The 55,768-nt window shown below is 68.6% G+C and carries 53 protein-coding genes and 3 pseudogenes (1 of these 56 cut by a window edge); 34 read left to right on the plus strand and 22 right to left on the minus strand.

Annotation, left to right across the window (positions count from 1 at the left end; translation table 11 throughout):
- Window positions 1–175 precede the first annotated feature (175 nt).
- Window positions 176–922, minus strand: a complete 747-nt coding sequence (locus tag ABDW61_RS21295; protein WP_343641574.1) for a hypothetical protein — start codon at window positions 920–922, stop codon at window positions 176–178.
- Between the two features lie 85 nt (window positions 923–1,007).
- On the opposite strand from ABDW61_RS21295, the gene ABDW61_RS21300 reads away from it, so the two are divergent.
- Window positions 1,008–1,700, plus strand: a complete 693-nt coding sequence (locus ABDW61_RS21300) for a glutathione S-transferase C-terminal domain-containing protein (protein ID WP_343641576.1) — start codon at window positions 1,008–1,010, stop codon at window positions 1,698–1,700.
- A 28-nt stretch (window positions 1,701–1,728) separates the two neighbouring features.
- Here the strand turns inward: ABDW61_RS21300 and ABDW61_RS21305 are convergent, their stop codons facing one another.
- The gene (locus tag ABDW61_RS21305) at window positions 1,729–1,956 is read right to left on the minus strand and encodes a hypothetical protein (RefSeq protein ID WP_343641577.1); all 228 of its coding nucleotides are present in this window, start codon (window positions 1,954–1,956) and stop codon (window positions 1,729–1,731) included.
- Window positions 1,957–2,007: 51 nt separating this feature from the next.
- Window positions 2,008–2,898 (minus strand): PEP-CTERM sorting domain-containing protein, encoded by an 891-nt coding sequence (locus tag ABDW61_RS21310; protein WP_343641578.1) that lies wholly within the window; start codon window positions 2,896–2,898, stop codon window positions 2,008–2,010.
- Between the two features lie 394 nt (window positions 2,899–3,292).
- Between ABDW61_RS21310 and ABDW61_RS21315 the strand changes: the two genes are divergently transcribed.
- Window positions 3,293–3,547 carry a hypothetical protein gene (locus tag ABDW61_RS21315; RefSeq protein ID WP_343641579.1) on the plus strand — a complete coding sequence of 85 codons (255 nt, stop codon included), beginning with the start codon at window positions 3,293–3,295 and terminating at the stop codon, window positions 3,545–3,547.
- 28 nt (window positions 3,548–3,575) lie between these two features.
- Here ABDW61_RS21315 and ABDW61_RS21320 read toward each other — a convergent pair whose 3' ends face one another.
- A complete protein-coding gene (locus ABDW61_RS21320; RefSeq protein WP_343641581.1) occupies window positions 3,576–4,571 on the minus strand; it encodes a PA2778 family cysteine peptidase in 996 nt (331 codons plus the stop codon).
- A gap of 8 nt (window positions 4,572–4,579) precedes the next feature.
- Window positions 4,580–5,005 (minus strand): PA2779 family protein, encoded by a 426-nt coding sequence (locus ABDW61_RS21325; protein ID WP_343641582.1) that lies wholly within the window; start codon window positions 5,003–5,005, stop codon window positions 4,580–4,582.
- Window positions 5,006–5,260: 255 nt separating this feature from the next.
- Between ABDW61_RS21325 and ABDW61_RS21330 the strand changes: the two genes are divergently transcribed.
- The gene (locus ABDW61_RS21330; protein WP_343641583.1) at window positions 5,261–6,487 is read left to right on the plus strand and encodes a hypothetical protein; all 1,227 of its coding nucleotides are present in this window, start codon (window positions 5,261–5,263) and stop codon (window positions 6,485–6,487) included.
- Here the strand turns inward: ABDW61_RS21330 and ABDW61_RS21335 are convergent, their stop codons facing one another.
- From ABDW61_RS21335 to ABDW61_RS21355, 5 genes are all read right to left on the minus strand, one after another.
- Window positions 6,488–7,285: a hypothetical protein gene (locus ABDW61_RS21335; protein WP_343641584.1), complete on the minus strand. Its 798-nt coding sequence runs from the start codon at window positions 7,283–7,285 to the stop codon at window positions 6,488–6,490.
- A 158-nt stretch (window positions 7,286–7,443) separates the two neighbouring features.
- Window positions 7,444–7,668: a DUF350 domain-containing protein gene (locus tag ABDW61_RS21340; protein WP_343641585.1), complete on the minus strand. Its 225-nt coding sequence runs from the start codon at window positions 7,666–7,668 to the stop codon at window positions 7,444–7,446.
- Window positions 7,669–7,749: 81 nt separating this feature from the next.
- Window positions 7,750–9,351: a DUF4178 domain-containing protein gene (locus ABDW61_RS21345; protein WP_343641586.1), complete on the minus strand. Its 1,602-nt coding sequence runs from the start codon at window positions 9,349–9,351 to the stop codon at window positions 7,750–7,752.
- Window positions 9,352–9,383: 32 nt separating this feature from the next.
- Window positions 9,384–10,445, minus strand: a complete 1,062-nt coding sequence (locus ABDW61_RS21350) for an SPFH domain-containing protein (RefSeq protein ID WP_343641587.1) — start codon at window positions 10,443–10,445, stop codon at window positions 9,384–9,386.
- Between the two features lie 75 nt (window positions 10,446–10,520).
- Window positions 10,521–11,432, minus strand: coding sequence for a LysR family transcriptional regulator (locus tag ABDW61_RS21355; protein WP_343641588.1), 912 nt, complete (start codon window positions 11,430–11,432; stop codon window positions 10,521–10,523).
- A 251-nt stretch (window positions 11,433–11,683) separates the two neighbouring features.
- Between ABDW61_RS21355 and ABDW61_RS21360 the strand changes: the two genes are divergently transcribed.
- The gene (locus ABDW61_RS21360; protein WP_343641590.1) at window positions 11,684–13,015 is read left to right on the plus strand and encodes an MFS transporter; all 1,332 of its coding nucleotides are present in this window, start codon (window positions 11,684–11,686) and stop codon (window positions 13,013–13,015) included.
- Here ABDW61_RS21360 and ABDW61_RS21365 read toward each other — a convergent pair whose 3' ends face one another.
- Window positions 13,016–14,278, minus strand: coding sequence for an MFS transporter (locus ABDW61_RS21365; RefSeq protein WP_343641664.1), 1,263 nt, complete (start codon window positions 14,276–14,278; stop codon window positions 13,016–13,018). It abuts the gene before it with no gap.
- A gap of 170 nt (window positions 14,279–14,448) precedes the next feature.
- Here ABDW61_RS21365 and ABDW61_RS21370 point away from each other — a divergent pair, with 170 nt between their 5' ends.
- Complete coding sequence (locus ABDW61_RS21370) at window positions 14,449–15,402, plus strand: LysR substrate-binding domain-containing protein (protein ID WP_343641592.1); 954 nt, start codon at window positions 14,449–14,451, stop codon at window positions 15,400–15,402.
- 70 nt (window positions 15,403–15,472) lie between these two features.
- Complete coding sequence (locus ABDW61_RS21375; protein ID WP_343641594.1) at window positions 15,473–16,294, plus strand: substrate-binding domain-containing protein; 822 nt, start codon at window positions 15,473–15,475, stop codon at window positions 16,292–16,294.
- Between the two features lie 69 nt (window positions 16,295–16,363).
- Here the strand turns inward: ABDW61_RS21375 and ABDW61_RS21380 are convergent, their stop codons facing one another.
- Window positions 16,364–17,170 (minus strand): alpha/beta fold hydrolase, encoded by an 807-nt coding sequence (locus ABDW61_RS21380; RefSeq protein ID WP_343641667.1) that lies wholly within the window; start codon window positions 17,168–17,170, stop codon window positions 16,364–16,366.
- 533 nt (window positions 17,171–17,703) lie between these two features.
- Here ABDW61_RS21380 and ABDW61_RS21385 point away from each other — a divergent pair.
- The 17 genes and pseudogenes from ABDW61_RS21385 to ABDW61_RS21465 all read left to right on the plus strand — a co-directional run bounded on the left by ABDW61_RS21385 (window position 17,704) and on the right by ABDW61_RS21465 (window position 38,688).
- Complete coding sequence (locus ABDW61_RS21385) at window positions 17,704–18,585, plus strand: hypothetical protein (RefSeq protein WP_343641596.1); 882 nt, start codon at window positions 17,704–17,706, stop codon at window positions 18,583–18,585.
- 10 nt (window positions 18,586–18,595) lie between these two features.
- Entirely contained in the window at window positions 18,596–19,096 is a 501-nt protein-coding gene (locus ABDW61_RS21390) for a tetratricopeptide repeat protein (RefSeq protein ID WP_343641597.1), read from the plus strand.
- Window positions 19,097–19,111: 15 nt separating this feature from the next.
- A complete protein-coding gene (locus ABDW61_RS21395; RefSeq protein ID WP_343641598.1) occupies window positions 19,112–19,600 on the plus strand; it encodes a hypothetical protein in 489 nt (162 codons plus the stop codon).
- Between the two features lie 78 nt (window positions 19,601–19,678).
- Window positions 19,679–20,662, plus strand: a complete 984-nt coding sequence (locus tag ABDW61_RS21400) for a hypothetical protein (RefSeq protein WP_343641601.1) — start codon at window positions 19,679–19,681, stop codon at window positions 20,660–20,662.
- Window positions 20,663–20,850: 188 nt separating this feature from the next.
- Entirely contained in the window at window positions 20,851–20,940 is a 90-nt protein-coding gene (kdpF, locus tag ABDW61_RS21405) for a K(+)-transporting ATPase subunit F (RefSeq protein WP_343641602.1), read from the plus strand.
- A gap of 1 nt (window position 20,941) precedes the next feature.
- Entirely contained in the window at window positions 20,942–22,735 is a 1,794-nt protein-coding gene (gene kdpA / locus ABDW61_RS21410) for a potassium-transporting ATPase subunit KdpA (protein WP_343641603.1), read from the plus strand.
- Window positions 22,736–22,751: 16 nt separating this feature from the next.
- The gene (gene kdpB / locus ABDW61_RS21415; protein ID WP_343641604.1) at window positions 22,752–24,971 is read left to right on the plus strand and encodes a potassium-transporting ATPase subunit KdpB; all 2,220 of its coding nucleotides are present in this window, start codon (window positions 22,752–22,754) and stop codon (window positions 24,969–24,971) included.
- Between the two features lie 28 nt (window positions 24,972–24,999).
- The gene (kdpC, locus tag ABDW61_RS21420; RefSeq protein ID WP_343641605.1) at window positions 25,000–25,593 is read left to right on the plus strand and encodes a potassium-transporting ATPase subunit KdpC; all 594 of its coding nucleotides are present in this window, start codon (window positions 25,000–25,002) and stop codon (window positions 25,591–25,593) included.
- A 109-nt stretch (window positions 25,594–25,702) separates the two neighbouring features.
- Complete coding sequence (locus ABDW61_RS21425; RefSeq protein WP_343641607.1) at window positions 25,703–27,295, plus strand: hypothetical protein; 1,593 nt, start codon at window positions 25,703–25,705, stop codon at window positions 27,293–27,295.
- An 88-nt stretch (window positions 27,296–27,383) separates the two neighbouring features.
- Window positions 27,384–30,041, plus strand: coding sequence for a hypothetical protein (locus ABDW61_RS21430; RefSeq protein WP_343641608.1), 2,658 nt, complete (start codon window positions 27,384–27,386; stop codon window positions 30,039–30,041).
- An 18-nt stretch (window positions 30,042–30,059) separates the two neighbouring features.
- Complete coding sequence (locus ABDW61_RS21435) at window positions 30,060–32,816, plus strand: DUF4118 domain-containing protein (protein WP_343641609.1); 2,757 nt, start codon at window positions 30,060–30,062, stop codon at window positions 32,814–32,816.
- Window positions 32,782–33,504 carry a two-component system response regulator KdpE gene (kdpE, locus tag ABDW61_RS21440; RefSeq protein WP_343641610.1) on the plus strand — a complete coding sequence of 241 codons (723 nt, stop codon included), beginning with the start codon at window positions 32,782–32,784 and terminating at the stop codon, window positions 33,502–33,504. Before ABDW61_RS21435 ends, kdpE begins: the two co-directional genes overlap by 35 nt.
- Window positions 33,505–33,614: 110 nt before the next feature.
- Entirely contained in the window at window positions 33,615–35,537 is a 1,923-nt protein-coding gene (locus ABDW61_RS21445) for a hypothetical protein (protein ID WP_343641611.1), read from the plus strand.
- A 55-nt stretch (window positions 35,538–35,592) separates the two neighbouring features.
- Window positions 35,593–36,093, plus strand: a pseudogene (locus ABDW61_RS21450) (winged helix-turn-helix domain-containing protein); the annotation flags it as partial.
- 97 nt (window positions 36,094–36,190) lie between these two features.
- Window positions 36,191–37,228: a hypothetical protein gene (locus ABDW61_RS21455; RefSeq protein WP_343641613.1), complete on the plus strand. Its 1,038-nt coding sequence runs from the start codon at window positions 36,191–36,193 to the stop codon at window positions 37,226–37,228.
- Window positions 37,225–37,497, plus strand: coding sequence for a hypothetical protein (locus ABDW61_RS21460; protein WP_343641614.1), 273 nt, complete (start codon window positions 37,225–37,227; stop codon window positions 37,495–37,497). The genes ABDW61_RS21455 and ABDW61_RS21460 overlap by 4 nt, the downstream gene beginning before the upstream one ends.
- A gap of 270 nt (window positions 37,498–37,767) precedes the next feature.
- Window positions 37,768–38,688, plus strand: coding sequence for an RNA ligase family protein (locus ABDW61_RS21465; protein ID WP_343641615.1), 921 nt, complete (start codon window positions 37,768–37,770; stop codon window positions 38,686–38,688).
- Window positions 38,689–38,729: 41 nt separating this feature from the next.
- Here ABDW61_RS21465 and ABDW61_RS21470 read toward each other — a convergent pair whose 3' ends face one another.
- The 3 genes from ABDW61_RS21470 to ABDW61_RS21480 all read right to left on the minus strand — a co-directional run bounded on the left by ABDW61_RS21470 (window position 38,730) and on the right by ABDW61_RS21480 (window position 40,738).
- Window positions 38,730–39,440: a glutamine amidotransferase gene (locus ABDW61_RS21470; protein WP_343641616.1), complete on the minus strand. Its 711-nt coding sequence runs from the start codon at window positions 39,438–39,440 to the stop codon at window positions 38,730–38,732.
- A 220-nt stretch (window positions 39,441–39,660) separates the two neighbouring features.
- Window positions 39,661–40,290: a hypothetical protein gene (locus ABDW61_RS21475; protein ID WP_343641617.1), complete on the minus strand. Its 630-nt coding sequence runs from the start codon at window positions 40,288–40,290 to the stop codon at window positions 39,661–39,663.
- Window positions 40,280–40,738, minus strand: coding sequence for a type II toxin-antitoxin system antitoxin SocA domain-containing protein (locus tag ABDW61_RS21480; RefSeq protein ID WP_343641618.1), 459 nt, complete (start codon window positions 40,736–40,738; stop codon window positions 40,280–40,282). The genes ABDW61_RS21475 and ABDW61_RS21480 overlap by 11 nt, the downstream gene beginning before the upstream one ends.
- Before the next feature lie 171 nt (window positions 40,739–40,909).
- Between ABDW61_RS21480 and ABDW61_RS21485 the strand changes: the two genes are divergently transcribed.
- The 4 genes from ABDW61_RS21485 (at window position 40,910) to clpB (ending at window position 45,441) form a co-directional block, all read left to right on the plus strand.
- Window positions 40,910–41,407, plus strand: coding sequence for a molybdenum cofactor biosynthesis protein MoaE (locus ABDW61_RS21485; protein ID WP_343641619.1), 498 nt, complete (start codon window positions 40,910–40,912; stop codon window positions 41,405–41,407).
- Window positions 41,404–41,784, plus strand: a complete 381-nt coding sequence (crcB, locus tag ABDW61_RS21490) for a fluoride efflux transporter CrcB (protein ID WP_343641620.1) — start codon at window positions 41,404–41,406, stop codon at window positions 41,782–41,784. The genes ABDW61_RS21485 and crcB overlap by 4 nt, the downstream gene beginning before the upstream one ends.
- A gap of 69 nt (window positions 41,785–41,853) precedes the next feature.
- A complete protein-coding gene (locus ABDW61_RS21495; RefSeq protein WP_343641621.1) occupies window positions 41,854–42,714 on the plus strand; it encodes a hypothetical protein in 861 nt (286 codons plus the stop codon).
- Between the two features lie 114 nt (window positions 42,715–42,828).
- The gene (clpB, locus tag ABDW61_RS21500; protein ID WP_343641622.1) at window positions 42,829–45,441 is read left to right on the plus strand and encodes an ATP-dependent chaperone ClpB; all 2,613 of its coding nucleotides are present in this window, start codon (window positions 42,829–42,831) and stop codon (window positions 45,439–45,441) included.
- Here clpB and ABDW61_RS21505 read toward each other — a convergent pair.
- The 4 genes from ABDW61_RS21505 to ABDW61_RS21520 form a co-directional block, all read right to left on the minus strand.
- Window positions 45,416–46,063, minus strand: coding sequence for a hypothetical protein (locus ABDW61_RS21505; protein WP_343641623.1), 648 nt, complete (start codon window positions 46,061–46,063; stop codon window positions 45,416–45,418). The two genes, clpB and ABDW61_RS21505, sit on opposite strands and share 26 nt — an antisense overlap.
- 126 nt (window positions 46,064–46,189) lie before the next feature.
- Complete coding sequence (locus tag ABDW61_RS21510) at window positions 46,190–46,900, minus strand: DUF599 domain-containing protein (RefSeq protein WP_343641624.1); 711 nt, start codon at window positions 46,898–46,900, stop codon at window positions 46,190–46,192.
- A complete protein-coding gene (locus ABDW61_RS21515; RefSeq protein ID WP_343641626.1) occupies window positions 46,828–47,373 on the minus strand; it encodes a hypothetical protein in 546 nt (181 codons plus the stop codon). The genes ABDW61_RS21510 and ABDW61_RS21515 overlap by 73 nt, the downstream gene beginning before the upstream one ends.
- A 113-nt stretch (window positions 47,374–47,486) precedes the next feature.
- Entirely contained in the window at window positions 47,487–48,209 is a 723-nt protein-coding gene (locus tag ABDW61_RS21520; RefSeq protein ID WP_343641628.1) for a pirin family protein, read from the minus strand.
- A gap of 121 nt (window positions 48,210–48,330) precedes the next feature.
- Between ABDW61_RS21520 and ABDW61_RS21525 the strand changes: the two genes are divergently transcribed.
- The 5 genes and pseudogenes from ABDW61_RS21525 to ABDW61_RS21545 form a co-directional block, all read left to right on the plus strand.
- Window positions 48,331–49,293, plus strand: coding sequence for a LysR family transcriptional regulator (locus tag ABDW61_RS21525; RefSeq protein ID WP_343641630.1), 963 nt, complete (start codon window positions 48,331–48,333; stop codon window positions 49,291–49,293).
- On the plus strand, window positions 49,290–50,195 hold the full coding sequence (gene gluQRS, locus ABDW61_RS21530) for a tRNA glutamyl-Q(34) synthetase GluQRS (protein ID WP_343641631.1): 906 nt from the start codon (window positions 49,290–49,292) through the stop codon (window positions 50,193–50,195). The genes ABDW61_RS21525 and gluQRS overlap by 4 nt, the downstream gene beginning before the upstream one ends.
- Window positions 50,196–50,247: 52 nt before the next feature.
- Window positions 50,248–50,592 (plus strand): annotated as a pseudogene (locus ABDW61_RS21535) (FKBP-type peptidyl-prolyl cis-trans isomerase); the annotation flags it as partial.
- A gap of 33 nt (window positions 50,593–50,625) precedes the next feature.
- On the plus strand, window positions 50,626–50,973 hold the full coding sequence (locus tag ABDW61_RS21540) for an FKBP-type peptidyl-prolyl cis-trans isomerase (protein ID WP_343641668.1): 348 nt from the start codon (window positions 50,626–50,628) through the stop codon (window positions 50,971–50,973).
- A 37-nt stretch (window positions 50,974–51,010) separates the two neighbouring features.
- Window positions 51,011–51,142 (plus strand): annotated as a pseudogene (locus tag ABDW61_RS21545) (TetR/AcrR family transcriptional regulator); the annotation flags it as partial.
- On the opposite strand, the gene ABDW61_RS21550 reads toward ABDW61_RS21545, so the two are convergent.
- Genes ABDW61_RS21550 through ABDW61_RS21560 form a run of 3 tightly spaced genes read right to left on the minus strand, consistent with a single transcriptional unit; the run spans window position 51,105 to window position 54,090 of the window.
- Window positions 51,105–51,995 (minus strand): DMT family transporter, encoded by an 891-nt coding sequence (locus tag ABDW61_RS21550; RefSeq protein ID WP_343641633.1) that lies wholly within the window; start codon window positions 51,993–51,995, stop codon window positions 51,105–51,107. The pseudogene ABDW61_RS21545 and the gene ABDW61_RS21550 sit on opposite strands and share 38 nt — an antisense overlap.
- Window positions 51,992–52,564, minus strand: coding sequence for a methylated-DNA--[protein]-cysteine S-methyltransferase (locus tag ABDW61_RS21555; protein WP_343641635.1), 573 nt, complete (start codon window positions 52,562–52,564; stop codon window positions 51,992–51,994). The genes ABDW61_RS21550 and ABDW61_RS21555 overlap by 4 nt, the downstream gene beginning before the upstream one ends.
- The gene (locus ABDW61_RS21560) at window positions 52,561–54,090 is read right to left on the minus strand and encodes an Ada metal-binding domain-containing protein (protein ID WP_343641636.1); all 1,530 of its coding nucleotides are present in this window, start codon (window positions 54,088–54,090) and stop codon (window positions 52,561–52,563) included. The genes ABDW61_RS21555 and ABDW61_RS21560 overlap by 4 nt, the downstream gene beginning before the upstream one ends.
- Before the next feature lie 183 nt (window positions 54,091–54,273).
- On the opposite strand from ABDW61_RS21560, the gene ABDW61_RS21565 reads away from it, so the two are divergent.
- Entirely contained in the window at window positions 54,274–55,662 is a 1,389-nt protein-coding gene (locus tag ABDW61_RS21565) for a phosphomannomutase/phosphoglucomutase (RefSeq protein ID WP_343641638.1), read from the plus strand.
- 25 nt (window positions 55,663–55,687) lie between these two features.
- Window positions 55,688–55,768: the start of a 3-deoxy-D-manno-octulosonic acid transferase gene (locus ABDW61_RS21570; RefSeq protein ID WP_343641640.1), read on the plus strand. Its footprint extends 1,242 nt past the window's final position; the window shows 81 of its 1,323 coding nt (coding positions 1–81); its start codon is at window positions 55,688–55,690; its stop codon lies off the right edge, out of view.

Consider the following 55,768-nt stretch of genomic DNA (forward strand, 5'->3'; position numbering starts at 1 on the left):
TACTTCTGCCATCACAAAGTGCGCACGATCGACTTGTGCCAGGCTGACTAACCTGGATTGGACCTGTTACCCATGTCCTGGCACACCTGTTACCTATGTCCCCGGTCCATACACGCTGGGGCGAGGGAGTAAGAAGGAGCGAGTGCCGGTATTGCCCCCTTCGCAGGCCCAGCCGTCAAGCCGGTGCGTTGTAGTCCCCTTCAGCCGGCCGGCTGTGCCACGCCACCGACGTCGTCGTCGGCCACGGTCCGCCGTCGCCCAGCCGCTGATGCACCGCCTGCGCGCTCGACGACGCCGCATCCAGCACCTGCGTCAACGCCTGCACCTCTGCCAGCGCCGGCTCCGCCATCGCCGTGCGCAGGTACACATTCCCTCTCAGGCTCAGCAGCACGAACGGCCGGCCCTCGATCAGCACATCCTGCGTCGCCTGCGCCAGCCGTTCGGACAGCTCCTTGTCCAGCCAGGCCATGATCAGCTCGCGGTTGATCCCCACCGCGCCGAATCGCTGCCGCACGAGCTTGGACTCGATCTGCGACTGCTTCGGGAACATCACCAGCCAGCGCATCTCCTCCGGCGTGTCCGTGTCCACCCGCGTGCGCAGCGTGTCGGTGTAGGCCTCGAACACGTTGCTCTCCAGACGCTCCATCAGCTTGCGCTCGATGACCATCATCTGCATGTCGGGATTGATCTTGAGCTCGCAGCGCATGCGCAGCTCGAAGCCCTCGATGTAGCTGCGCTGCGAGGCCCCCCACTCGATGCGGGTCAGGCCGGGCAGCGTTCTGGGGAGGTCGATGACGAAGCCGCGCCCGTCGCGGGCGTGACGCAGCTGGCCGCCGCGTTCCGCGGCCCAGTCGCTCAAGGGGCGCCAGCGGGCCGCGTTGGCGCGGGCGGCAAACCACTGTTTGATTTGTTTGATTACCATGAGGCGGGACGGTGCGCGCGTGGCCAGGGGTCCGTGCATTGACGTGTCGACGACCGGGGCCTCGCGCTCCTACGGAGATCGCAGAATGATCGAAGTGTATTCATGGCCCACGCCCAATGGCCACAAGGTCCACATCATGCTGGAGGAATGCCGCCTCCCTTACCGGGTGATTCCCGTGGACATCGGCAACGGCGACCAGTTCGACGCGAAGTTCCTCGCGATCAGTCCCAACAACAAGATCCCCGCGATCGTCGATCCCGACGGGCCGGACGGCCAGCCGATGGCGCTGTTCGAGTCGGGCGCGATCCTGCTCTACCTGGCCGGCAAGACCGGCCGCTTCCTGCCCGCCGACACGCGCGGCCGCTACGAGGCGCTGCAGTGGCTGATGTTCCAGATGGGCGGCGTCGGGCCGATGCTGGGACAGGCGCACCACTTCCGCATCTATGCGCCGGAGAAGCTGCCCTACGCCATCGACCGCTACACCAACGAGGCCAAGCGGCTCTATGGCGTCATCGACAAGCGGCTGGCGCACAGCCGCTACATCGCGGGCGCCGAGTACGGCATCGCCGACATGGCGATCTTCCCGTGGCTGCGCAGCTGGAAGAACCAGGGCGTGGAGCTCGCCGATTACCCGCACCTGAAGGGCTGGTTCGACGAGATCGCGGCGCGGCCCGCGGTGCAGCGCGGCGTCGAGGTGCTGGCCGAGCGGCGCCGCCCGCTGGTCGACGACAAGGCGCGCGAGCAGCTGTTCGGCGCCACGCAGTACAAGCGGCACTGAGGTCCAGGCCTGCGCGCCCGGCGCGGGGTCAGATCTTGCCCAGCCGCGCGCGGTCGCCGAGCTCGGTGAGCCAGCGCCGGCCGTCCTCGCGGATGCCGGTGGCCAGCCCCTTGTCCTGCAGGCGCTGCTGCAGTTCCTCGCTGACCGGCATGCCGCCGGGCGATTGCGGAATGAAGTAGAGCGCGGCGCGCTCTTCGGGCGTGATCACCAGATCGGGCGGCGGGACGGGGAAGCTGAAGGTCGGCGGTGTGGACATGCGGCGCAGTATCCCTCAGCCTCCGGCGCCGCGTCGGCGCGCGGAACGCCCTCAGCCGCGGCGCGCGTGCTGCGCGTGTGGCGCGTGTGGCGCGTGTGGCGCGTGTTGCGGCTGTCGCGTCCGGCGGCGGGCGGCCAGGCCGGCGGCCAGCGCCGCGATGCCCAGCAGCGCGAGCGAATCGGGCTCCGGCAGCTCGCCGGCCGCGAAGGCCAGCGTGTTGGCCATCAGCAGCGCGCCGTCGCTGGAGGTCTTCCACAGGTCCGCACGGACGTCGCTGGATTCGGGGAACAGGTTGAGGCTGGCGACGATGCCGTTGTGGTCGTCGCGATAGCCCAGCAGCGGGCGGCCGTTGGACCAGGATGCGACGACGCTGGCGCCGGCCTTGGGCGAGAGCTTGAAGCACAGCGCCGACGAGCCGCCATCGAAGCTGTCCACGCCGCGCAGCATCGGGCTGCCAGGGAGCGCGATCGCGCCCAGGCCGCCGCAGCTGGCCTGGCGGTTGTCGATGTCGAAGACGTCGTAGTTCGCGGTCACGAAGCGGCCGCTGAGGCCGCCGAAGGGGATGGTCGCGTTGGAAAGACCCGCCTCGACCACGCCGCCGCCGGCATCGACGTAGTCCGCCAGCACGTTGCCCAGCTCGACCGCATTGGCGAAGCCGCCGATCGCGGGGTTGTTCTTGAGGTTGGTGTCGGAGAACACGAGCACCGCGTCGTAGGCCGTCAGCATCGCCAGCGTCGGCGTGCCGGTGTGGACGTTGAAGACGTCGACCACGCCGCTGAGCACGCCGGTGCCGGCGATCTTGGACTGCACGTCGGCCAGGCCGCCGCCCAGCGCCGGCGCGCCGAGGATCAGCACCGAGGCCTGCGCGGCGGCGCCCGCGGCGCACAGCGCGGCGGCGGCCAGCGCGGACCGGAGACGGGGAAGGAAGGTCGAGCGGGTCATCGGGTTCTCTCTCGTGGCAGTCGTTCTTGTGGTTGTTCCCTGAAGGCGGGAGGCCGGGAAACCGGCCCTGGCAAGCAACATCCAAGCCACCGGCGGGGATTCCCTGCGGCCTCAAGCACTTGCTGGTGCTGTCCCTGGAGAAGGGGTCAGCGGGTGTAATGAATCCCGACACTTCGGGCGTGGAAGTTGCTTCGCGCATCGCCCGTGAGGGCGTATGGCGGACCACCTTGTAATGCGGGGGTAAAACATCGTCGGCCGGCGTGGTGCCGGGCGACGCTTGGAGGGAAACTTGCCCGGGCGTGCTGGCGATGCCTGCTTGCGCAGGAGCGCGACACGTGATCAATGGGCCATCACGGGCCATCATGGGGTTCGAGCCCCGGAAGGAGATGCCTTCATGTCAGCCAAGCCGGACCACACCGATGCCGTTGGGGGCGTCGAGAGTCACAACGGGCGATGGTTCGTCCGCGAAGTCGTGGGCGAAGGACCTTTTCGAGCGCGCTACCTGGTGATCGCCGCGCATCCGGCGGCCGGCGGAGCGCCGGTGCTCGACGGCTACTGGCACGAGCTCGAGCGCAGTTTCGATTCGTGGAGCTACGCGGCCGACGCGGCGCTGGAAGCCGCGCAGCGGGCGATCGACTTCAGACCCTGATCCCGCGCCGGCGTGGCGCGCGCCGGCCTCACATGCCGGCGCCGATCTTCTTCTGCAGCGCCTTGTACTGGTCCAGCCGCGGGCCGCCGAGCGCGACCGCGCGCTCGATCGCCAGCGCGGCCTTGTAGCGCAGGCCCTGCTCGTAGAGCACCTGGGCCAGGTTGTTCCAGCCCTCGGGGATGTCGGGCCGCACGTCGGTCAGCCGCGCATAGGCCTGGGCCGCGGCGCGGCGGTCCTTGGCGGCGTAGGCCGTGTTGCCGGCGCCCAGCAGCAGCACCGGCTCGCCGGGCCAGCGCGTGAGCGCGGCGGTGTAGCCCTTGCGCGCCGCGTTGCCGTTCAGGCGCTCGAGCGCGGCCAGCGCCGCGCCGGTCTGCGCGCCGTCCAGCGAGGCCGGCAATTGATCCGGCGGCAGCGTCGTCATCGCCCAGTAGTCGCCGCGCGCCCAGGTGCGCTCGAAGACGGGCAGCTCCATTTCCTGGCGCGCCGTCTTGCCGCTGTGCAGCAGGATGGTGCGGCGCTCCTTGTCGTAGCCGACCGCGACCGCGTAATGCCACACCGGCGCGATGTCCAGCGACAGGTTCTGGAACACGATCACCGGATGCCCGGCGGCGAGCTCGGTCAGCAGCGCGTCCAGCCGCGGCGGCACGACGTAGGCCGGCAGCCCCTGGCGGCGCACCGCCACCAGCATCTCCGTCTGCAGCGAGCCCTTGCGGCCGGGCAGGAAGACCTGCGGCTTGAGCTGCTCGATGGTGGCGGGCTTGCCGGCGGTGCGCAGCAGCATGGCCAGCGCGGCGGGGCCGCATTCGTAGTCGTCTTGCGCGACGAAGGGCGTCTGCGCGGACAGGTCGATGCGCGCCGGCAGGCCGGCCGGCCACTGCTTCTCGAGCGCGCTCAGCTGCGGCGGCGTGCTCGCGCAGCCGCCCAGCAGCAGCGCGGCGGCCAGCACCGGCGCGGCCAGGCCGGCCAGACCCGGCCGCCGCGCGGCGCGCGAAGGACGCGGGGAGGGCGTGTCGACGGCGCGCATCGCGGACCTCAGCGGATCGAGCGCGTGAACGGGAAGACCTTGGTGAAGCCCAGGATGTCGGTGATCAGCAGGATCACGAAGACGGTGAAGATGATGCCCAGCACATCGCCGCCGGCGGGGGCGTCGGCGATGCGGCCGTCCAGTGAGCGGATCTCGTCATCGGACATCGCGTCCACGCGCGATTGCGCGGCGCTCGGATCGACGCCTTCCTTGACCATGGCCTGACGCACATCCTCGCGGGCGAAGAAGGCGTTGACGCGGGCGCGGCTGTCGGCGATGGAGCCGGCCGGCGTGGCCGGCTGGACCAGCGCGTCGGTGGGCACGACCTGCGCGACGGCGTGCATGGGCAGCGCCATCAGCGAGCAGGACACGATCAGCGTCGAGGCGATCGCGCGCTTGGCCAGCGAGGGACGGGAGGCTTGTTTGTGGTTCATCGGGGGACCTTGAAAGGGATGGATGCCCTGGAATCGTAGGTCGGCCCTCGGTGTTGTTACAAGTTCGATTACCGAGCGTCACATTGGATGCAAATGGCGGCCAATTCGGGTTCAGGTCTGGCTAGGGACCGCGTTGAGGGTTGAGGGCCAGCAGTGTCGCGTGCGCTGCCGTTGTCAAAGGTGTCGAATGAAACCTTTCTCTCCCTCGGTCCACTAGCTTGCTTCAGTTGAACAAACGGCCACTCCAATTGGCGAATGGAAGCAGATATGCCTATCAGCGGAATCTCCCCACTCCCGCTCAATCACCCCGAGGCGGGTGATTACCCGGGATGGCAAGCCGATGCCATATCGACTCGCGGGCAAGACGATCCCGCCATGGAAGAAATGTTGCACCTGCTGGCGCGGGGCGATGCGAGCAAGGTCCTGATCGCAGCGCTTTCCGGCCGGAGGCTGGCAAAAGGGGCGGACGCGGAGATCTATGCTCTACCGGGCTACGACCGTCTCCTGCTTCGTGTTGCTCGCCGCTTTGCTGCCATACACGCGAACTCGCTCGCGAAGAATCCGTTTACTGTCGGGCGCATTGATTGGCCCGCCGGAATTCTCGAGAAAAAATCTCTTGGTGTCGCATTGGGGCTGGTCAAGACTTGCGCCAGCGGTAATCGTGAGGAAACCAGGAAATTCACGAGTCTGGAGGATTGCTCCGAGTTGTTGCTGCTTCGCAAGATCGAGGGAGGCAGACCCGTGGACGGTTATATGGAGATGATGGGGCCACTCTTTCAGTCGGAAAATCTCAAGTGCCATTCAATTCTTGACGAGCTTTGCGCATTTTATAGCCACCAGCAGAGCGAGCAAGACGGGCTCCGGGTCGCACGATACGTTTTGGAGAAACTGGCGTCCGGTCAATCCTTTGAGATTGGAGAACGTGACGCGGCCGAGAATGACTTTCTGCTGCCCGGCTTCGGTATCAAAAAAGGGGAGTATGGAGAGTCCGCGAGGCTGCCGGCGAGAAATCCCGGGCGCGACTTTTGCGCCATGTATCACGAATTTTGCCAAGCCTATTTGCGGCAATTGGAGGATATCGCAAAAATGCCGCAGCATGCGTTTGATGAGGCGATCAGACTGATCGCTGAAGTGAATGACCTGTATGGCCTGGGCTTGGATTTTCAGCACCCCGGGAATATCCTCGTCGACGTGGCCCGGGGCAGGTTCGGCCTCGTGGACATCTCTTTGGCGAAGCGGGATCCCTCCATGACTTCAAACCGGCTGGCCTCGGCCTTTGGTCGATGTCTGTTTGGATGGAATTGCCTCGGGCAGTACGGAGGTCCACATCGAGTGATCTTTGCCAAGGCTGACGTCGATCGCTTGTGGCGCAGCGCGGAGGCCATTTTTTTGAAACTCGAGAATGCGTCCCCAGGCCTGGGTTCGTCGCTTCGGGCGACCTTGTTCAAATACAAAGGCCACCCGGGCAAGTCCCCGCACTGATCAACGCTCGCAGCGCTGCCCGCTGGCGCTGCGCAGGATCCAGCGCTCGCCCTGACGCGTGAGCTGGGCCAGCGAGGCCAGCGTCCCGATGGCGCAGGTCGAGGGATCGACCTCGGCGAACTGTTCGAGCTCGACGGTGTCCGCATTGCGCCAGCGCATGAAGCGGAAGCTGATCGGCGGCTGGTCCGGCGAGGGCTGGAACTTGTAGCGCTCGACGAGCTTGCCGTCCGTGAGGCTCCAGATCACGACGCCGTTGAATTCCACACCGGGCGAGGCGTGGGTCACCACCAGATGGCGGCCATCCGGCGAGGGATGGACATTGCCGTGCATCTCGTAGCGCGTGCCGTCGGTGCGCGAGATCCACAGCAGCTCGTCGCCAAAGGCCAGCGTCACGCGGACCACGTAGAACTCGCGGTCCGGCGACAGGCCGTCGAGGCGGTAGTCGACGTAGGGGACGGTCGGATCAGCCGGGTCGGGCCGCTGGCTGTCCAGCATCACCGGACGGCCCTTGGCCACCGGCAGCATCAGGCGCAGCCCGGTGCGGTGGACCGGCAGTCCGAGGCGGCGCAGCAACCGGGCTTCGGCATCGGCGCGGAAGGCTTCGTCGGAGCCTTCCTCAGGGGCGGCGGTGGCCGGCGCGCTCGCCGAGGAGTCGGGGAACAGCGCGCCGCGCGGCGCGATGCCGATGCTCGGCCCGGTCTTGGGCGGCGGCGCGGCCTGGACGGCGAGGCTGGCGGCGAGCAGGGTCAGGGCGCAGCACGCGGACAGCGCGGCGCGGGCGGGGACGGAGACAGGCATCGGACAGGCGGGCGGAGGCCGACGTGGTCGGCGGGCGCGCGAGTCTAGGGGCCGTCTCCCGGCCGGGTCCAGGGCGCCTTACCGCTGGTGACAAGCCCCGGCCGCGACAGCCGCCCAGCCGTGAACTCGGTCACGAATGCCGGCGCGAGCCGCCGCCCTCAGCCGTGGATCGCCGCCGCGACGATCTGCCCGATCGAGATGCACATCGCCGCCACCACCACGGCCAGCGCCATGTTCTTGTGCTCGACGATCTCCTCCCACAGTTTGTAGGGGGTGAGCTTGTCGATGATGATGAAGCTGACCCAGAACACCAGCACGCCGATGACGGCATACAGGATGGAGCCCAGCACGATGCCGGGCTTGAGCCATTCGAATCCTTCCATGTCGTTCTCCTGGTCGGGCGCTAGGGGCCGCGTTGGTCGCCGATACGAGCTGTTGATGTGAGCTGTCGATACGGGCGGGCGCTACTTGTGACCGCCACCGCCGCTGCTGTATCCGCCGTAGGAACCGCCGCTGGAGCCGACATAGCCGACCCCGCTGCCGCGGCTGCTGCGCTTGCACTGTTGATATTCGGCGCTGCTTTCGCCGTAGGTGGACTTGTAGCGGTCGCACTCGTCATCACTGCAGGCGCGCAGCAGCGCGAAGAGCACCACGATGATGAAGATCGCGATCACGATGTTGCGCAGCATCGTGCCCTGGTCCATGCCGGAGGAGACGTCGCGGCTCAGCGCCGGCATCTGGTCCTCGGGCAGCGAGAAGAAGCGGCGCACCTCGGCGGCCTCGACGGCGCGGCCATGGCTCCAGGTCACCTCGTTGCCGGTCTGCTCGCTGCTGAGCAGTTCCAGCCGCGTGCCGTTGCGCCACTCGTAGTCGCGCACCAGCGCGCGTTCCTCGCGCTTGACGCGCCAGTAGAACTCGCCCAGCACGTAGGTGACTTTGGCCGTGTAGGTCCACTTGTGCTTGAAGTCCTTGTCCTGATGCTTGACGGTCTTCGATCCGGCGTTGGACGGGGCGCCGGTGATCGGTCTGACGAGGCTCCAGCCGTCCTCGGTGTCGACCAGGAAGGCGAAGCCCTCCATCTGGTTGAACAGCAGGTACTCGCGCCAGAAAGTCTGTTCGTCCTCGCTGGACTCGGGCAGGTCGCAGCGCTCCAGATAGCCGACGACCTGCCAGGACTTGGGCGTGCCGCCATTGAGCGCCAGCAGCCCGGTGGTGCCCAGCGGGATCTGCGGCTGGCCGCCGGTGTTCTGGCGATAGGCGGCGAGCTCGGCGCCCGCGCCCTTGGAGATGTCGACGACCGACTGGCACTGGCCGCAGACGATGGACTGCGTGGACGCCAGCTTGGGTTCAAGCGAGGCGCCGCAGTGGGGGCAGGGCATCGCCTTGGACTGGAGCGTGGCGCCGCTCGCGTCGCGCAGGCCGGTCAGCTGCAGGTCGGCGAGCTGGACCGCGCGCCCCACCGACCAGCCCGGCTGGGCCGGATCGCTGTACTCGAGCGTCGCGACCTCGCCGGCGGTGTTGCGCAGGTCGATGACGGGATAGCGCTGGTCCAGGCGCGGCGGATGCGGCAGCTCGCCCTGGGCGGCGGCCAGCGTCGCGTCGACGATCGAAGCCACCTGCCAGGCCGAGCCCGCCAGCATCTGCAGCCCGCCGGGGCGCAGCGTCGCGGGGTCGGGGGCGGGCTCCCGCAGCGGCGCCTCGAAGCTGATGACGAAGCTGCCGTTGTCCTCGGCCAGCCAGCCGCTGCGGGGCGGCCGGTCGGCGCTGGCGTCGAAGAGGATGTGCCACTCGTTCCAGCCGCCGTCGGCGTAGGCCATCTGCAGCCGGCCGACGACGACGAAGCTCGCGCCGGCATAGCGCCCGGCGGCGCCGAGCTGCAGCGGCGAGTAGTCCTCGAACAGTTCCGCGCTGGTGCCGATCTTGCGCAGCGTGTCGCCGTCACGCAGCAGCGTGGAGCGGCAGTAGCTGCAGACGGCGCTGGCGGACGCGGCCGAGGCGAACTCGACCGGCGCGCCACAGTTCGGGCACTGCGCCTGCCAGCGGCGCTGGGGGGAAGCGGTAGCCAATCAGTTTCCGGGGCGGGAGGCGCGCGAGGGCGTCAGCTGAGCTTCTTCAGCAGCTCGGCCTTCTTGGCCGCGAATTCCTCGTCGGTGAGGATGCCCTTGGCCTTGAGATCGCCGAGCTTCTCGAGCAGCAGCAGGACCTCGTCGGCGCTCTGGCTGACGGGCTGGGGCTGGACCGGCTGGGCGCCTTGTGTGCCCTGGGCGGCTTGATTGGCGCCGGTCAGCCCTTGCTGGAGCTGTTGCGCCATGGTCTGGCCCAGGGCCAGGCCGGCGCCCAGGACCATCGCGTCGCCGGCCACGCCGCCGCCGCCCGAGCCCACGCCCTCGGCGAGCTTGGGGATGGCCTGCGCGGTCTGGTACTGCATGAACTGGCCCATGTTCTGGCCGATCATGCCCATGCCGATCTTCTGGTCGAGGATCTTCTGCAGCTCCTCGGGGAGCGAGACGTTCTGCAGCGTGACCATCTCGAGCCTGAGGCCCAGCGCGTCGAAGGCCGGCTGCGTCGCTTCCTGCAGCGCCTTGGCGAACTCGACCTGGTTGGCGGCCAGATCCAGGAAGGGGATGCCGGACTGGGCGACGGCGTCGCTGATGTGCTGGAGCATCAGACCGCGGAGCTGGCCGTCGAGTTCCGTGACGGTGTAGCGCTCGCGGGTGCCGGAGATTTCGGTGTGGAACTTCTTCGGGTCGACGACGCGGTAGCTGTAGTTGCCGAAGGCGCGCAGGCGCACGGCGCCGAAGTCCTTGTCGCGGATCGTGACGGGCTGCGTCGTGCCCCAGCGCTGGTCGACCTGCTGGCGGGTGGAGAAGAAGTAGACGTCGCTCTTGAAGGGGGACTCGAAGAGCTTGTCCCAGTTCTTGAGGTAGGTCAGGACCGGCAGGGTCTGCGTGGTCAGCTTGTACATGCCGGGTCCGAAGACGTCGGCGACCTTGCCTTCGTTGACGAAGACGGCCATCTGCGATTCGCGGACGGTGAGGGAGGCGCCGTACTGGATCTCGAAGTCCTGCATCGGGAACCGGTAGGCCAGGACGCCGTTGTCGTCCTCGGTCCACTGGATGATGTCTATGAACTGTTTCTTGATGAAGTCCATCAGGCCCATGGCGCTGCTCCACGAAAGGCGCGGTCCAGATCGACCGCCGGCGGGGAGTATCTCTCAGCGCCGGCGCGACCTTGGTCACCCTGAGGGGGGAGAGCACACCTCGAGCACCACCTCCCTGAGCCAACGGTGCCCGGGATCGCGCTCCATGCGCGGGTGCCACATCTGGGAGATCGTGATCGGCTCGGTCTCCACCGGCAGCGGGAGCGCGCGCAGCTCGCCATGGGCCAGGTCCTGGACGAAGTAGGACGCCGGCACCAGCGCGACCAGGTCCGTGGCGACCGCGATCGAGAGCGCGGCGCGGAAGCTCGGCACCACGACGGCCACGCGCCGCGCCAGCCCGAGCGCCGCGAGCGCCTCGTCCACCGGCCCGAGCCGACGGCCGCGGCGCGACGTGACCACGTGCCCGCAGGCTGCATAGCGCGCGGCATCCAGCGCGGGCTCGTCCAGCAGCGGATGCCCGGCCCGCACCGCGGCCACGAAGCGGTCGCGGTACAGCGTCTGCAGCCGCACCTCGGGGCCGGTCTCGCCGAGCACGCCGATGTCCAGATCGATGATCCCCTCGCGCAGCGGCCCGACGTCCTTGTCGACCTTGGGCGCGAAGCGCAGGCACACGCCCTGGGCGTCGCGCGCGACCCGCTGCACCAGCGCGGGACCGAAGGCCTCGATGAAGCCCTCGTTGGCGCGCAGCGTGAAGGTCCGCTGCAGCGTCTTCAGGTCCCATCCCGCGCCGGCCGGTTGAAGCACGGCCCGCGCGCCCTGCGCGAGCTCGCGCACCTGATCGCGCAGCGCCAGCGCGTGCGGTGTGGGCACCATCGTGCGGCCCGCGCGCACGAGCAGCGGATCGCCCGTCGCCTCGCGCAGGCGGGCCAGGGTGCGGCTCATGGCGGAGTCGCTGAGATGCAGCCGCTCCGCGGCGCGGGTCACGCTGCCCTCGGCGAGCAGCGCATCCAGGGCGGTCAGCAGATTGAGATCGATGTCGTCGGCCATCGGGCGACGCTAGCACGGCGCCCGGTGCGGATGGCGTGCCGTGCAAGGTGTCCCTGCGCGCCACGCTCTGGCTGCGGCCCCGACCGGCTCCTATGCTGGCCGCATCGCTTCCCAGCGCTGCAGCTTCCCGGCGCTCCATTCCGATGTCCTCGCTCAATCCTCCTTCCTCGAATCCGTGCGCCGACCCGTGCTCGTCATCGTCATCGCGGCACGAGTCCGCCGCGACCGCCACCGACAGCGACGGCGTCCCGATGCCGCGCCGCCTGGCGGCTGTCGCCGCGATCCTCGGCGCGCTCGTGCTGGTGGTGCTCGATGGCGCGATCGCCAACGTCGCGCTGCCCCACATCGCGCAGCGCCTGAACGCCACGCCGTCCGACGCGGTCTGGGTCGTGACCGCCTACCAGCTGGTGGTCGTGATGTTCCTGCTGCCGGCCTCGGCGCTCGGCGAGCGCATCGGCTACCGGCGCGTCTTCGTGAGCGGCGTCGCGCTCTTCACCGCGGCGTCCGCGCTGTGCGCGATGGCGCCGTCGCTGCCCTGGCTGATCGCGGGCCGATGCCTGCAGGGACTGGGCAGCGCCGCGGTGATGCCGCTGGGCCTGGCGCTGCTGCGCTTCACCTATCCGAAGCGGCTGCTCGGGCAGGCGATCGCGTACAACGCGCTCACCGTCGCGGGCGCCTCGGCGGCGGGGCCGGCGGTGGGCGCGGCCATCCTCTCGGTGGCGAGCTGGCCGTGGCTCTTCGCGGTGAACCTGCCCGTGGGCGCGCTCGTGCTGCTGGCCGCGCGCGGCCTGCCGGCCACGCCGGGCACGAGGCAGCCGCTCGACCTCTGGAGCATCGCGCTCAACGCGGGCATGTTCGCGGCCTTCGTGCTCGGCGGCGATCGCGTGCTCGAGCATCCGGTGGAGGGCGGCGCGCTGCTGATCGCGGCGGTGATCTGCCTGACGCTGCTCGTGCGGCGCGAGCTGCCTCGCGCGGCGCCGCTGATCCCGCTGGACCTGCTGCGGGTCACGCCGTTCCGGATGTCGATCATCGCGTCGGTGTGCTGCTTCACCGGGCAGATGGCGAGCTACGTCGCGCTGCCGTTCTACATGCACCACGTGCTCGGGCTGAGCGTGCTGGACACCGGCCTCCTGATGACGCCGTGGCCGCTGGCCGTGATGGCCGCGGCGCCGCTGGCCGGCAAGCTGGCGGACCGGGTCTCGACGGCCCGGCTGTGCGCGGCCGGCGCCGGCTGCCTGGCGCTGGGGCTGGCGCTTTGCGCGGTCTGGCCGATGCAGGCCGATTCCAAGCTGCCGCTCGTGGCGTTCACGGTGCTCGCGGGGCTGGGTTTCGGCTTCTTCCAGACGCCCAACAACCGCAACATGCTGCTGTCGGCGCCGAAGGCGCGCAGCGGCGCGGCCGGCGGCGCGCAGGGCGTGGCGCGGCTCACCGGTCAGACGATCGGCAGCCTGCTGATGGGGCTGCTCTTCGCGTGGCTGCCGGCGGCCAAGGCCTCGCACGCGGGACTCGGCATGGCGGCGGGCTTCGCGCTGATCGCCGGGCTGGTCAGCCTGGGCCGCGGCGAAACCCGAGCCCACCCGTGATCACCGCGCCTTGACGATCCCTCGATAGAGCAGGGCCGTGGCGGCGAGCCCGCATGCCGCGGCGCCGCTCATCCACAGGCCCGGGGCGGCCTTGTCGCCGGTGGTCTGGATCAGCCAGGTGGAGACCAGCGGCGTGAAGCCGCCGAAGATCGCCGTGGCCAGGCTGTAGGCGAGCGAGAAGCCGGTGGTGCGCACCTCCACCGGCATGATCTCGGTGAGGGCGACGATGGTGGCGGCGTTGTAGCTGGCGTAGAGGAAGGAGAGCCAGAGTTCGACGGTCAGCATGCGCTCGAAAGAGGGGGCCTGGACCAGCCAGGACATGGCCGGATAGGCGGTGAGCAGCGTGAGCAGGCTGAAGGCCGTGAGCAGCGGCCAGCGCCCGATGCGATCGGACAGGGCGCCCATCACCGGCAGCCAGACGAAGTTGGACAGGCCGACGCAGAAGGTCACGAGCAGCGCGCTGGTGGCGGACAGGTGCAGCACGGACTTGCCGAAGGTCGGCGTGTAGACGGTGATCAGGTAGAAGGACACCGTGGTCATGACGACCAGCAGCATGCCCGCGCCGACCAGCGCCCAGTTGCGCAGCATCGAGGCGACGATCTCGCGCAGCGACGGATGGTGCTTGCGGGCGAGGAAGGACTCGGTCTCCGCGAGCGAGCGGCGGATCTGGAACACGAAGGGCAGGATCAGCGAGCCGATGAAGAAGGGGATGCGCCAGGCCCAGTCGCTGATCTGCGCGGTGGAGAACCACTGGCTGATGCCGTAGCCGAGCGCGGCGGCGACCATGATGGCGGCCTGCTGGCTGGCGGACTGCCAGCTCACGTAGAAGCCCTTGCGGCCGGGGGTGGCCATTTCCGCCAGGTAGACGGACACGCCGCCGAGCTCCACGCCAGCCGAGAAGCCCTGCAGCAGGCGGCCGATCAGCACGAGGGTGGGCGCGAGCAGGCCGATGGACGCATAGGACGGCGTGAACGCGATCAGCACGGTGCCGCAGGCCATGATGGCCAGGGTCAGGATCAGGCCCTTGCGGCGGCCGATCTTGTCGATGTAGGCGCCCAGGATGACGGCGCCCAGCGGGCGCATCAGGAAGCCCGCGCCGAAGGTGACGAAGGTGAGCATCAGCGACACGTACTCGCTGTCGCTGGGGAAGAAGGTCTGGGCGATGTAGGTGGCGTAGAAGCCGTAGAGGAAGAAGTCGAACATCTCCAGGAAGTTGCCGCTGGTCACGCGCAACACGGCGCCGAGGGCGGCGCGGCGGGGCATCCGGGGCGGAGGCGTCGACGAGGAGGCGGGCGGGATCGAGGCGGGATGCGCGGCCGTGGCCGCCGCGGAGGCAGGGGGCATGGGAGTCTCCGATCGGTTTTTCTGTTGTCGCGATCATGCTTTCCCGGCAGAGTTGCGGGAAGTGCAAATAACAGGACGATTGGTGCGCGATGAGAATCAATTTCGACCTCGGGGAGCTGGCGGCCTTCGTCGCGGTAGCGGAGCGGATGAACTTCCGGGCGGCGTCGGAGGCGCTGTTCATCTCGCCGTCGGCGCTGAGCCGGCGCATCGATCGCATCGAGGAAGCGCTGGGCGTGCGGCTGTTCGACCGCACGACGCGGCGGGTGAGCCTGACCGAGGACGGCGAGCAGTTCCTGACGCATGCGGGCGAGGCGCTGGCCGCGTTGCAGAACGCGATCTCGGACGTGGGGGACCGGGCCGAGCGGCGCGCGGGCCTGGTGACGGTGGCGTGCATTCCGTCGGTGGCCAATCATCTGCTGCCGGCGGTGCTGGCGCAGTTCGCGAAGCTGCATCCGGACACGCGGATCAAGATGCTGGATCACAGCGCGCCGGTGGTGCTGAAGGCGGTGGTGGAGAAGCAGGCGGACTTCGGCGTCAACTTCCTTGGCGCGCAGGAGCCGTCGATCGACTTCAACGCGATCGTGAAGGAGCGCTACGTGCTGGCGGTGCCGGCGCGGCATGCGCTGGCGAAGCAGCGGGCGGTGGGGTGGGAGGAGCTGGTGGGGGAGCGCTTCATCTCGCTGGCCGCGGACAGCGGGAACCGGATGCTGCTGGACAACGCGGTGGCGCAGGCGAAGGCGCGGCCGGCGACGCATGTGGAGGTGAATCACGTCGAGGGGGCGCTCGCGCTGGTGCGCGCGGGGCTGGGCGTGAGCGCGATCCCGCGGCTGGCGCTGACGGGGACCTCGGCCAAGGAGCTGGTGGGGATTCCGCTGACGCGGCCGCTGGTGAGCAGGACGCTGGGACTGATCACGCGCAAGGGACATCGGTTGTCACCCCAGGCGGAAGTGCTCGCGAAGCTGCTGGTGCAGGGGCTGCGGCAGGCGGGGATTCCGCAGGAGCCCCGTTCACGCGCGAGCCGGAAACCGGCTGCGGAGCAGTGATGCATGCGGCGCAATGAATGTTTGGAAAGTTGCACTGGACGCATGAGCGTGGCATCTCGAAGATGCGGCCATGTTCATTGCGGACCGTCACATGCACAACCCACGTTCATCCCTTCGCCGCCGACTGATGCTCTCGACCGCCTTGGCGGGGACGCTCCTGGTGCCGCCGCTGGCGCGGGCGGCCGACAAGATCGTCGCCGTGTCATCGGGCGGCTTCGCTGAGGCCTTCAAGGAGCTGGCGGTCAAGTACGAGAAGGAGGGCCCCTCGGTGAAGGTGGATCAGCAGTTCGGCCCCTCGATGGGGGAGACGCCGAAGGCGATTCCCGCACGGCTCGCGCGCGGGGAGGAACTGGACGTGCTGATCATGGTGGGACCGGCGCTGGACAAGCTGATCGATCAGGGGCTCGCGGACGGCGCGACCAAGGTGGTGCTCGCGAACTCGTACATCGCCTGCGCGGTGCCGGCGGGTGAGCCGGGGCCGGACCTCGGCACGGTCGACAAGGTGAAGGCGGCGTTCCTGAATGCGCCGTCGGTGGCGTGGTCGGACAGCGCCAGCGGGGAATACATCCAGCAGGTGCTGCTGAAGCGCTTGGGGATCGAGGCGCAGGTGAAGGCCAAGGGCCGGCAGATTCCGGCGACCCCGGTCGGGGAAATCGTGGCCACGCGGCAGGCGGCTTTCGGATGCCAGCAGCGCAGCGAATTGCAGCCGGTGAAGGGCATCCGCATCGTGGGCGAATTGCCCGACGAGATCCAGAAGGTCACGCCCTATGCCGCGGCGGTGGTGACGACCAGCAAACGGCCCGAGCAGGCCAAGGCGTTCATTCGCTACCTGGCATCGCGGGAGAACGCCGAGACCCTGGCTCAGACCGGGTTGCATCCCACGGCGAAGTAAACGGCCGGGGAGGGCGAGCGGCCCTCCCTTGTGCTGTTTCAGCGCAGGACAGACGGCGGGCGCTCTCGATTACTCGTACAGCCCATACCGATGGGTGGCGTGCCGGGCCAACCAGGTGGAGAGCGCTGAGGTGACGAACGCCGCGTTCTCGAGGTTGGAGATGTGGCCAGCCTCCGGGATGAAGATGTGCGAGCAGCCGATGAGGCCGGCCATCTCCGCGGTTTCGGAAGGAGGGCGGGCCATATCGAGCGCGCCGCACATCAACAGGGTTCGATCGGGATCCAGGCCACCCAGTCGAGACCGCTGATCGGTCCGGCCGAAAATCAGGCGCCCCATCGGTACGACCGATTTCCGCAGCGTGCGCGGGGAAATGCCCTCGAGCGAGCGCCGGAAGGCGGTGGGCAAGGGGGCGGTCATATCGGCGCCTTGGCGGAAGAACAGCGGGACGACGCCATCGAGGATGGCCGGCGGGAAATAGCCGAGCGACTCGACCGTATCCAGGATCTGGAAATAGCGCGCCTGCGAGGCGGCCGGCTCCGCGCCGAGATAGGTATCCATCATCACGAGGGCGCGGACGCGAGAAGGTTCGCGCAGCGCGAGTTCCGCTCCCCACATGCCGCCCACGGAGAGGCCGACCACGGCGCATTCCCGGATACGGAGCGCATCGAGGAGCTGCCCGGCCTGGATCGCGAGATCGCCGAGCGATCGGGTGGAGGCGGGCAGGTCGCCGGATCTGCCATGGCCCCAAAGGTCGGGAACGATCACCCGATATCGGCGCGCGAGCGCCCGGATCTGCGGCGCCCACATCTGTGAATCCCACAGATAACTGTGACCCAGCAGGATCGGGAATCCCCGGCCGTAGTCCAGGTAGTGCATGGGCTGGCCGTCGATGTCGACGCAGGAAGGGCGGCGTGCCGCCGTCAACAGACCTTCACTGGTGCTGTCCGTTTGCGCCCGGACGTTTTCCGCGAACAGGCTGGCGCCAAGCAGCGGCGCAGCCAAGGCCGCCCGCCGAGTCAGTCCGCGAAGATGAACAGCGCTTTTGTCTTGCGAGGGTTGCTTCATGCGATATCGCCAAGGGTTGTTTGCGCGGCAGGCTAGCGGGCGGCGGCGGATACGGCGCAAGCCCCTGGGTTTGATACTGGCTCCGGCTTGACATGCAGTGGTTCCGGCACGACAGCTCATGAGGATTTTTGTGTCCGCCGGATTCCGAGGTTTCAGGGTCCGCACAGGGCTGGTGAGGATGCTTGTGAAACTCTTGGCGAGCATCTGCGGACACTTGGAAGGTCCTACAGTGGCGAGCGTCAAGGAAAACCGCTAGGGCGGCTCACGTCAGCTTCCGGGGACTTTCCCCGGACCGGTTGAGCGACTTCTTTCCTATAGTCGGCCGCTCAAGAAGGGGGCAAGGAATGGGCACGCATGGTCGCGAATCGGGTTTCGTGCCAACACCGCCAGTCGTTCATTTGACGCGGCGCGTACCCTTGGAGCCGCTTGTCGGCGTTTTGCTCTTCGAAAGCGATGACTACCTCGTGTTGTCCGAGGTCTCGGAGTCACTGGACCCCGATGGCTACTGCTTGTTGCCAAGGTCTGAAGTGCTGACGATTGATCGCGACTTCGACGACCTTGCTTTCTATCGAGCGGCCCTGGCGGCTTGGGAACCTGCGAGCTTGGAGGGGTCTGAACTTGGGATGAGCAATGGGCTTGCTCATGTCTTTCGGTCCCTTGGGAAGCGCGCGAGGCTCTGCGCAATTCACTTGGAGATCGATGACCCCGACGTTGCCTATATCGGGCTGGTTGTTCGGGTGATTGAAGATCGCATGTCGTTCAAGAATTTGTCGTCGCGCGCTCGATGGGTGCCCGAACTGCAAACGATACGGTTGAGCCAGATCTCGAAGGTCGAGGTCGGGACGAGGTATTTGACGTCGCTGGCCACCGCTGTGGGGAAAAACGCCAGCGATCACGGCGCCGCAATGGCAGCGTCTGAGGGATCGTGGTGTCCAATCACGCGTTTGGAACTCGAAATCCTTGTCGAAGATGAACTGACGCGCTGTTCGCCGGAGCAGGCACAGTTTTTCGCGCGTTATCGAGTGCCGTTCTTTGAAGTGCCGATACACCGTCCAGAAGAAGTCGAGAGGGTGTTCGTCGTCGCGCGACTGCCCGCCGGCGTCATCTACTACGAGGATACGGAAGAGGGCTTCGAGTTTTCCGGCCTTGCACCGGATGGTTCGGTTGAAGCGCCAGGTTTCAACCAACTCGAACTGAGGCACCTGCTTTCGCAGCTCGGCGCTTGAATCCTTGCAGATGTCGAACATCCAGCGCGACCGCTATCCCGGCGACCTTGAGGAGAGATTGGCTCAGGCCGATCGGCTCGACGAGGCTGGTGACTACGCGGGTTCCGAAGAAATCTATTCGCATGTAATTCTTCAAGCGCCGTCGCTCCCATTCGCCTACGCGAAGCGCGGGTATGCACGGGAGAGGCAGAAGAAGTACCGGTCGGCTGCGGAGGACTACTCGATGGCAATCGCGAAGAAGCCGGATTCTCCGGTGACCACATGGCGGCGCGCGCTGTGCTTCGAGCATCTCGACAGGCTCGAGGAGGCGAAGGCGGATTACCGGCGCTACATGGAGTTGAAAGGACCGGATGCCGAAGCGCTATTTGCGCTCAGCCTTATCAATTCGTTTCAGCGTCAGGATCGCGAGGCGCTGAACCTCTGTGAGCAAGCTGCTTTGCTGGCACCCGAGGACGAAACCATCCAACGGCGCCTAGCGAAGCTGAAAGAAAGACAGTTCGACGCACCGTAGCGAGCAGAGATGCAGATGGATTATTCCCCATTGTTTTTGGATGTTGGCAGCTCAAAGGAGAAGGCTGACGAGCTTTCGCATTTGGTTCAGAGTTCCTGCCCTTGGCTCGACGGCGAGGAAGAGGTGGCGTCATCGTTCGGAGTGGAAATGCTTCGGGATGAACTTCCGGCTGAGGTGCTGGCCGTCGTGTCCGCGCAAGCGCTATTGGACTGGCACAACGGCCAGATCAATAGCCGTTGGAGCGGCCCTCGATTTGACCAGGCCTATGCCGAGTTCTGCCAAATCATCGAGGTACACGGTGGATCGGATCCATTCGATGAAGACCGGTTCTATTTGATCGATGATTCATTCTCTTCGCCGCATGTGTTTGTCATCTCCCATGAAGGGATCGCGGATGAGGGGTTGAAATCAGCGCTGCGCGATTGGCTCTTCACATGGACAATGTATGAGGCGGTGTCGGTTGTGGATGCGCAGGACGATCCCATATTCACCGCCCGGCGATGAACGATTCAGCGCGGAGATTTGCGCATCCTGCTCGCCGAGCGGCAGAGCGCCGTTTGCAGATGAAAGAGAGGCTTGTTCGTGGCATTTCAGGCGAACGTCGAACTGCTCAATCAGACCGTTGTGGAACTTGCCAACAGTGGGCCCCCAAACTGGACGATGCTCGTCTTTTATCTTGAGTTCCTCGAGGACGGGCAGATTGGCCTGAGGAATAAGTTCACGGGCAGGGCCTTGGGTGGAAAGAACTTCGAGATCCGCTTGGATGGCTACCACATCGGCAACACGGTGCGGATGTATGACTTGGTCCAGACTCTGTATCGAGTCGCCGCTCAACATGGCGACAAGTGGACGGGTATTCTCCTGACGGTTTTGTCGAGCGGGAGATTCAAGTGCCGCTTCTTCTATGACCAAACGCCGCTATTGAGCGGCGACGATGCTGCGCTTGGGCGGATCCTGTCGGAGGGAATCAGCGAGTTGGCACGAGAGCGGTTCGTCGAAACGAGCAAGCACGGAGCGGTGCCTACCGTCGAAGAGATTTATCACCACGTCAAGTCGCACAACCTGTTCAGGGTGATTCGTGGCGAATTGGGTGTGTTCCGAACGCCAGCCAACATCAATGCGGATTTGCTGCCCACAGACCATAATGAATTGCTGATCAAGGCGCTCTATCCGATTGCCGAGAAATACAACGCCCGATTCATGGAGCGTGAGCTGGATCTGGCGCTTCGGGTGGCGGCGCGCGACGCGCTGGGAGTGTATTGCGCAATCCAGTGCTATTACATGCAGATCGTCAACGAGGATGAGGGGGTGAGTAATATTCGCCTGAGCAGAACGGATCTGCCTCGGCTTCTCACTGCTCGCTACTTTTTTGTGCTAAATGATTTGAAGAATCTCAATCTCAGCGGCAACGACATGCCTGATTTCGCGCAGAGGAGCGCGCTAAGTTATCTAACCATCCTTTCCAAGCAGTATGGTGTTCAGGTGGGGTCTAATGCAGATTCTAGTCATGGTGCTCAAATTTTCTGGCACTCCCGTGATTCGCGCTGCGTCTTTATAAGATCTTGATACCCACCCTCCCAGCTTCTACACCCCCTTGATGCCCTGATTCCTAGAGTCCATCCATCCCATCACGCCCTCATGTCGAGGTGCATGGGCCTCAAGAAAATGGATGCACTCTTCCTCGGACTGAGCGTCGTCTTGTTCCTCGTCGCGGTAGGTCTGGCCGTCGCCAGCCATCGCCTGGAGGTCAAGCCATGACTGCCCTCTACTGGCTCGCCGGCCTCGTCTCCACCGGCCTGTTCGTCTACCTCCTGATCGCCCTCTGGCGCGCCGAGGAGTTCTGACATGACGAACCTCGCCTGGGCCAACCTGGCCCTCTACCTCCTCGTCACGCTGCTCCTGGCCTGGCCGCTGTCCCGCTGGGTCACCGCGCTCGCGCAAGGGCGCGTGCCCTCGTGGCTCGCCGCCATCGAGCGGCCCCTGTTCCGTCTCTGCGGCATCAAGCCCGATGAAGGCATGGGCTGGAAGCAGTACGCCATCGCGCTGCTGGTCTTCAACTTCATCGGCGTCCTCGCCGTCTACGCGCTTCAGCGCCTGCAGGGCGTGCTGCCGCTCAACCCGCAGGCGATGCCCGCGATCAGCCCCGACTCGGCCTTCAACACCGCCATCAGCTTCGTCGCCAACACCAATTGGCAGGGCTACGGCGGCGAGTCCACGATGAGCTATCTCACCCAGATGCTCGCGCTGACGGTGCAGAACTTCCTGTCCGCCGCCACCGGCATCGCCGTCGTGTTCGCGCTCATCCGCGGCTTCGCGACCCGCCTGTCCAGCCACGTCGGCAACTTCTGGGCCGACATCACCCGCTGCACCCTCTGGCTGCTGTTGCCCCTGTCCATCGTGCTCGCGCTCGTCTTCGTGCAGCAGGGCGTGATCCAGAACTTCGACGGCTACAAGACCCTGCAGACCGTCGAGGCCCAGGACTTCCAGACGCCCAAGCTCGGCGCCGATGGCCAGCCGCTCAAGGACGACAAGGGCCAGCCCGTGATGGAGCACCAGCGCACCCGCGAGCAGCAGCTCGCCATGGGCCCGGTCGCCTCGCAGGAAGCCATCAAGATGCTGGGCACCAACGGCGGCGGCTTCTTCAACGCCAACTCCGCCCACCCCTACGAGAACCCGACCCCGCTCACCAACCTGCTGCAGATGGTCGCGATCTTCGTGATCCCCGCGGCCCTGTGCCTGAGCTTCGGCCAGCTCGTCGGCGACCGGCGCCAGGGCGCCGCCATCCTCGCCGCGATGAGCACGCTGTTCATCGCCGGCGTCCTCGTCGCCACGCCCGCCGAGCAGGCCGGCAACCCGCTCGTGGCCGCCCAGGGCGTCGACATCCAGGCCTCCGCGCTCCAGGCCGGCGGCAACATGGAAGGCAAGGAGACCCGCTTCGGCATCGGCGCCAGCGCGCTCTTCGCCGTCGTCACCACCGCCGCCTCCTGCGGAGCCGTCAACGCGATGCACGACAGCTTCACCCCCCTCGGCGGCGCCGTGCCGCTCGTGATGATGCAGCTCGGTGAGGTCGTCTTCGGCGGCGTCGGCACCGGCCTCTACGGCATGCTGATCTTCGCCATCCTCGCCGTCTTCATCGCCGGCCTGATGATCGGCCGCACCCCCGAGTACCTCGGCAAGAAGATCGAACCCTTCGAGATGAAGATGAGCGCTGTCGCCATCCTCGTCACGCCCATCGTCGTGCTTGCCGGCACCGCCATCGCGGTCCTGGCCGCCGACGGCAAGGCCGGCATCGCCAACCCCGGCGCCCATGGCTTCTCGGAGATCCTCTACGCCTTCACCTCCGCGGCCAACAACAACGGCAGCGCCTTCGCCGGCCTGTCCGCCAACACACCCTTCTACAACACGCTGCTCGGCATCGCGATGTGGCTCGGCCGCTTCCTCGTGATCGTCCCCGTCCTGGCCATCGCCGGCAGCCTGGCCGCCAAGAAGCGCATCCCCACCGGCGAAGGCACGCTGCCCACCCACGGCCCGCTCTTCGTCGTCCTGCTCATCGGCACCGTGCTGCTCGTCGGCCTGCTGAACTACGTGCCCGCGCTCGCGCTCGGTCCCGTCGTCGAGCACCTGACGCTCTGGAAGTGACCCTTCGGAGCCCGACATGACCCATCCACTCAAGACCCTTCACCCCTCGGTCCCGGCCCAGGCCCGCACCGAGGTCCTCGGCGGCGCCGGCACCATCGGTCCGGCACCGCAGGGCCAGGACCCGCAGCCCCCTCGCGCCAACGCGCGCACCGGGCTCTTCGACCCCGCGCTGGTCAAGCCGGCGATCGCCCAGTCCTTCGCCAAGCTCGCCCCCGCGGTGCAGTTGCGCAACCCGGTGATGTTCGTCGTCTACGCCGGCAGCATCCTCACCACCGGCCTCTGGCTCGCGAGTTTCTCCAAGCCCGAACTCGCCGGCGCCGAGGGCCGCGGCTTCATGCTCGCGATCACGCTGTGGCTGTGGTTCACCGTGCTGTTCGCCAACTTCGCCGAGGCGCTCGCCGAGGGCCGCTCCAAGGCGCAGGCCGCCTCGCTGCGCGGCCTCAAGGCCAAGACCTGGGCCAAGAAGCTCGAAGCCCCGCGCCACGGCTCGTCCTGGCACCCGGTCCCGTCCGAGGAACTGCGCAAGGGCCACGTCGTGCTGGTGGAGGCCGGCGACCTCGTGCCGCTGGACGGTGAGGTCATCGAGGGCGTCGCCTCCGTCGACGAGAGCGCCATCACCGGCGAATCCGCGCCCGTGATCCGCGAGTCCGGCGGCGACTTCAGCGCCGTCACCGGCGGCACGCGCGTGCTCTCGGACTGGGTCGTCGTGCGCATCGCCGTCAACCCGGGCGAGGCCTTCCTCGACCGCATGATCGCGATGGTCGAAAGCGCCAAGCGCCAGAAGACGCCCAACGAGATCGCGCTCACCATCCTGCTGGTCGCGCTGACGCTGGTGTTCCTGGTCGTCACCGTGACGCTGCTGCCGTACTCGCTGTTCAGCGTCGAGGCCGCCGGCGCCGGCACCGTCGTGTCCATCACCGCGCTCGTGTCGCTGCTGGTCTGCCTGATCCCCACCACCATCGGCGGCCTGCTGTCCGCCATCGGCGTGGCCGGCATGAGCCGCCTGATGCAGGCCAACGTGATCGCCACCTCCGGCCGCGCCGTCGAGGCCGCCGGCGACGTCGACGTGCTGATGCTCGACAAGACCGGCACCATCACGCTCGGCAACCGCCAGGCCAGCGCCTTCCTGCCCGCGCCCGCGCTGCAGGAGCAGCTGCTGGCCGATGCCGCGCAGCTCGCCTCGCTGGCCGACGAGACCCCCGAGGGCCGCAGCATCGTCGTGCTGGCCAAGCAGCGCTTCAACCTGCGCGAGCGCGAGCTCGCCACGCTGCAGGCGCACTTCGTGCCCTTCACCGCGCAGACCCGCATGAGCGGCGTCGACTTCGGCGATCCCGAGCACCCGCGGCGCCAGCTGCGCAAGGGCGCCGCCGACGCGATCCGCCGCTTCGTCGAGCAGCACGGCGGGCAGATGCCGGCCCAGGTCACCGCGGCGGCCGAGGAGGTCGCGCGCCGCGGCAGCACGCCGCTGGTCGTGGCCGATCTCAGCGACGGCCAGGCCCGCGTGCTGGGCGTGGTCGAGCTCAAGGACATCGTCAAGGGCGGCATCAAGGAGCGCTTCGCGCAGCTGCGCCGCATGGGGATCCGCACGGTGATGATCACCGGCGACAACCGCCTCACCGCCGCCGCGATCGCGGCCGAGGCCGGCGTCGACGACTTCCTCGCCGAAGCCACGCCCGAGGCCAAGCTCAAACTGATCCGCGACTACCAGGCCGAGGGCCGCCTGGTCGCGATGACCGGCGACGGCACCAACGACGCCCCCGCGCTGGCCCAGGCCGACGTGGCCGTCGCGATGGCCAGCGGCACGCAGGCCGCGAAGGAGGCCGGCAACATGGTCGACCTGGACTCCAATCCGACCAAGCTGCTGGAGATCGTCGAGACCGGCAAGCAGCTCCTGATGACGCGCGGCTCGCTGACCACCTTCTCGATCGCGAACGACGTGGCGAAGTACTTCGCCATCATCCCGGCGATGTTCCTGGGCGTGTACCCACAGCTGGGCGCGCTCAACGTGATGGGCCTGCACAGCCCCGCGTCCGCGATCCTGTCGGCCGTCATCTTCAACGCGCTGATCATCGTCGCGCTGATCCCGCTGGCGCTCAAGGGCGTGGCCTACCGGCCCATCGGCGCGGCCGCGCTGCTGCGCCGCAACCTCTGGCTCTACGGCCTGGGCGGCCTGATCGTGCCTTTCATCGGCATCAAGGCGATCGACCTGCTGCTGGTCGCGCTGCACCTCGTCTGAGCGTCCGATGACGCGCAAGGACTCCACCATGACTTCGACTCTCAAGATGCTGCGCCCCGCGCTCGCCGGCTTTGTGCTGCTGAGCGCCATCACGGGGCTGCTCTATCCCGCGCTGGTGACCGGCGCCGGCCAGGCGCTGTTCCCCTACCAGGCCGAGGGCAGCCTGATCCTGCAAGGTGGCAAGGCGGTCGGCTCCGAGCTGATCGGGCAGACCTTCAGCTCGCCGCGCTACTTCTGGGGCCGTCCGTCGGCCACCGCGCCGATGGCCAACAACGCGGCGGGCTCCGGCGGCTCCAACCAGGGACCGACCAATCCCGCGCTCGCCGACGCCGTGCAGGCGCGCATCGAGGCGCTCAAGGCCGCCGATCCCGGCAACCAGGCGCCTGTCCCGGTCGACCTGGTCAGCGCCTCGGCCAGCGGCCTGGATCCGCACATCAGCATGGCCGCGGCCCGCTACCAGGCCGCCCGCGTCGCGCGCGAGCGCGGCCTGCCGCTCGAGGCCGTCCAGCGCCTGATCCAGGCCCACACCGAGGCGCGCGACCTGGGCGTGCTCGGCGAACCGCGCGTCAACGTGCTCAAGCTCAATCTCGCGCTCGACCAGGCGCCTTCCGACGCTCATTGATCTTCATGACTCCTGCACCGGCGTGAGAGGCATGGGGCGCGGGTCGGATCGGTGCCAACTGCCACTGAGCCCGCTCCGATTGACTCGATCGTTCAGCAGGAGACCTTCCATGCATCCCATTCCGCAGCATGCCCCGCCGGCGTCCTGGCGCGATGACGCCAGGGCAAGCGGTGTTTCCAGCCCCCCCGGACCCGGTCCGGCCAAGCGCGCGCGGCTCGACGACAGGCGGCCCGTGACATCGACGCTCGAACTGGCGCGGCCGGCACTGGTCCTGCCGCATGAACTGGACAAGATCGCCGAGGAGGCGCGGACCTGGGCGTTCCTGTCGGAGCCTGACGATCCGCGCGAGCTCGAGAACCACGGTGTTTCCCCGGCGGCGCGCGCGTGGGCCTTGGGACGCCACGCCCATGAGGTCCTGTCCGACCGTCTGCCGCAAGGCAGGGATGCGGGATGGATCCGGCGCCTGGAGTTCGCGGAACTGCCGGATGCCCAGGATTGGACGTGGCTGCCGGCTTATCGGCAGGCCTGTCCCAACCTCATGGAGATCGTGCTGCCGTCCGGCAGCGAGCGCGTGGTGCCGGCGCTTCCCCAGCATGCGTCCCGCGAGGCCGATCACCGGTGGGTGCTGCGCACGCCGGACCGCGAGGATGGCGTCGCGTCCTTCCATCAGCTCTGCGATGCCTGGGGCCGATCGCTTCACGATCTGGTCCCGAACCCGGGGGAACTGGGGAGATACGGGCGTGCCTCCCTGCTGAGACTGTTGGCGCAGGACGTCGCGGCGCTCGAGCCCATCGAGCCCGACCTGAGCGCGTGTCTCAGGGACTTGGTCGCCGGCATCGTCGAGGATCCTCAGATCGCCTTGCACTGTGCGCTGGCCGCCAAAGGACCCGTGAGCGTGTACGGCCGGCTCGACGCGATGGAGGAGATCCTCGCGGAACTGCGGCGCATGCCCTTGCCGCTCCCGCAGAGCACGTTGCCGGTCTGTGCGGGCGCACATGACAAGGCGATGGACATGATCGAAGGGCTGACCTGGCACCGCAGCGTGGATTTGCGGGGCTGCTCATCGGCTGCGCCGGGGTTTTACCCCGCAAGGCCCCGTTGGCTGGACCGGGGCGAGGCCGCGGCGATGCGCGCGCAACTGGCGGCCACGCCGGAGATCTTCTTGACGCCCGCCTTGCGAGCGCTGCGCGATGACGCGCTGCACCTGCTGAAGGAGGATCCAGCGTTCGAGAACATGGTCTTCCTGTCCCGGGAGGAAGCGGACACCGTGCGCGCCGCGCTCCATCTGAGCCGGCTCTTCGCCGTGCGCCAGGTTCCGGCGGCGCCCCCCTGGGGGGCGGCTGTCGAAGCCATGCCGCCGCTGGCGGGCCAGGCGCTGCAACTGTTGCGGCAGTGGGTGGACATCGATTCGCCTGGGTTGCCCTTGCGTCGGGAGCGCTGGTACCTCCACCTCGCGAGGCTGGCGCACAACGCGGTCCGTCGCGTCCAGACCCCGGAGGACCTCGCTCACGGAGCCGATGGGGAGGAGGATCCCGACCGGCCGCCTGCAGCCCTGGTGAAAACGATCGAGCACTCGCGCACTCTCGCAGCCGTGGGCTCGGGAAAGGGTACTGACGCTGCCCCGATCGCCCCGATCGTTCAGCAGGACTGCCCGCATGCATCCCCTCTCGCGCTCCGACTCGACGACATCGACCCCCGGTGAGGCGTCTTCATCCGCCGGCGGGGCCTCGCACGCGAGCGGCCCGGCCCCGAAACGAGCGCGCCACGAAGCGCCAGGCGCGCGTTCGTCGGTGATCGAACTGGGACGCCCCGCGTTGCTGCAGCCGGCCGGTCCGAGTGAGGCGCCGCCGCAGGACTTCTTCCGGCGGACCGGCGGCATCGATGTCAACGGACCGGAGAACGAGCGGATCTCCCCGGCCGGCCAGGCCTGGTGGCTGGGCCGCGCCGCGCAGGAGGAACTGCATTGGCGTCTGCCCCCGCAGACGGCGGCGTGGGCGCGGCGTCTGGAGTTCAGCGCCATGCCGCAGGCCGAGGACCGGCGATGGCTGCCTGCGTACCGACAGCGCTGCCCGAACCTCCAGGAGATCGCGTTGCCGATGGACAGCGACGCCGTGATGCCGGCGCTGCGCGCGCATGCCGTGCGGGAGGCCGGCGGCCGATGGGTGCTGCGCCTGAACGGGCGCGAGGATGGCGTCGGTGCGTTCCAGCAGCTGTGCGACGCGCTGGGCCGATCGCTTCACGGGCACGTGAAGCGGCCGGGCGTGCTCGGATCGCACGGGCGGCCGCGGGTGTTCAGGCAACTGGTCCGGGACATCCCCTTGCTTCGCGCGCGGAACATGGCCACGCTGGCCGGCCACATCGGACAGCTGGTGAGCGCCATCACCCACGACCACCAGATCGCCTGGCGCTGCGCGCACGTCGCGCAGGTCCAGGGAGGCGCCGCCGAACGGCTCGCGGCCATGAAGGCGATCGCCGCCGAACTGCAACGGGCCCCGATGCCCGCGCCCCCGAGCTTCCTGCCCGAGCCGGGCGGCGATGCGCTGGCCGACATGATCCTGGGGTTCTCGCGCGGCCCGGATCCCGCCTGGCCAGGCGCGCAGACGGCCGAGCCGCGCTTCTGGCCGATCCGGCCCCGCTGGCTGGACCGCGCCGAGGCGCGCGCCATGACGGACCGGCTCGCAGCCCTGCCATCGGCCTCGCTGACGCCGGTGCTGCGCGCCATGCGCGACGAGGCCCTGCGGGTGCTGCGCCCGCAGGCCGTCTTCGACGGCCTGGTGTTCCTGTCCCGGGAGGAAGAGGAGCTGGTGATCGAGGCGCTGCACCTGGCGCGGCTCTTCGAGGTGCGCGTGTGCTGGCCGGCGTCCGCGGGCGCCCGGGCGCCGCATCCGATGCCGGATGAGGCGAAACAGGCGCTGGCCCGCCTTCGGGACTGGGTCGACGACGGCCCGCGCGACGAAGGGACGCTGCGCCGGGAGCGCTGGTATCTCCATCTGGCGGGCCAGGCACATGCCGGCGCGGCGACCTTCCAGGCCACCGCGGGACTGCTGCGCGGCGCACCCGGCCGGAAGGACCTCGATCCGCCGCCGGTCGAGCTGGTCGAGGCCATCGCCCGCGCGCGGGGCGAGCCGCTGGCGCTCACGCTGGACTACCGCGGCGAACGGGTGTCCTCGCCCGTCACGGTGAACGGCGAGCTGTCGGACCGCCTGACCTTCGGCATCCGCCTGTCCAGCGCCTGGCTGATCGAGGAGGCCGCCGGCCCTGGGACGCTGCAAGTGCGGATGCCCGCCGCGCTCCAGTGGTCGCTCGCGGAATGGCTGACGATCGAGCTGACGCCGGAAGACGCCCGCCGCGGCGGCCCCTGGCGCGAGCGCGTGGGCGCCGGACTGCTCGCCGACTTCCCCGCCATGACACGGCTGTTCGTCCAGGGCGACACGGCGGCGGACGCCGAGCCCTTTCTCGGCCCCGAGGCGCGGGCTGAGCGGAACGAACGCCACCGGCAATTGGAGGAGGCGAACCAGCTGCTCGGCGCCCTGGTCTGGAACGGCGCGCAGCGCTTCCAACTGCAGGTCCATGCCGGCTTCACCGCCTGGGCGGTTCGTCTCGTCGAACTGGACCGGCTCGTGACGGAGCAGTCGTGGCGCGCCGGGCCACCTCTGCTGGCGCAGGTGGTCCATCGGGCACTGGACGACGAAGCCTTCATCACGCAATGCGAGGAGCTGATCCACGGCCGGGATGGGTACTGCCTGGATGCGCACGTGCGCGTCCTGCATCAGATGAGCCTGCTGAGGGAGGGGAGCGAGGCGCGCAGCGCGGCCGAGGTCGCTCAGGCCGCGTTCGCCTTTGCCTGCGGGCTGCGCGCCGACCAGGCGGTGATCGAGTCGCAAGGCGACTTCTCCGAGAGCCTGGAGGACGCGCTGCTGCTGCGGCAGACCGTGAGGCAGCGCCTTCACGCGCGGCTCGATGGGCCGCCGGTCAGCGACGAGCCACCGTTCTTCGCCCACTTCGGACGCGCCGGCGCGGCGTGGGACACCCTGGCAGAGCGCCAGCGGCGCGAGCGCCTCGCGGACGCCCTGATCGATGCCGAGGTCCACAGCGGCTTTGCCCTGTCCCAGGAGTGCCTGGAACCCGCGGGGCTGGTGGGAGATCTCCTGGTCAAGGCGCTCCAGCGCGATCCTGGCTATGCGGCGCTGGAGGAGACGCTGCTGGGCGAGGCCCAGGCGCGCTTCGAGATCGCGATGGACGCCGCCGAACTCCTGACCGACGACGAGCCGCGGAGGCAGGCGATCATCGACGCCGCCGCCAGCCGCGCCGCCGATGACGCCGCGCAGTTGCGGCAGGCGCTGCAGGCCCATTGCCGCGCCTTGTTCATTCCCCTGGCCGCGCGCCTGTCGCCTGACCCGCAACCGTCCGCGCCGCAACCGTCCTCGTCCCCACTGTCCTCGTCCTGACGCGACAATCCGCCACCCATGCGCAGTCCCACCGACGACCGTCCCGATCCCGACGCCTTGCTGGCCGCCCTGCGCCGGCAGGCGCAGCCCGAGGCGCGCGGCCGCCTGCGCATCTACTTCGGCGCGTCGGCCGGCGTCGGCAAGACCTTCGCGATGCTGCAGGCGGCCCGGCAGCTCGCCGCGCAGGGGCGCGCGCCGCTGATCGGCGTCGTCGAGACCCATGGCCGCGCCGACACCGCCGCCTTGCTCGACGGCCTGCCGCGCCTGCCGATGCGCCAGATCCCGTACCGCGGCCGCGCGCTGCCGGAGTTCGACCTCGATGGCGCGCTCGAGCGCCTCAAGGACCAGCCCGGCGCGCTGATCCTGGTCGACGAGCTGGCGCATTCCAACGTCGCCGGGTCGCGCCATCCCAAGCGCTGGCAGGACGTCGAGGAGCTGCTCGCCAACGGCATCGACGTCTACACCACCGTCAACGTGCAGCACCTGGAGAGCCTGAACGACGTGGTCGGCGGCATCACCGGCGTGCGCGTGCAGGAGACGCTGCCCGACACCTTCTTCGACCGCGCCGACGAGGTGGTGCTGGTCGACACGCCGGCCGACGAGCTGCTCGCGCGGCTCAAGGCGGGCAAGGTCTACCAGGGCGCGCAGGCCGAGCGCGCGGGCCAGCACTTCTTCCGCAAGGGCAACCTGATGGCGCTGCGCGAGCTGGCGCTGCGCCGCACCGCCGACCGCGTCGAGGATGACGTGCAGGCCTGGCGCAGCAACGAGCGCATCGCGCCGGTGTGGAAGACGGAAGCGGCGATCCTGTGCGCCATCGGGCCCGGCGACGAGGCCGAATCGGTGGTGCGCAGCGCCGCTCAGCTCGCGCGGCAACTGGCGGTGAGCTGGCATGCGGTGCATGTCGAGACGCCGGCGCTGCACCGGCGGCCCGGCGCGCGCCGCGAGCGCACGCTGCGCGTGGTGCGGCTGGCCCAGGACCTGGGCGCGGCGACCGCCGTGCTCGCCGCGCAGGACCCGGCGCAGGCGCTGGCCGATTACGCGCGCGAGCACAACCTGTCCAAGCTGCTGATCGGACGCGGCCAGCCGTCGCGGCGCCGCTGGGGCCGGCGCGACCTGGCCGCGCGCCTGGCCGTGCACCTGGGCCGCGCGGCGCCGGAGCTGGACCTGATCCAGGTCGGCGCCTCGGCGACGCAGCGCGTGCATGAGGACGCGCCCACGCCCGTGCTCGGCGCCGCGCCGCGCCGCTACCTCTGGGCGGCGCTGGCCTGCATCGGCGTGGCGGTGCTGTGCTGGCCGCTGGCGGGCCGCATCGCCACCGACAACCTGGTGATGCTGTTCCTGCTCGGCGTGGTCGGCGTCGCGATGCGCTGGGGCCGCGGACCGGCGGTGCTGGCGAGCTTCCTGAGCGTCGCGCTGTTCGATTTCTTTTTCGTCGCGCCGCGGCTGAGCCTGGCGGTCAGCGACGTGCAGTACCTGATCACCTTCGCCGTGATGCTGGCCGTCGGCCTGGTCACCGGCCAGCTCACGGCGGGACTGCGCTACGAGGCGCGGGTCTCGTCGGAGCGCGAGGCCAGGGCGCGCGGCCTGTTCGAGCTCACCCGCGAGCTGGCCGGGGCGCTGCAGACCGAGCAGGTCGTCGCGACCGCGGAGCAGCAGCTCGGGCAGCAGTTCGGCGGACGCGCGCTGCTGTACGTGCTCGATGCCGACGACCGGTTGCAGCCGTCGCCGGCCGAGGCGGGGCTGGCGCTGGGCGATCCGCCCGATGCGGGCACGGCGCGCTGGGCGCTCGATCACGAGCGGGCGGCCGGGCTCGGCACCGACACGCTGCCGGGCAGCCACTGGTTCTACCTGCCGCTGCGCGCCCCGATGCGCACGCGCGGCGTGCTCGCGCTGCGGCCTGGCGACGCGCGCCTGCTGTTGCTGCCCGAGCGCCGCGCCCAGCTCGAGACCGCCGCGCGCATCGCCGGCCAGGCGCTGGAGCGGGTGCATTACGTCGAGGTCGCGCAGCAGGCGCTGCTGCAGATCGAGTCCGAGCGGCTGCGCAACTCGCTGCTCTCGGCGCTGTCGCACGACCTGCGCACGCCGCTGGCGGCGCTGCAGGGACTGGCGGAAACGCTGTCGCGGCGCGCGCTCGAACCGGGCGCGGCAGAGACCGCGCAGGCGATCGAGCAGCAGTCGCTGCGTATCAACGCGATGGTGCACAACCTGCTCGACATGGCGCGGCTGCAGAGCGGCGCGCTGACGCTCAACCGGCAGTGGCAGCCGGTGGACGAGGTGATCGGCAGCAGCCTGCAGCTGATGGGCGCCGCGCTGACGCGGCATCGCGTCGTGCTCGACGTGCCGGCGAGCCTGCCGCTGGTGGAGCTCGACGCCGTGCTGATCGAGCGCGTGCTCGCGAACCTGCTGGAGAACGCCGCGAAGTACACGCCGCCGGGCAGCGAGATCCGCGTCATCGCGCGCACGCACGGCGCGGCCGCGGGGGGCGAGATGCGCCTGTCGGTCGAGGACAACGGCCCCGGGCTGCCTCCGGGGCGCGAGGAGGCGCTGTTCGAGAAATTCGCGCGCGGCCACAGCGAGTCGCATCTGCCCGGCATGGGCTTGGGGCTGGCGATCTGCCGCGCCATCATGCAGGCCCATGGCGGCCGCATCTGGGCCGAGCGCGCCGCGTCCGAGGGCGGGGCGCGCTTCAGCCTGGCGCTGCCGCTGGGCGAGCCGCCGGCGCTGCCGGCCTTCGAGGAAGATGTACAGGATCCAGGGAGTCAAGACCGTGAGTGAGCCGCAGCCGGTGGCGCTGATCATCGAGGACGAGCCGAACATCCGCCGCTTCGTGCGGCTGGCGCTGGAGGGAGAGGGCTGGTCCGTGCACGAGACCGGCACGCTGCGCCAGGGCCTGATCGACGCCGGCACGCGGCGGCCGGACCTGGTCATCCTGGACCTGGGGCTGCCCGATGGCGATGGGCAGGACTTCCTGCGCGACCTGCGGGCATGGTCGCCCGTGCCGGTGATCGTGCTGTCCGCGCGCGGCGCCGAGGACGACAAGATCGCCGCGCTCGATCACGGGGCCGACGACTATCTGAGCAAGCCCTTCGGCGTGGGCGAGTTGATGGCGCGCGTGCGCGTGGCGTTGCGGCGCAGTCAGGCGCGGGCCAGCGAGCAGCAGGAGCCGGCGTTCCGCTTCGGCGATGTCGAGATCGACCTCGCCGCGCGCCGCGTGCGCCGCGGGGGCGAGGAGGTGCACCTCACGCCGATCGAGTACCGGCTGCTCAGCCACCTGATCGGCCATGCGGGCAAGGTGCTGACGCATCGGCAGTTGCTCAAGGCCGTGTGGGGGCCCGCGCATGTGGAGCAGAGCCACTATCTGCGCGTCTACATGGGCAACCTGCGGCAGAAGCTCGAAGCCGAGCCGGCGAGCCCCAAGCATCTGCTGACCGAGACGGGGGTGGGGTATCGGTTGATGCCTTGAACTCATTGGGAAGGCGGCGAACGATTGCTCTTGATCGCCCTGCGCTGCATTTACAGGAGAACTCGGCAGTCGCTCGCGTCGACTGACCTGACCACCCTCCAAGGTCCAGCATGAGCTTTCCTCTTCCCAGCGATTTCCCGCTCCGTGTAGCGGTGCCCGTTGTCACCGACGAAGCGCAGCTGAGCATGAACCCGGCCGACATTCCCGGCTTTGATTACTCCGAGATCGATCCCGAAGTCGAGCAACCGGCCATGAATCTTCGATATGGCTACATGCGGATGGCTGCGGCGCAGATGACCCTGGCCGCGAACAACCAGCCTATGGGGTGGGCGCTGAGCTACCCGCCGCCGTCGGACGACCGGCTCGCCGGGCATAACGCCAGCGCCGCGGCACATGCGCTTGGCGTTGTCCGCGCGACGCTCTGCAATCGCTCAGCGGGAGCTGCCAAGCCAACCAACAAGTGGTCGAAGGGACGGAGAGATCCGCTGCTTCCTCGCCAGATTCTGGTGATCAAGGACGAGTTGAACATCCAACGTCTTCGCGACCGGTTGCCTAGGGATGATGACGTGCGCCACCGCTTTGAGTCCGCCGCCTTTTCGTTCGAGACCTGGCAGGGCACGGGACATGGCAACTGCTCCGGGCTGACGCAGGCGGCGCAGGACGTTCTCATGGACCGGCATCCAACGACTCAGACCAGCGCGGCCTTGCTGATGGGTGACCATGAAGTGCTGATCGTCGGATCGATCGACAAGGCGATCGTGGCCCGCCCCTTGGCCAAGTGGCCCGCGCATCTCAGTGTTTGTGATGCGTGGGCCAACATTGCCTGCGCTGTGCCGGAATACCCGCGACGGTTCAGGGAGAAGATGAGCAGATGGGAGAAAGAGGGCAAGTTGCTTCGCGAAGGGGGAGCGTGGAGCTCGCCCATAGGCGATTCTTGGATGACGTGTCCCGACAGCGTCCGCAGGATCGACCTCTGCCAACGCTACACGTCGAGTCAGTATCGGATCGAAAGGTGCACCCTCAGCGATGGTGAGGTCTCGTCTCAAGCCGAGGCACGAGCTGAGACGAGTGACCAAGATGCAGCCGGACGACGCCAAGCTTTTCAGGTCGTTGCAATGAAGATATCGACGGGTTCGTCTGGTTTCCCGGTGGAGGCGGTCGTTGATCACCGGAGCAGCGGCGCAATCGCATGCGTGCCTAAGCCGCCCGCCACCTGCGCCGAGGCAGCGCAGGTGCGGCAGGAATTCGAGGCTGCGGCGGTTCATCGGATGCACATGGCCCTCGAAGATGTGCCGTTGGGTGCGGCCATTGAATACCCAACGGCCGAAGATGCTTCATTCGCGCAGTGCAACGCGCTGGCGGCCGAGCACACTCTTCGAGCCGTCAGAGCGGCGCTTCATGACCGCAACTTGGGCCCCCTCAAATCGACCAATAAATGGTCGAAGACACAGGCGTTCCCACCAAGCCATCAAGCTTCCGGGGTGGACCTGGAGATGCTTCGCAGAAGGCTGAGGAACGAAGCCCAGGTGAAACTGAGCTTCGAATTCGCGGCAAAGTCAGCGAACGCTTGGGCGGGCAGGGCTGTCAACTGTGGCGCTTTGAGCGACGCGGCACAGGACTACCTCGCGAGGTACTTCCCTTCATTGCAGACCACACTGGTGTCATTCGAGGCGGACCACGTGGCTGTTGTGGTGGGATCTTTCGATCGCAAACTGGCAGCGCGGGCCATGAGGCACTGGCCACAGCATCTTGTGGTGTGCGATCCGTGGGCGAACATCAGTTGTTCCGCAGACAAATATCCCGAATGCTTCCGCGACAAGATGAAAAAGTGGGGGATGGATGGCAAGAGGCTACGGTTCGAAGGCTCGGACCGTTGGCAAGCGCCGACCAGTGATTCCTGGATGAGAGTGCCTGAGAGCGGGGGGCAGCTGTTGATCCGGCAGGGGTACTCATCAGGGCAGTCGACGGTCGAGGTTGTGAGATTCGATGGCGTGCAAGACATTGCGGGAGCGAGGTCCACCCAGCCGCTGTAGCATCGGCCGCACGCCCGCGGGGCGCGACATCGACAATCGTGACGGCGCCTGTGCGCGCCCCCTGCAGTTCAACGAGCGCGGCGACCTGCTGCTGCAGTCGCGCGGCCATGACCTGACCGGCGGCTTCGGCGAGCGCCAGTTCATTCCGATGAAGATCTGGGCGCTGGCGCATGAGCGCCGTCTGATCGAGCGCCTCCAGGACCGCTACGTCATGTTCGGCGAGTGGGCCTATGCCAAGCGCAGCGTCTGGTACGACCGGCTGCCGCATTACCTCAATGTCGAGATCGACCTGGCCGCGCGCCGCGTGCGCCGCGGGGGCGAGGACGTGCATCTGACGCCGATCGAGTACCGGCTGCTCAGCCACCTGATCGGCCACGCGGGCAAGGTGCTGACGCATCGTCAGCTGCTGAGGGCGGTGTGGGGACCTTCGCATGTCGAGCAGAACCACTACCTGCGCGTCTACATGGGCAACCTGCGGCAGAAGCTCGAAGCCGAGCCGGCGAGCCCGAAGCATCTGCTGACCGAAACGGGAGTGGGGTATCGGTTGATGCCTTGAGACCTGACGGCGCTGCCGGCGCAACGATCGCGTTGTCGCGTGAACCCTGGTGCTGCCTTCGCGCACTGTCGGCCACGTTCAAGCCAAGACCCTTGCCATGAAGATCTGCAGCGAGCCCGCCGTCTGGCCAGATGCCATATCGGACGATGACGGCGACGGCCTGAAGCTTGCTCGGGAGCTGCCCTTTCACAACGAGGAGGTCATTCATCCGGAGCTCACGCGCAACTACGAGGCGCGTGTGCTGCGATTGCATTTCCATCGCGGGGCGCAGGATCGCGGCCTGTGGGCCGCCAACCCGCAGCACTGCCCGCTGGGGCCTCCCATTGTTTGCGCGGCGCCGCATGATGTCTCGTTCAAGGCCGAGAATCAGCGCGCCGCTGAAGAGGCCTTGCGGCGCGTGCGCGATGCGTTCAATCTGCGGTCGCAAGGACGCGCCAAGGCCTGGAACAAATGGCCGGCTTCCAGGTTGTCGGCGCCTGTTCCCGTCGCTCCAAGAGTCTGGCCCGCCTCCTACACCTTCGATCCGCTGACGGCCACGCCACGTCTCGTGCATGCCACCGGGTCCCTCGGCGTCTGGCAGGGCGCGCTTCCCAACTGCGGAGGGCAGAGCCGGGCGGCGCAGGACTATCTCGCGGTGACGTTTCCCAAGGTGCAGACCTCCATCGCCCTGCTGCGCGTGGATCACTGCTTCACCATCGTCGGGACCGTGGATCCCGTCTTCGTGGATACGCCGTTGGATCAGTGGCCGCCCCATCTCTTTGTTTGCGATCCGTGGGCCAACATCTGTTGCCCCGCTCCGGACTACCCCTTGCGGTTCCGGGAGCGGATGGAGAAATGGGCGCGCGACGGAAAGCGCTTATTGCTTGGCGATGCCTGGTCCAGCCCGATGTCACCGGACTTGTTGTCCGGTGCTCACGCGCTTTGTTCAATCGACGTGCGGACGAATTTTTCTTGTGGGCAATGCGAGGTCACGCAGTTCCGGTCGCAATGGCTGCATGCGCAGTTGGCCGCCGTGTCGGGCAACGAAAACGCGTCTGGCGACGCGGCGGGAGGCCAGCATGCTGGCGATGTAGCATTGCCAGCACGCCCGCGGGGCGCGATGTCGACAACTCGCTCACCAGGAGACAGCACATGATCCAGCAGGCCCAGGTCGAACTCGCGAAGACCTTCTTCGAGCAGTCCAAGAAGGCGTTCGAACAGAACTACGCGGCGTGGAGCACGGTGCTCACGTCGCAGAAGGCGATCATGGAATCGATGCGCGCGGCGGGCACGCCTTTCGAGGTCGCCGCCGATGAGTTCCAGAAGCTGATCGACTTCCAGGAGCAGCAGTTCCGCGCCACGGTCGACTTCATGACCAAGATGCAGGCGGACTACGCCAAGCTGGTCCAGAAGAAGAGCAAGTAAGTTCATCAATAAGCCCATCACGGCGTCCGGGTTGACGCCGCCGATGGCGCGATGGAAGAATCGCGCCCACGCCGGGCGGCTGCGCCTGGCGTCTGTCCTCTTCGATAACAGGAGGTGCCCCATGAAGACCCGTACATCCATTCCCTGCTGATCGCCGACGGCTGCCTGCTGGCAGCATCGTGACGGCGCCTGTGCGCGCCCCCTGCACGTCCGTCGGTTCCCTGACTTCACCAGGACCCGCCCGCGCCACGCGGCGGGTGACGGACGTCCATGCACCTCCAATCCTTGCCGCTGTTGCGCTCTCCGCGCACGGCGCATCTCGCGGGCAGCCGCCTGCAAGCGGGCCACTCCGCCCATGACCCACTGCCGCTCGCGGCGCTCGAAGGCCGCCACGTGGTCATCGAGGAAAAGCTCGACGTCGCCAATGCCAGCCTTTCGTTCAGCGAGCGCGGCGGCCTGCTGCTGCAGTCGCGCGGCCATGACCTGATCGGCGGCTTCGGCGAGCGCCAGTTCATTCCGATGAAGATCTGGGCGCTGGCGCATGAGCGCCGGCTGATCGAGCGACTCGAGGACCGCTACGTCATGTACGGCGAGTGGGCCTATGCCAAGCGCAGCGTCTGGTACGACCGGCTGCCGCATTACTTCAACGCGTTCGATCTCTTCGATCGCGCGACCGGCCAGTTCCTGTCGACGCCCCGCCGTCATGCGCTGCTCGCCGGCTCGCCGGTGCTGTCGGTGCCGGTGCTGTACGCCGGCCCGATGCCGGCGCAGCCCAGGCTGCTGGGGGCCCTGGTCGTGCGCTCGCTGGCGAAGTCGGCCGGCTGGCGCCAGGCATTCGAAGCCGCGACGCGGCGGGAATCGCTGCCGCTCGATCTGTGCTGGCAGCAGACCGACAAGTCGGACCAGTCCGAAGGCCTGTATCTGAAGGTCGAGGACGACGAGCAGGTGCTGGGCCGCTACAAGCTGGTGCGGCCCTCGTTCACGCATACCGCGCTCGATGGCGACGGCCGTCACGCCAAGCGGCCGATCCTGCCCAACGGGCTCGCGCCGGGCGCGGATCTCTTCACCGAGGTACCGGCGGTCACCTGGCGCGAGCTCGGACTGCGGACGATCACCTCGCTGCAGTCGCTCAAGGCTTTCGCCGCGGAGACCGCCGATGCGAGCAGGGAGCGCGAGCTCCGATGCTCCTGATGGGTGCCGTGTCCGATGCCTGAGGACGCGCCGCCTGACGCTCAGTCCGTCAGCCAGCGATCGATGACCTGGTCGAGCGCCGCTCTCAAGCTGGCACCGTGCATCGCCGCATCGCGGCGCAAGATGTTCAGCGGCACGCGCGCCTGGGCCAACTCGCCGGCATGGCCGATCAGCCATTGCTCCAGACGCGCCGGGTCGCACTCCAGGTGGAACTGCAGCGCGAGCGCATGGCCGCCAATCGCGAAGGCCTGATGAGGGCAGAGCGGCGTCGAGGCAAGGCTTGGCACCCCGTCCGGCAGGCCGAACTGGTCGCCATGCCAGTGCAGCACCGGCTGCCCGTTCGCGAGCGGCGCCAGCGCCGACGCGAGGCCCGCCTCGGTCAACGTCAGCGGCGCGAAGCCGATCTCCTTCTGGCCATGCGGCATGGGCTGGACCTCGGCCCCGAGCGCGCGCGCCATCAACTGCGCGCCCAGGCAGATGCCCAGCAGCGGGCGACGCGAGGCAAGGCGGCGCTGGATGAGCGCGATCTCGTCGTTCAAGTACGGGTAGAGCGCGTCGTCATAGGCGCCGATCGGCCCGCCGAGCACGACCAGCAGATCCACGCCGTCGAGGTCGAGATCGCGCAGGTCGTCGACACCCGCGTCCAGCGTGATGAAGCGCTTGAAGCCGCGCCCCTCGAGCACGGGGCGGAGCAGGCCCAGGTCCTCGAAAGCGAGGTGGCGCACGGCGAGGACGGTCTTGGCGTGGTTCATGTCGGCGGCGCGAGGCATCGCGCGGAGGTGGCGAAGCGAGCGACGAGTATCGGCGCTCGCCGCACGCCGTCACGTATCCGATCGTCCAGCCGAATCATCCATTCGTAGGGGAAAAGGTCCCGCTGCGCGATGGCCCCGCCTGGAGATGCCTCTAGAGACCCAACGCGGTGTTCGTGGCCGCAGTTCAGCCGCCATGCTCGAAGGCTCGCCAGGCGTCTGCCTATCGCGCAGCCCATGCTTCCATGAGCTCGTTGAGCTCTTGAGTGATCTGGGCCTTCTCCGCCAGGAGTTGTTCGATGGCGCCCTTCAAACCCAGGAGTTGTTCGTGGGAGCCCGACTTCACCCGCATGACGTCGCGAACGCTGAGAACCCTGTCGTGACCCGGATACAGGTTGTGAGCGGGATCGAACCAGACCAGATTGAAGGCCTTGTCCCAAAGGAATCCGTGCAGACGGCCCTGGTTTTTCCCCATGCTCACTTCAAAGGCCATCTTGGCCACGTGCACCGCTTCGACAAGGGGATCGGAAGCGCTCCGCTCGCCGCGCAGCTTGCCGGCGATCCTGTCGATGACTTCCTGAGGGAAGCCTCGATAGGTGCCGGTGGCCGATTTGAAGATCGGCTTGCACTTCAGGCTCGGATGGTTCTGTCGGCTCAACTGCTCCTCCGTGCAGCTCTGAATGGATTGGAGGCAGTCAAAGAGGCGGACATAGAACTCGGCATCGAAGCCGTGAACGAAGAACGCTTCCGTCTGCCAATCCACGAACTCGAAAGAGACGCGCAGAGGCGCCTGCTCGACGGCGGCGTCTCGGCGTTCCGCAGCCTTGTTGACTTGATGCGGCTTAGTCTTCATGGAGAAGCTCCGCCCTGAAGAAGCTTCGCATGGAGGCTTTGCTGATCACTGCGCGGCAGCCCACGTTTTCGGGCAGGGCGCCACGAGCGTCCCTCCATGGCGACTCGCGGTGGGTCATGTTCGACAGGCCTGCTCCGTCGTAGCGGCCGTACGCCGCGACGACCTCCCGCACCAGGACGGCGCTGGCGGGTTCCCGGAGCGGGAGGTCCCAGGTCGTCTCGATGGCCTGCCAAGGGCGATCCCGATACGCGGCGTGCAAGGCTGGCACCACGGGCCCGCGTTGCCAGGCTTCGAAATCCTCCGGGAACAGCTCCTGACCTTCCGCCAGGCTGTATCCCTGCGCGTAATAGCAAAGCTTCTGCACCTTCGCCGGCGATGGGCTTTCCTCGAAGTATTCGCGGTGGCATTCGACGATCAGGCGATGGACCGCGTCGAGTTCTGGAGACATGGGCATCAAACACCTCTGAATGGAAGGAGGGTGCAAATGTTCAGAGGTGCTTGCCCGCGGCGGAATGGCACGCTCATGTGCGATTCACTCCCGCGCCCACCGATGTGAATCGCCAAGCCCACTCGAATCGGTGAGGCCGCCCGGCGCGCACGGCGATGCCACAATCGCCGGATGACTTCGCCGCCCTCGCGCCCGCCGCGCGTCTCCGTCCAGACCGCTGACTTCGACCTCTCGGCCGAGACCCTGGCGCTGCGCGCGGACGATGGCGGCGTCGGGGCGGTCGTGAGCTTCGTCGGCACGGTGCGCGACGGCGCGGACGGCGCACCGGTGACGCTGATGGAACTCGAGCACTACCCCGGCATGACCGAGACCGCGATCGAAGCCATGATCGACGAGGCCTTGCGCCGCTTCGACCTGCGCGGCGCGCGCGTGATCCATCGCGTCGGCCCGCTCAGACCGCGCGATCAGATCGTGCTGGTGCTCGTCAGCTCGCGGCATCGCGGCCAGGCCTTCCAGGCCTGCGAATTCCTGATGGACTACTTGAAGACGCAGGCGCCGTTCTGGAAGAAGGAGCACGGGCCGGATGGCGCCCGCTGGGTGGACGCGCGCGTCGCCGACGACGAGGCGCTCGCGCGCTGGGGGATCAACGTGGAGGGCAATGGCCGATGAGCTGGGTGCAAGTGGCGGCGGTGTCCGCCGGGGCGTCGGGGGGCGCGCTCGCGCGCTGGGGCGCGGGACTGTGGCTGAACACGAAGTGGCAAGGCTTCCCGCTGGGGACGCTGGCCGTCAACCTCATCGGCGGTTTCCTGATCGGCATGGCGCTCGAATGGTTCGGGCGCCATCCCGATGACCTGCTCAAGCTGCTGCTCGTCACCGGCTTCCTCGGCGGACTGACGACCTTCTCCTCGTTCTCCGGCGAATCGCTCTCGCTGCTGCAGCGCGGCCAGTTCCTGCTGGCGCTGGGCCACTCGGCCGCGCACGTCGCCGGCTCGCTGGCCGCCGCGGCCGCCGGGCTCAAGGTGATGCAGATGCTGACCGCGGCATGAGCGGGCAATTGGCCGGAACCCTCGGGATGCAAAGACGACTGTCGGGCTTTCATTTCCCGGGAGTGCCGCATGTGGCCGCCTATCCCCCTATCGTCTCATTCCGCGCCGCCTGACAGCGGCGGAGCGCACGACCCGGCGCCAGCGCCATGGCGGCCATCCCAGGAAGAATGGGAGGCCTGCATGGTCCGGGCGGGGTTCATCCGCGACGCGATCGAGGATGTCGAGCGCGACCGGCGAGGAGAGCCCCCATGGCCGCTTGAGCCGCTGGATTTCCGGATGGATGCGCGGGCCGCTGATGCCAACGCCGTGGCCGCGCGCTCGGCTCTGGACGTCGTCCGGCGCGCGATGTGCGATCGCCGATGGACACTCAAATCAGCCAACAAGCGCCGCTCGACCGACGACGCGTCGGAGCGCACCCGCTTCCGCGCGATCAACGACGTCGTCAAGGGGATGAACACGCTGGCGCCTCCCGCGGGTTCCAGCCGCGCCCAGCAGTCGGCGTGGGTCTGGTCGATGCCGTATGCGAACTGCACGGCGCTCAGCCTTTGCGCGCAGGACCATGTCCGCAAGCACCATCCCAGACTTCCCAACTTCCTCGTGAACATTGGCGGATGCCACAGCATCCTGGTGGTCGGAACGCCCTTGGGGCGCCTATGGGATCTGGACCTGGCTTCCTGGCCGCCACATCTGCAGGTCTGCGATCCCTGGGCCAATCTGACCTGCCCAGCCAGTGACTTCCCGGTCCGCTTCACCGAGAAGATGGCCAAGTGGCAAAGAGACGGAAAACTCCTGCTCGGGGACGATGGCTCTCCGGAGTGGCTGAGCCCGCTCGGCCCAGGCCTGGCGCCGATGCTCGCCAGACCACCCTTCGCCATCCGGCTGAGGGATGGACCACTCGCCTGCGAACGGCCGCGGGACCTCCCGTATTGATGCCGGGGGGCTTGCCGGGTGCGGTGGCATGGGCATGGAGCTTGCCGCGAACGGTGGGCTCTTGAAAATGGGGGACACACTCCCACTTGGCTTCGCAACGGAGGTCATTCACCCATGCGAGTCGACAAGCTCACCACCCGCTTCCAGGAAGCGCTGGCCGAGGCCCAGAGCCTGGCCGTGACCAGCGACAACCCCTACATCGAACCCGTCCACGTCCTGGCCGCCATGCTGGCCCAGGACGAGGGCCCCAAGGCGCTGCTCGAGCGCGCCGGCGTCAAGGTCCCGGCCCTCAAGTCCGCCGTGGACACGCTGCTGGCCGGCCTGCCCCAGGTCCACGGCGAGGGCCAGCAGGTCCAGCCCGGCCGCGACCTCGTCAGCCTGCTCCAGGCCGCCGAGAAGGAGGCGTCCAAGCGTGGCGACCACTTCATCGCCAGCGAGATGTTCCTGCTCTCGCTCGCCGATGCGAAGTCCGACTTCGCCGGCGTCGTGCGCGGCCACGGCCTCACGCGCAAGGCCCTGGAGTCCGCCATCGAGGCGGTGCGCGGCGGCCAGAAAGTCGACAGCCAGGAAGCCGAAGGCAACCGCGAGGCGCTCAAGAAGTACACCCTGGACCTCACCGAGCGCGCCCGCCAGGGCAAGCTCGATCCGGTCATCGGCCGCGACGACGAGATCCGCCGCGCCATCCAGGTCCTGCAGCGCCGCAGCAAGAACAACCCGGTGCTCATCGGTGAGCCCGGCGTCGGCAAGACCGCCATCGTCGAGGGCCTGGCCCAGCGCATCGTCAACGGCGAGGTGCCCGAATCGCTCAAGGACAAGCGCGTCCTGGTGCTGGACATGGCCGGCCTGCTCGCCGGCGCCAAGTTCCGCGGCGAATTCGAGGAGCGCCTGAAGTCCGTGCTCAAGGAAGTCGCCGCCGATGAAGGCCGCATCATCCTGTTCATCGACGAGATCCACACCATGGTCGGCGCCGGCAAGGCCGAGGGCGCCATCGACGCCGGCAACATGCTCAAGCCCGCGCTCGCGCGCGGCGAGCTGCACTGCATCGGCGCCACCACGCTGGACGAGTACCGCAAGTACGTCGAGAAGGACGCCGCGCTGGAGCGCCGCTTCCAGAAGGTGCTGGTCGACGAGCCCAGTGTCGAGGCGACGATCGCCATCCTGCGCGGCCTGCAGGAGAAGTACGAGGTCCACCACGGCGTCGAGATCACCGACCCGGCCATCGTCGCCGCGGCCGAGCTCTCGCACCGCTACATCACCGACCGCTTCCTGCCCGACAAGGCCATCGACCTGATCGACGAGGCCGCCGCCAAGATCAAGATCGAGATCGACTCCAAGCCCGAGGCGATGGACCGGCTCGACCGCCGCATGATCCAGCTCAAGATCGAGCGCGAGGCCGTGCGCAAGGAGACCGACGAAGGCTCGCAGCGCCGCTTCACGTTGATCGAGGAAGAGCTGCTCAAGCTCCAGCGCGAATACAACGACCTGGAGGAGATCTGGACCGCCGAGAAGGCGCAGGCCCAGGGCTCCGCGCATGTCAAGGAAGAGATCGACCGCATCAAGTTCCAGATCGAGGAACTCAAGCGCAAGGGCGACTTCAACAAGGTCGCCGAACTGCAGTACGGCAAGCTGCCCGAGCTGGAGAAGCGCCTGAGCGAAGCCCAGGCCAAGGAGGCCGGCAAGGCCAGGGACAAGTCCGTCCCGCAGCTGCTGCGCACCATGGTCGGCGCCGAGGAGATCGCGGAAGTCGTGGCGCGCGCCACCGGCATCCCGGTCGCCAAGCTGATGCAGGGCGAGCGCGACAAGCTGCTGCAGATGGAAGCGAAGCTGCATGAGCGCGTGGTCGGCCAGGACGACGCCATCGTCGCGGTGGCGGACGCGATCCGGCGTTCCCGCGCCGGGCTGTCCGATCCGAACCGGCCGCTGGGCAGCTTCCTGTTCCTGGGCCCCACCGGCGTGGGCAAGACCGAGCTGTGCAAGGCGCTGGCGGGCTTCCTGTTCGACAGCGAGGACCACATGATCCGCATCGACATGAGCGAGTTCATGGAGAAGCACTCGGTCAGCCGGCTCATCGGCGCGCCCCCCGGCTATGTCGGCTACGACGAGGGCGGCTACCTGACCGAGGCCGTGCGCCGCAAGCCCTACAGCGTGCTGCTGCTGGACGAGGTCGAGAAGGCGCATCCGGACGTGTTCAACGTGCTGCTGCAGGTGCTCGACGACGGCCGCCTGACCGATGGTCAGGGGCGCACCGTCGACTTCAAGAACTGCGTGGTCGTGATGACGTCCAACCTCGGCTCGCAGCACATCATGGCGCTGCAGGGCGAGCCGGAAGAAGTCATCCGCGACGCGGTGTGGGGCGAGGTCAAGGCGCATTTCCGGCCCGAGTTCCTCAACCGCATCGACGAGACGGTGATCTTCCATGCGCTGGGCGCGTCGCACATCAAGTCGATCGCGAAGATCCAGCTCAAGCAGCTCGAGCAGCGGCTCGAGAAGCTGGAGATGAAGCTCGACGTCAGCGACGAGGCGCTCAGCGAACTGGCCAAGGTCGGCTTCGATCCGGTCTTCGGCGCGCGGCCGCTCAAGCGCGCGATCCAGCAGCGCATCGAGAACCCGCTGTCCAAGCTGATCCTGCAGGGCCGCTTCGGCCCGAAGGACGTGATCCCGGTCGGCGTCGAGATGGCGCCGGGCGGCGAGCCCGGCGAGTTCAGCTTCGGACGCGTCGTTCACTGACCGCGTCGCCGTCCGGCGAGGCGTCCTCGCACGGACGCTTCGCCGGCCGCGCGACCGGCCCGCAGAGCGCGGCCGGCGGCCGCGCGGGGAGCCGGCAGGTGGTCCAGTCGTCGAGGATCACGCCCTCGTCATAGGCGGCGGCGATCTGCAGGTTCAGCAGCTGAAGCGCCGTCGACCACGGCAGCGTGCCGGCGCAGCGCGCGTCACCGGTCATCATCGACATCAGCGTCCCCAGCTGCAGGTTGATGAAACCGAGCGCCAGCATGACCGCGCGCAGCAAGGGCTCGTCGCCGGATTCGGGCGAAGACCAGCGCGTGTCCGTCCTGTTGCGCTGGCCCGCCTGCCACACGCCATCCCCGCGCTGGATCAGCTGCAGCGGCTCTGGCGCGCCCTGCCGGGAGGCCATGGCATTGCCGTACAGCATCAGGGACTGCGTCTGGGCATGCCGCGCCCGGATCGCCAGGCCCTGGGGCCATCCGAACATCTGCGGCAAGGCCCGCAACTGCAACGCGTCGCGGACCATCGTCGGCGGCCCGGCAGCGAGCAGCACCTCCGACGGCCTGCGCACCGGCACCGCCTGCGGCGGCGGATCGCCGGCTGCCTCGCAGGTGAGATCGATCAACGGCGCCGCCGCGGGCGGCGCGCCTGAGGGGGAGGCACCGGAGAACATGGCACGACGGTCGCCGCGGGGCGCCGTGAAGTGGCGGGGCGGCCTCAGTGGCCGCGTCGCATGCGCCGTTCCAGGCGCTCAGGTCCGCAGCTTCTCCAGCACTTCCGACCGGAACTCGCGCTGATAGAGCACGTAGACCACGCCCGCCGCGGCGAGCATCAGCGCCCAGGGCGAGAAGAACCATCCCACCACCGGAAACGCGAGGTAGTAGCCGCGCAGCCCGTCGTTGAACGCTTCCGCCGCCATGCCGACGACCGCGCCCGCGCGGTCGGCGAACTGCTCGCGCGCCTCGCTGCCGAGCTGCGTGAACTGGCTCGCCTCCGGCGCCGACGCCACCAGCAGCGCCCCGAAGGTGTACTGCCGCATGCTCCAGGTGAAGCGGAAGAAGGCGTAGACGAAGATGCCGGTCAGCAGCGCCAGCTTGAGGTCGAACACCAGCGTGCTGGTCTTCACCGTGAAGGGCAGCTCCAGCACCATCGCGCTGGTCTGCTCGCTGGCGCCCAGCGCGGCCAGCAGGCCGCCGATGATCAGGATGGTCGTGGAGGCGAAGAACGAGGGGCTGGACAGCAGTGCCTGGCTGACCGCGCCGTCCAGCACGCGCATCTCGCGGTAGGTCAGCTGCAGCATCCATTGCCGGCGCACGCGGTTGGTGATGGCGAGCAGCGAGCCGCGCTCCTCGGCATGCCGTTTGGAGAACTGCGCGTAGCCCACCCAGGTCAGGAAGTACAGGGCGAGCGCGAACCAGTCGAGCAGCGGCAGCGCGGAAAGCAAGGGGCGGAGCGTGGGCATCGCGCGAGTGTAGGGGCGCCGCGCGGCCCCTCGGCGCCCGCCGGGGGCGCGCCCGGGTCCTGCGGCCACAGCGACAGCAGTGTCGAGAGGTCCATCAGCGACGCCGCCACATGGGCGGTCAGGCCCTTGAGCACGGCGACGACGAACTGCACCTCCAAGGAGCGCCCCACCCAGGCGGGCAGCTCCAGGCCCGTGGACTGGCAGCTCAGGCACTCGAAGGCGCCGGTCTCCGGATCGAACCGGATGTCGATCACGCGGCGCGCGCTGGCAATGCGCCCGAAGGTGAGCGCCGCGCGCCGGCCCCGGCACAGGTCCGGTCCGCCGGCGACTCCGTGGACGCGGATGCAGTGGTCGGCGGGCCACTCGCCCAGGCCGACCAACTGGCCGCCCAGCGCCACCAGCGATCCGGTATCGGGGCAGGACACCGGGATGGGGGGCAGCGGCTGGACGAGGCACGGAAGGCGAACTGGCATCGCAAGACTCCACCCGGACGCCGGCCGGCCGCGAGATGTGGCCGACCGGTCCGGGAAGGGCGGCAGTGCCACCCGCCGGAAGCAGGGTTCCGGGGGACGCCCTCTGGGGGGAGTCAGACCGGCAGATCGAACACCAGCACCTCGGCATCCTGGCCGGCCTCGATCGTGAGGCGGTCCTCCTTGGCGAGCTGCAGCGCATCGCCGCTCGTGAGCGATTCGCCGTTGACGCGGACCTGCCCGCGCACCACATGCACGTAGCCCAGCCGATCGGCGGCGAGCGGCAGCTCGGCGCGTTCATCGCCGTTGAACAGTCCCGCGTACAGGCGCGCGTCCTGGTGGATCGAGACCGAGCCTTCCGCGCCATCGGGCGCGGCCACCAGGCGCAGGCGGCCGCGCTTGTCGGCCTCGGCGAAGTGCTTCTGCTCGTAGCCCGGCGTCACGCCCTGGCGGTCCGGCATGACCCAGATCTGCAGGAAGTGGGTCTCGCCGTCCTTCGAGTGGTTGAACTCGCTGTGCATCACGCCGGTGCCGGCGCTCATGCGCTGCACGTCGCCGGGACGGATCACGCCGGCGTTGGCGCCGCCGGGCTTGCCGTTGCCCATGCTGTCCTGGTGCGCCAGCTCGCCGCTGAGCACGTAGCTGATGATCTCCATGTCCCGGTGCCCGTGGGTGCCGAAGCCGGTGCCGCCGGCGATGCGGTCCTCGTTGATCACCCGCAGCGGGCCGAAGCCCATGCGGCGCGGGTTGTAGTAGTCCGCGAACGAGAAGCTGTGGAAGCTCTTCAGCCAGCCATGGTCCGCGTAACCGCGATCCGAGGACTTGATGACTTCACGCATTTGAATGCTCCTTGTCTGGCCCGTTCGGGCCCTGCTGTGTTGGCGATGGCTTCACTGTAGGCAAGCGGGCTTCTCCCGAGGGGGAGGGGTCTTGAAGCCACCGTTCAAATAAGATGAAGGGATGTCACAGCAAGACAAACGACGGGTGCTGACGCCCGAGGCGCTGGCCATGATGGACAGCATCGCCCGCAGCGGCAGCTTCGCCGCGGCGGCGCGGGAAATGGGCAAGGTGCCGTCGGCGCTGACCTACTCGGTGCGCCAGCTGGAGGACGCGCTGGACGTGCTGCTGTTCGACCGCAGTTCGCGCCAGGCGGTGCTCACCGCGGCGGGGCAGGAGCTGCTGACCGAGGGGCGGCGCCTGTTGCAAGAGATGGACGCGGTGGCGAACCGCGTCAAGCGCGTGGCCACCGGCTGGGAGAGCGAACTCACGATCGCCTTCGACGACGCGGTCGCGCGGCGCGCGATCTTCGATCTGATGGAGGCGTTCTACGAGCAGAAAGAGGACGGCAAGCCGCCGCCGACCCGGCTCAAGCTGCGCACCGAGGTGCTGTCGGGCACCTGGGAGGCGCTGATCTCCGGCCAGGCGGACCTGGCCATCGGCACCACCGCGCAGCCGCCCGGCAGTTCGGTGGTGTGCGAGGTGCTCGGGCCGATGGAAATGGTGTTCTGCGTGGCGCCGCATCACCCCTTGGCGGGGTTCGAGGGGGTGCTGACCTCGGCGGAGATCGCGCGCCATCGCATCGTGGCGGTGGCGGACACCGCGCGTCACCTGGCGCCGATGACGGTCGGCGTGGTGCCGGGGCAGGAGGTGCTGACCGTGCCGTCGATGGCGGTCAAGCTCGAGGCGATGCTGCGCGGACTGGGGGTGGGCTCGCTGCCCACGCCGATGGTGCGCCGGCATGTCGAAGCCGGCCGCCTGGTGATGAAGCAGACCTTCCAGGGCCGGCGCGTGTCGCCGATGCATTACGCCTGGCGCAACACCGGCCACCGGCCGGCCAAGGCGCTGGCCTGGTGGCTGGATCGCCTCAAGAGCGAGGCCACGCGGCGCTCGCTGCTGGAGCAGCACGAGGGCCTGCTGCTGTGAGCCAGCGGCGCTACGCCGGGCGCTTCGCGCCATCGCCGACGGGCCCGTTGCACGAGGGCTCGCTGGTCGCGGCGCTGGCGAGCTGGCTGGATGCGCGCGCGCATGACGGACGCTGGCTGATCCGGATCGAGGACGTGGATGGGCCGCGCTGTCCGCCCGGCGCAGATGCCGTCGTGTTGTCGCAGCTGGCGCAGGTGCGGCTGCTGCCGGATGAGCCGCCGGTGTGGCAGTCCAGCCGGGACGCGGCCTACCAGGAGGCGCTGGACCGGCTGGTCCGCGCGGGGTGGGCGTATCCCTGCGGGTGCTCGCGCAAGGACATCACCGAGGCGATCGCGGCGCGCGGCCAGCACAAGGCGCGCCATGGGGAACTCGTCTATCCCGGCACCTGCCGGCATGGCCTGAACGGCAAGCCCGCGCGCGCCTGGCGGCTCAGGAGCACCGCGGCGATCGACGTCGAAGCGCCCCTGCGCATCGGCTGGGTGGATCGGAGGCTGGGCGCGCAGTCGCAGGACCTCACGGCGGAGGTCGGGGACTTCGTGCTCAAGCGGGCGGACGGGCTGTGGGCGTATCAACTGGCGGTGGTCGTCGACGATGGCTGGCAGCGCATCACGGACGTCGTCCGCGGCGAGGATCTGGCCGACAACACGCCGCGGCAGATCCGCCTCCAGCAGCTGCTCGGGCTGCCGGTGCCGCGTCACTTGCACACGCCGCTGGTGCTGGGCGGGAATGGCGAGAAGCTCTCCAAACAGAACGGCGCGCTGGCGCTGGACCTGCGGGATCCGCTCGCGGCGTTGAAGCGGGCGGCGGAGCGGCTCGGACTGCCGGCGATCGAGGGGGCGACGCTCTCCGACTGGCTGGCGCACGCCGTGCGGGCGTGGAGCGCACAGCTGCGTGCGCGATAGGGCCTTCGGCGGCTGGCATGATCGCGGTTTTCGCTTTTGAGGACCTCCCACCATGCAAACGACTGCCAGCGGCCTGCAATTCGACGACACCACGCCGGGCACCGGCGCCACCGCCCAGGCCGGCCAGGACGTGAAGGTCCATTACACCGGCTGGCTGTTCAAGGACGGCCAGAAGGGGGCCAAGTTCGACTCGTCCAAGGATCGCGGCGAGCCGTTCGAGTTCGAACTCGATGGCGGCATGGTCATCAAGGGCTGGGATGAAGGCGTGCAGGGGATGCAGGTCGGCGGCACGCGCGTGCTGGTAATCCCGCCGCAGCTGGGCTACGGCGCCCGCGGCGCCGGCGGCGTGATTCCTCCGAACGCCACGCTGATGTTCGAAGTGGAGCTGCTGGGCGTGTCCGGCGGCTCCGAGCCGCTGACGCTCGGGAACCTGGCCAAGACGGCCTCCGGACTGCAGTTCGAGGACGTCACGGAAGGCGAGGGCGCCATCGCGGAGGCCGGCAAGCGCGTGACGGTGCACTACACCGGCTGGCTCTACAAGGACGGGCAGCGCGGACGCAAGTTCGATTCGTCCAAGGACCGGCGCGATCCGTTCCGCTTCCACCTCGGCGCCGGTGAAGTCATCAAGGGCTGGGATGAAGGCGTGCAGGGCATGAAGGTCGGCGGCACACGCTTCCTGGTCATTCCGTCGGAACTGGGCTATGGCGCGTACGGCGCCGGCGGCGTCATTCCGCCGCACGCGACGCTGCTGTTCGAAGTGGAACTGCTGGCGGTCTGAGGGCGCGGTGCTGGACGAGCCGTCCGCGGACGACGAGGCGCGCGCGATCCGGCTGCTGTCCACCATGGTCGGGGGCCTGGTGCTGGCCCGCGCCTGCGTGGACGCGGCGCCGGCGCTTTCGGACCGGATCCTCAGGACGTCGCTCGAGACGTCGACGACGGCAGCCTGAGCACGCCCACCGCCAGCGCGGTGCCCAGCAGCACGACCAGGCAGCCCAGCGCCATGCCGGTGCTGAGCGTCTCGCCCAGGAAGATCCAGCCCCACAGCAGGCCGAAGACCGGGATCAGGAAGGTCACCGAGATGGTGTTGGTCGGGCCGACGCGCTTCATCAGGCGGAAGAACAGGATGTAGGCGACGCCGGTGCACAGCAGCGCCAGCAGCGCGACCGCGCCCCAGGCAGGGCCGCTGGGCATCGCGGCCGGGCGCAGCGTCCACGCGGGCAGCGCCAGCAGCAGCGCGGCGGCGAACTGGCTGCCGGTGGCCACGGCCAGCGGGCTGGCGCCGGTCAGATAGCGCTTGGTGGCGTTGGCGGCGACGCCGTAGCTCAGCGCCGCGATCAGGCAGGCCACGATCGCGAAGCCGCTGCCGCCGGGCTTGAAGGACGCCTTGTCCCAGGCCAGCAGCACCACGCCGCCGAAGCCCAGCGCCAGGCCCAGCAGCCGCGAACCGTCCAGCCGCTGTCCGAACCAGGCCCAGGCCACCAGCGCGCCCCACATCGGCGTCGTCGCGTTGAGGATGCTCGACAGGCCGGCGTTGATCGACAGCGCGGCGAAGCTGAACAGCGCGAACGGGAAGGCGCTGTTGAGCACGCCCACCAGCAGCAGACCCTTCCAGTGGGTGCGCAGATCGCCGAGGCCTTCGCGCAGGCCCAGCAGCGGGATCAGGAACAGCGAGGCGCCAGCCACGCGCACCGCGGCGGTCGCGACGGCGCCGAACTCCGGCGCCGCCAGCCGCATGAACAGGAAGGACGCGCCCCAGATGGCGGCCAGGACGAGGAGTTCGATCAGATCGCTTCGTTTCACGCGGGCACCCTTGGCTTGTGGTTCCGGCGCGGGGCCGGCTTCTTGGACGGGGAGGGGCGAAGCGTAGCGGGCAAACCGCCCTCGATTGTCAGTAGGGCCTCCTTGCGGTGCAGTCCGCCGGCGTAGCCGGTCAGGCTGCCGTCCGCGCCGAGCACGCGGTGGCACGGGATCAGCACCGAGACCGGATTGCGCCCCACGGCCGCCGCGACGGCGCGGACCGCGTCCGGACGGCCCAGCCGCGCGGCCAGCTCGCCATAGGTGACGGTCTGGCCGGCGGGGATGGCCAGCAGCGCCTGCCACACGGCCTGCTGGAACGCGGTGCCGGCCGGCGACATCGGCGGCAGCGCGCCGCCAGCACGGCCCGCGAAGTAGGCCTGCACGGCCGCGACAGTGGCGCCGAGCAGCGGATCGCCGTCGGCACGGGGCGCGTCCAGCGCGCCGGGGTGGTACTTCTGGTCCTCGAACCACAGGCCCGACAGGCCCTGGGCGTTGCGGGCCACCAGCAGCCGGCCCAGCGGCGTGTCGGTGTCCGTCCAGGCGGTGTGGCGTGCGGCATGAGCGGTCTTCATGGCGAGTTTCCTTTGCGGGGTTTGAGCGCGGCGTCGCGCCAAAGTTGCAACACGGCGTAGCTGCGGTAAGGGGCGAAAGGCTCGGCGGCGGCGATCAGCTCGCGCGGGCGCAGCGGGCCGCCGGCGCGCTGTTCCAGGCACTGCTTGAGCACCACGTCGCCGGGCAGCCAGGCATCGGGCCAGCTCCAGCCACGCATCAGCATGTAGTGCGCCGTCCAGGGGCCGAGGCCGGGCAGGGCGGCCAGTTCGGCGATGGCGGCCTCGACCGTGCCGCGGCCCTGCGCGAAGGCCAGCACCGGCCATTGGCGCGCGAGGTGGATCAGCGCCTCGGCGCGGCGGGCGGGCATGCCCAGCGGCGCGATGTCGTCGACCGTCGCGGCGGCCAGCGTCGCGGGCGCGGGGAAGACATGCGTGACGCCGGGCGGAGCGCCGGAGCCCTCGGGCAGCGGCTCGCCGAACTTCGCGATCAGCCGCGTGGCCAGCGTGCGGGCCGCCGCGACCGTCACCTGCTGGCCGAGCACCGCCCGGATCGCCAGCTCGAAGCGGTCCAGCGAGCCGGGCAGCCGCAGCCCTTCGGCGGCGCGGCCGAGCGTCTCGCCCAGCGCCGCGGCGATGGCCTGCGGATCGGCGTCCAGGTCCAGCCAGCGGCGCAGGCGCGGCATCAGCGGCGCGATCGCGGGCCACAGCGACGGGCTGAGCGAGAGCCGCGCCTGCGGGCGCTCCGCGCCGTCCGGGCTGAGCCGCAGCGACAGCCAGCCCAGCAGATCCGGCTGGCCCGGGCGGACCAGGCGAACGCTGCGCGACAGGCTCATCCGCTCGACGTCGACCAGCTCCACGCCCGGCACCGCGCGCGCGGCCAGGAAGCTCAGCAGCGCCGTGCCCAGCAGCGGCGGACGCAGGTCCAGGCGCAGCTCGGCCGTCTCCGGCGCGGGATCGGCGCTGTCGGCCTCGGCGCCGCCCTTGCGCAGCGCGGTCGGGCTCAGGCGGTAATGCTCCTGGAAGGCGGCGTTGAAGCGGCGCAGGCTGGAGAAGCCCGCGGCCAGCGCGACCTCGGCCACCGGCAGCCGGGTGTCGGTCAGCAACTGCTTGGCCAGCAGCAGGCGGCGCGTCTGCAGGTACTGCAGCGGCGCCACACCGTGCACGGCGGTGAAGACGCGGCGCACGTGGCGTTCGCTCACGCCCAGGTGCGCCGCCAGCGCCGGCAGCGAGGCGTCCTCCGGGGCGCAGTCGTCGAGCCAGCGCGCGGCCTCGCGGGCCAGCACTTCGGCGGCGTCCATGGTGCTCCAGGGGCGCGACGCGGGCGCCAGTTCGGGCCGGCACTTCAGGCAGGGGCGGAAGCGCGCGGCCTCGGCCAGCGTGGCGCTGGGGAAGAAGCGGCAGTTCTCGCGCCGCGGCGTGCGCACCCGGCAGATCGGCCGGCAGTACACCCCGGTGGAGGTCACGCCGACGAACCATTGCCCGTCGAAGCGCGCATCCCGCGCCAGCAGGGCGGGATAGCAGTGGTCGGGGTCCAGAAGGAAGTCCATGAACCGCATGATAGGAGCCGGTCCGCGCCGCTTCTGGCCGTTTTCGGACATGTCCCTGCGCGCCTTCCGGCCGCGCCCTGGTCCGCCGTTTGCCTGCGTGCACCGGGTTACACGGAGGCCTCAAAGGGCCTGCCTACAATGCGCCCCAGTTTTGAACCATCACCCATTCCTGCAAGGACGCACATGCAAGTTCACGCATCCATCTTCAAGGCTTACGACATCCGCGGTGTGGTCGGTACGACGCTGGACGAGGCCCTGGCCGAGCACCTGGGCAAGGCCTTCGGCACCGAGGCGATCGCGGCCGGCGAGAAGGCCGTGGCCGTGGGCCGCGATGGCCGCCTGTCGGGTCCGTCACTGGTGGATGCGCTGATCCGTGGGCTGAAGTCGACCGGCCTGGACGTGGTGGACATCGGCGCCGTCACGACGCCGATGCTGTATTACGTCGCCGCCACGCGCGGCGAGCATGGCTGCAACTCCGGCATCCAGGTCACCGGCAGCCACAACCCCAAGGACTACAACGGCTTCAAGATGGTCCTGAAGGGCGCCGCCGTCTACGGCGAGCAGATCCAGGGCCTGAAGCGCCGCATCGAGGCCGAGGATTACGCCACCGGCCAGGGCCGCGTCGCGAAGATGGACATCACGGCCGAGTACACCCACCGCATCGTCAGCGACGCCAAGCTGGCCCGCCCGATGAAGATCGTGGTCGACAGCGGCAACGGCATCCCCGGCGCGACCGCGCCGGCCATCCTGCGCGCGCTGGGCTGCGAGGTGGTGGACATCTTCTCCAAGGTCGATGGCGACTTCCCCAACCACCATCCGGATCCCTCGCGTCCCGAGAACCTCGAGGACCTCAGGCGCATCGTCCACGCGACCGATGCGGAGCTGGGCCTGGCCTTCGACGGCGACGGCGACCGCCTGGGCATCGTGACCAAGGACGGCACGATGATCATGCCGGACCGCCAGATCATGCTGATCGCGGCCGACATCCTCAAGCGGCTGCCGGGCTCGGAGATCATCTTCGACGTCAAGTGCACGCAACGCCTGGCCCCGTGGATCCGCGAGCACGGCGGCAAGCCGCTGATGTGGATGACGGGCCACTCGCTGGCCAAGGCCAAGCTGAAGGAGACCGGGGCGCCGCTGGCGGGCGAGCTCTCGGGCCACATCTTCTTCGCCGAGCGCTGGTACGGCTTCGATGACGCGATGTACACCGCGGCGCGCATGCTGGAGATCCTGTCGCGCAGCGACGACCCGAGCAAGGTCCTGAACGACCTGCCCAACAGCGTCAACACGCCGGAGCTGAACGTCCCCTGCAAGGAAGGCGAGCACCACGAGGTGGTGGCCAAGCTCAAGGAGATCGCCGAGTTCCCGAACGCCAAGGAGATCATCACGATCGACGGCATCCGCGTGGAATACGACGACGGCTTCGGCCTGGTGCGCGCGTCCAACACGACGCCGGTGCTGGTGCTGCGCTTCGAGGGCCACACGCAGGAGGCGCTGGAGCGCATCCAGAAGGAAGTGCTGGCCCAGCTGGCGCGCGTGAAGCCGGACATCACCTTCACGTCCGGCCATTGAGCCGCGTGCCGATCCGTTCGATCCGTTGAGCGCCGACTCGTTCAAGGAGCGCCTGGCGCGCGGCGTCTTCAGCACGGTGCTGAGGCTGGCGACGCCGGCCTACCTG

The organism is Roseateles sp. (genome assembly GCF_039595595.1).
In the GTDB taxonomy this organism is placed as follows: Bacteria; Pseudomonadota; Gammaproteobacteria; order Burkholderiales; family Burkholderiaceae_C; genus Roseateles.

Coding starts and splice junctions, on each gene's coding strand:
- ABDW61_RS21365 (WP_343641664.1), bottom strand. CDS start 14,278: ATGCCCCGCCGCGCCGCCCTCGGCGCCGTGTTGCGCGTGACCAGCGGC.
- ABDW61_RS21385 (WP_343641596.1), top strand. CDS start 17,704: ATGGGCACGCATGGTCGCGAATCGGGTTTCGTGCCAACACCGCCAGTC.
- ABDW61_RS21390 (WP_343641597.1), top strand. CDS start 18,596: ATGTCGAACATCCAGCGCGACCGCTATCCCGGCGACCTTGAGGAGAGA.
- ABDW61_RS21470 (WP_343641616.1), bottom strand. CDS start 39,440: ATGAACCACGCCAAGACCGTCCTCGCCGTGCGCCACCTCGCTTTCGAG.
- ABDW61_RS21445 (WP_343641611.1), top strand. CDS start 33,615: ATGAGCTTTCCTCTTCCCAGCGATTTCCCGCTCCGTGTAGCGGTGCCC.
- kdpA (WP_343641603.1), top strand. CDS start 20,942: ATGACGAACCTCGCCTGGGCCAACCTGGCCCTCTACCTCCTCGTCACG.
- kdpC (WP_343641605.1), top strand. CDS start 25,000: ATGACTTCGACTCTCAAGATGCTGCGCCCCGCGCTCGCCGGCTTTGTG.
- ABDW61_RS21510 (WP_343641624.1), bottom strand. CDS start 46,900: ATGCCCACGCTCCGCCCCTTGCTTTCCGCGCTGCCGCTGCTCGACTGG.
- ABDW61_RS21335 (WP_343641584.1), bottom strand. CDS start 7,285: ATGCCTGTCTCCGTCCCCGCCCGCGCCGCGCTGTCCGCGTGCTGCGCC.
- ABDW61_RS21340 (WP_343641585.1), bottom strand. CDS start 7,668: ATGGAAGGATTCGAATGGCTCAAGCCCGGCATCGTGCTGGGCTCCATC.
- kdpB (WP_343641604.1), top strand. CDS start 22,752: ATGACCCATCCACTCAAGACCCTTCACCCCTCGGTCCCGGCCCAGGCC.
- ABDW61_RS21565 (WP_343641638.1), top strand. CDS start 54,274: ATGCAAGTTCACGCATCCATCTTCAAGGCTTACGACATCCGCGGTGTG.
- ABDW61_RS21330 (WP_343641583.1), top strand. CDS start 5,261: ATGGAAGCAGATATGCCTATCAGCGGAATCTCCCCACTCCCGCTCAAT.
- ABDW61_RS21375 (WP_343641594.1), top strand. CDS start 15,473: ATGTTCATTGCGGACCGTCACATGCACAACCCACGTTCATCCCTTCGC.
- crcB (WP_343641620.1), top strand. CDS start 41,404: ATGAGCTGGGTGCAAGTGGCGGCGGTGTCCGCCGGGGCGTCGGGGGGC.
- ABDW61_RS21360 (WP_343641590.1), top strand. CDS start 11,684: ATGCCGCGCCGCCTGGCGGCTGTCGCCGCGATCCTCGGCGCGCTCGTG.
- ABDW61_RS21295 (WP_343641574.1), bottom strand. CDS start 922: ATGGTAATCAAACAAATCAAACAGTGGTTTGCCGCCCGCGCCAACGCG.
- ABDW61_RS21350 (WP_343641587.1), bottom strand. CDS start 10,445: ATGGGCCTGATGGACTTCATCAAGAAACAGTTCATAGACATCATCCAG.
- ABDW61_RS21515 (WP_343641626.1), bottom strand. CDS start 47,373: ATGCCAGTTCGCCTTCCGTGCCTCGTCCAGCCGCTGCCCCCCATCCCG.
- kdpE (WP_343641610.1), top strand. CDS start 32,782: ATGTACAGGATCCAGGGAGTCAAGACCGTGAGTGAGCCGCAGCCGGTG.
- ABDW61_RS21370 (WP_343641592.1), top strand. CDS start 14,449: ATGAGAATCAATTTCGACCTCGGGGAGCTGGCGGCCTTCGTCGCGGTA.
- ABDW61_RS21325 (WP_343641582.1), bottom strand. CDS start 5,005: ATGAACCACAAACAAGCCTCCCGTCCCTCGCTGGCCAAGCGCGCGATC.
- ABDW61_RS21380 (WP_343641667.1), bottom strand. CDS start 17,170: ATGCACTACCTGGACTACGGCCGGGGATTCCCGATCCTGCTGGGTCAC.
- ABDW61_RS21475 (WP_343641617.1), bottom strand. CDS start 40,290: ATGAAGACTAAGCCGCATCAAGTCAACAAGGCTGCGGAACGCCGAGAC.
- clpB (WP_343641622.1), top strand. CDS start 42,829: ATGCGAGTCGACAAGCTCACCACCCGCTTCCAGGAAGCGCTGGCCGAG.
- ABDW61_RS21560 (WP_343641636.1), bottom strand. CDS start 54,090: ATGGACTTCCTTCTGGACCCCGACCACTGCTATCCCGCCCTGCTGGCG.
- ABDW61_RS21555 (WP_343641635.1), bottom strand. CDS start 52,564: ATGAAGACCGCTCATGCCGCACGCCACACCGCCTGGACGGACACCGAC.
- ABDW61_RS21315 (WP_343641579.1), top strand. CDS start 3,293: ATGTCAGCCAAGCCGGACCACACCGATGCCGTTGGGGGCGTCGAGAGT.
- ABDW61_RS21395 (WP_343641598.1), top strand. CDS start 19,112: ATGGATTATTCCCCATTGTTTTTGGATGTTGGCAGCTCAAAGGAGAAG.
- ABDW61_RS21455 (WP_343641613.1), top strand. CDS start 36,191: ATGAAGATCTGCAGCGAGCCCGCCGTCTGGCCAGATGCCATATCGGAC.
- ABDW61_RS21435 (WP_343641609.1), top strand. CDS start 30,060: ATGCGCAGTCCCACCGACGACCGTCCCGATCCCGACGCCTTGCTGGCC.
- ABDW61_RS21460 (WP_343641614.1), top strand. CDS start 37,225: ATGATCCAGCAGGCCCAGGTCGAACTCGCGAAGACCTTCTTCGAGCAG.
- kdpF (WP_343641602.1), top strand. CDS start 20,851: ATGACTGCCCTCTACTGGCTCGCCGGCCTCGTCTCCACCGGCCTGTTC.
- ABDW61_RS21300 (WP_343641576.1), top strand. CDS start 1,008: ATGATCGAAGTGTATTCATGGCCCACGCCCAATGGCCACAAGGTCCAC.
- ABDW61_RS21485 (WP_343641619.1), top strand. CDS start 40,910: ATGACTTCGCCGCCCTCGCGCCCGCCGCGCGTCTCCGTCCAGACCGCT.
- ABDW61_RS21355 (WP_343641588.1), bottom strand. CDS start 11,432: ATGGCCGACGACATCGATCTCAATCTGCTGACCGCCCTGGATGCGCTG.
- ABDW61_RS21320 (WP_343641581.1), bottom strand. CDS start 4,571: ATGCGCGCCGTCGACACGCCCTCCCCGCGTCCTTCGCGCGCCGCGCGG.
- ABDW61_RS21305 (WP_343641577.1), bottom strand. CDS start 1,956: ATGTCCACACCGCCGACCTTCAGCTTCCCCGTCCCGCCGCCCGATCTG.
- ABDW61_RS21520 (WP_343641628.1), bottom strand. CDS start 48,209: ATGCGTGAAGTCATCAAGTCCTCGGATCGCGGTTACGCGGACCATGGC.
- ABDW61_RS21425 (WP_343641607.1), top strand. CDS start 25,703: ATGCATCCCATTCCGCAGCATGCCCCGCCGGCGTCCTGGCGCGATGAC.
- ABDW61_RS21310 (WP_343641578.1), bottom strand. CDS start 2,898: ATGACCCGCTCGACCTTCCTTCCCCGTCTCCGGTCCGCGCTGGCCGCC.
- ABDW61_RS21465 (WP_343641615.1), top strand. CDS start 37,768: ATGCACCTCCAATCCTTGCCGCTGTTGCGCTCTCCGCGCACGGCGCAT.
- ABDW61_RS21480 (WP_343641618.1), bottom strand. CDS start 40,738: ATGTCTCCAGAACTCGACGCGGTCCATCGCCTGATCGTCGAATGCCAC.
- ABDW61_RS21525 (WP_343641630.1), top strand. CDS start 48,331: ATGTCACAGCAAGACAAACGACGGGTGCTGACGCCCGAGGCGCTGGCC.
- ABDW61_RS21495 (WP_343641621.1), top strand. CDS start 41,854: ATGTGGCCGCCTATCCCCCTATCGTCTCATTCCGCGCCGCCTGACAGC.